This window comes from Roseateles noduli, assembly GCF_050626985.1.
GTDB classification, from domain to species: domain Bacteria; phylum Pseudomonadota; class Gammaproteobacteria; order Burkholderiales; family Burkholderiaceae_C; genus Roseateles; species Roseateles noduli_A.
This window is the reverse complement of record NZ_CP192463.1, coordinates 4,693,122-4,749,284: the sequence shown is the minus strand read 5'-3', so window position 1 is coordinate 4,749,284 and position 56,163 is coordinate 4,693,122. Positions and strand designations below refer to the sequence as shown.

At 67.6% G+C, this 56,163-nt stretch carries 50 protein-coding genes (1 of these 50 cut by a window edge); 36 read left to right on the top strand and 14 right to left on the bottom strand.

Annotation, left to right across the window (positions count from 1 at the left end; genetic code table 11):
• Positions 1-291 precede the first annotated feature (291 nt).
• The 3 genes from ACQ4L4_RS20595 (at position 292) to ACQ4L4_RS20585 (ending at position 4,226) form a co-directional block, all read left to right on the top strand.
• Positions 292-2,553, top strand: coding sequence for a TonB-dependent receptor (locus ACQ4L4_RS20595; RefSeq protein ID WP_431100733.1), 2,262 nt, complete (start codon positions 292-294; stop codon positions 2,551-2,553).
• A 210-nt stretch (positions 2,554-2,763) separates the two neighbouring features.
• Positions 2,764-3,465: an orotate phosphoribosyltransferase gene (pyrE, locus tag ACQ4L4_RS20590; protein ID WP_431100732.1), complete on the top strand. Its 702-nt coding sequence runs from the start codon at positions 2,764-2,766 to the stop codon at positions 3,463-3,465.
• Entirely contained in the window at positions 3,465-4,226 is a 762-nt protein-coding gene (locus tag ACQ4L4_RS20585; protein WP_431100731.1) for a hypothetical protein, read from the top strand. Before pyrE ends, ACQ4L4_RS20585 begins: the two co-directional genes overlap by 1 nt.
• Positions 4,227-4,277: 51 nt before the next feature.
• Here ACQ4L4_RS20585 and gatB read toward each other — a convergent pair whose 3' ends face one another.
• Genes gatB through gatC form a run of 3 tightly spaced genes read right to left on the bottom strand, consistent with a single transcriptional unit; the run spans position 4,278 to position 7,524 of the window.
• On the bottom strand, positions 4,278-5,732 hold the full coding sequence (gatB, locus tag ACQ4L4_RS20580) for an Asp-tRNA(Asn)/Glu-tRNA(Gln) amidotransferase subunit GatB (protein WP_431100730.1): 1,455 nt from the start codon (positions 5,730-5,732) through the stop codon (positions 4,278-4,280).
• A 5-nt stretch (positions 5,733-5,737) separates the two neighbouring features.
• Complete coding sequence (gene gatA / locus ACQ4L4_RS20575) at positions 5,738-7,228, bottom strand: Asp-tRNA(Asn)/Glu-tRNA(Gln) amidotransferase subunit GatA (RefSeq protein ID WP_431100729.1); 1,491 nt, start codon at positions 7,226-7,228, stop codon at positions 5,738-5,740.
• Positions 7,225-7,524 carry an Asp-tRNA(Asn)/Glu-tRNA(Gln) amidotransferase subunit GatC gene (gene gatC / locus ACQ4L4_RS20570; protein ID WP_377159145.1) on the bottom strand — a complete coding sequence of 100 codons (300 nt, stop codon included), beginning with the start codon at positions 7,522-7,524 and terminating at the stop codon, positions 7,225-7,227. Before gatC ends, gatA begins: the two co-directional genes overlap by 4 nt.
• A gap of 308 nt (positions 7,525-7,832) precedes the next feature.
• Here gatC and ACQ4L4_RS20565 point away from each other — a divergent pair, with 308 nt between their 5' ends.
• From ACQ4L4_RS20565 to rodA, 5 genes are read left to right on the top strand one after another with little or no spacing between them, the layout of a single operon-like run.
• Positions 7,833-8,876 carry a rod shape-determining protein gene (locus tag ACQ4L4_RS20565; protein WP_067280645.1) on the top strand — a complete coding sequence of 348 codons (1,044 nt, stop codon included), beginning with the start codon at positions 7,833-7,835 and terminating at the stop codon, positions 8,874-8,876.
• 55 nt (positions 8,877-8,931) lie between these two features.
• Positions 8,932-9,912 carry a rod shape-determining protein MreC gene (mreC, locus tag ACQ4L4_RS20560; RefSeq protein ID WP_431100728.1) on the top strand — a complete coding sequence of 327 codons (981 nt, stop codon included), beginning with the start codon at positions 8,932-8,934 and terminating at the stop codon, positions 9,910-9,912.
• Positions 9,909-10,430: a rod shape-determining protein MreD gene (gene mreD / locus ACQ4L4_RS20555; RefSeq protein ID WP_431100727.1), complete on the top strand. Its 522-nt coding sequence runs from the start codon at positions 9,909-9,911 to the stop codon at positions 10,428-10,430. Before mreC ends, mreD begins: the two co-directional genes overlap by 4 nt.
• A gap of 22 nt (positions 10,431-10,452) precedes the next feature.
• Entirely contained in the window at positions 10,453-12,540 is a 2,088-nt protein-coding gene (mrdA, locus tag ACQ4L4_RS20550; protein ID WP_431100726.1) for a penicillin-binding protein 2, read from the top strand.
• Positions 12,537-13,691, top strand: a complete 1,155-nt coding sequence (rodA, locus tag ACQ4L4_RS20545) for a rod shape-determining protein RodA (protein WP_431100725.1) — start codon at positions 12,537-12,539, stop codon at positions 13,689-13,691. The genes mrdA and rodA overlap by 4 nt, the downstream gene beginning before the upstream one ends.
• Positions 13,692-13,721: 30 nt before the next feature.
• Here rodA and ACQ4L4_RS20540 read toward each other — a convergent pair whose 3' ends face one another.
• Both ACQ4L4_RS20540 and ACQ4L4_RS20535 read right to left on the bottom strand, forming a co-directional pair.
• Entirely contained in the window at positions 13,722-15,227 is a 1,506-nt protein-coding gene (locus tag ACQ4L4_RS20540) for a sensor histidine kinase (protein WP_431100724.1), read from the bottom strand.
• A 71-nt stretch (positions 15,228-15,298) separates the two neighbouring features.
• Positions 15,299-15,970 carry a response regulator gene (locus ACQ4L4_RS20535; RefSeq protein ID WP_091730277.1) on the bottom strand — a complete coding sequence of 224 codons (672 nt, stop codon included), beginning with the start codon at positions 15,968-15,970 and terminating at the stop codon, positions 15,299-15,301.
• A 318-nt stretch (positions 15,971-16,288) separates the two neighbouring features.
• Here ACQ4L4_RS20535 and recA point away from each other — a divergent pair, with 318 nt between their 5' ends.
• From recA to ACQ4L4_RS20475, 12 genes are all read left to right on the top strand, one after another.
• Positions 16,289-17,335: a recombinase RecA gene (gene recA / locus ACQ4L4_RS20530; protein WP_431100723.1), complete on the top strand. Its 1,047-nt coding sequence runs from the start codon at positions 16,289-16,291 to the stop codon at positions 17,333-17,335.
• A 15-nt stretch (positions 17,336-17,350) separates the two neighbouring features.
• Positions 17,351-17,914, top strand: a complete 564-nt coding sequence (locus ACQ4L4_RS20525; RefSeq protein WP_431100722.1) for a regulatory protein RecX — start codon at positions 17,351-17,353, stop codon at positions 17,912-17,914.
• Positions 17,915-18,351: 437 nt separating this feature from the next.
• Complete coding sequence (sucC, locus tag ACQ4L4_RS20520; protein ID WP_431049162.1) at positions 18,352-19,512, top strand: ADP-forming succinate--CoA ligase subunit beta; 1,161 nt, start codon at positions 18,352-18,354, stop codon at positions 19,510-19,512.
• Between the two features lie 27 nt (positions 19,513-19,539).
• Complete coding sequence (sucD, locus tag ACQ4L4_RS20515) at positions 19,540-20,433, top strand: succinate--CoA ligase subunit alpha (RefSeq protein ID WP_297524421.1); 894 nt, start codon at positions 19,540-19,542, stop codon at positions 20,431-20,433.
• 192 nt (positions 20,434-20,625) lie between these two features.
• Positions 20,626-21,357 (top strand): TerC family protein, encoded by a 732-nt coding sequence (locus ACQ4L4_RS20510; RefSeq protein ID WP_431100721.1) that lies wholly within the window; start codon positions 20,626-20,628, stop codon positions 21,355-21,357.
• A gap of 18 nt (positions 21,358-21,375) precedes the next feature.
• Positions 21,376-22,446: a serine/threonine-protein kinase gene (locus tag ACQ4L4_RS20505; protein ID WP_431100720.1), complete on the top strand. Its 1,071-nt coding sequence runs from the start codon at positions 21,376-21,378 to the stop codon at positions 22,444-22,446.
• Positions 22,443-23,237, top strand: a complete 795-nt coding sequence (locus tag ACQ4L4_RS20500) for a Stp1/IreP family PP2C-type Ser/Thr phosphatase (RefSeq protein WP_067280684.1) — start codon at positions 22,443-22,445, stop codon at positions 23,235-23,237. Before ACQ4L4_RS20505 ends, ACQ4L4_RS20500 begins: the two co-directional genes overlap by 4 nt.
• Before the next feature lie 40 nt (positions 23,238-23,277).
• Complete coding sequence (locus ACQ4L4_RS20495) at positions 23,278-23,934, top strand: FHA domain-containing protein (RefSeq protein ID WP_377159155.1); 657 nt, start codon at positions 23,278-23,280, stop codon at positions 23,932-23,934.
• A gap of 240 nt (positions 23,935-24,174) precedes the next feature.
• Entirely contained in the window at positions 24,175-24,957 is a 783-nt protein-coding gene (locus ACQ4L4_RS20490; RefSeq protein WP_431100719.1) for an MBL fold metallo-hydrolase, read from the top strand.
• A 285-nt stretch (positions 24,958-25,242) separates the two neighbouring features.
• Positions 25,243-25,650, top strand: coding sequence for a pilin (locus ACQ4L4_RS20485; RefSeq protein ID WP_431100718.1), 408 nt, complete (start codon positions 25,243-25,245; stop codon positions 25,648-25,650).
• 91 nt (positions 25,651-25,741) lie between these two features.
• Positions 25,742-26,503, top strand: a complete 762-nt coding sequence (gene tfpZ, locus ACQ4L4_RS20480) for a TfpX/TfpZ family type IV pilin accessory protein (RefSeq protein WP_431100717.1) — start codon at positions 25,742-25,744, stop codon at positions 26,501-26,503.
• Between the two features lie 80 nt (positions 26,504-26,583).
• Positions 26,584-28,428 (top strand): Wzy polymerase domain-containing protein, encoded by a 1,845-nt coding sequence (locus tag ACQ4L4_RS20475; protein WP_431100716.1) that lies wholly within the window; start codon positions 26,584-26,586, stop codon positions 28,426-28,428.
• A gap of 19 nt (positions 28,429-28,447) precedes the next feature.
• Here ACQ4L4_RS20475 and moaC read toward each other — a convergent pair whose 3' ends face one another.
• On the bottom strand, positions 28,448-28,930 hold the full coding sequence (gene moaC / locus ACQ4L4_RS20470; protein WP_431100715.1) for a cyclic pyranopterin monophosphate synthase MoaC: 483 nt from the start codon (positions 28,928-28,930) through the stop codon (positions 28,448-28,450).
• Between moaC and ACQ4L4_RS20465 the strand changes: the two genes are divergently transcribed.
• Positions 28,929-30,563, top strand: coding sequence for a M48 family metalloprotease (locus ACQ4L4_RS20465; protein ID WP_431100714.1), 1,635 nt, complete (start codon positions 28,929-28,931; stop codon positions 30,561-30,563). The two genes, moaC and ACQ4L4_RS20465, sit on opposite strands and share 2 nt — an antisense overlap.
• Before the next feature lie 7 nt (positions 30,564-30,570).
• On the opposite strand, the gene ACQ4L4_RS20460 is transcribed toward ACQ4L4_RS20465, so the two are convergent.
• The gene (locus tag ACQ4L4_RS20460) at positions 30,571-30,927 is read right to left on the bottom strand and encodes a phage holin family protein (RefSeq protein WP_377159163.1); all 357 of its coding nucleotides are present in this window, start codon (positions 30,925-30,927) and stop codon (positions 30,571-30,573) included.
• Positions 30,928-31,229: 302 nt separating this feature from the next.
• Here ACQ4L4_RS20460 and ACQ4L4_RS20455 point away from each other — a divergent pair, with 302 nt between their 5' ends.
• The 9 genes from ACQ4L4_RS20455 (at position 31,230) to ACQ4L4_RS20415 (ending at position 41,223) form a co-directional block, all read left to right on the top strand.
• Positions 31,230-32,219 carry a TerC family protein gene (locus ACQ4L4_RS20455; RefSeq protein WP_431100713.1) on the top strand — a complete coding sequence of 330 codons (990 nt, stop codon included), beginning with the start codon at positions 31,230-31,232 and terminating at the stop codon, positions 32,217-32,219.
• A 354-nt stretch (positions 32,220-32,573) separates the two neighbouring features.
• The gene (locus ACQ4L4_RS20450) at positions 32,574-34,958 is read left to right on the top strand and encodes a catecholate siderophore receptor Fiu (protein ID WP_431100712.1); all 2,385 of its coding nucleotides are present in this window, start codon (positions 32,574-32,576) and stop codon (positions 34,956-34,958) included.
• Between the two features lie 102 nt (positions 34,959-35,060).
• Complete coding sequence (locus ACQ4L4_RS20445; protein WP_431100711.1) at positions 35,061-35,741, top strand: Fe2+-dependent dioxygenase; 681 nt, start codon at positions 35,061-35,063, stop codon at positions 35,739-35,741.
• A complete protein-coding gene (locus tag ACQ4L4_RS20440) occupies positions 35,738-36,388 on the top strand; it encodes a PepSY-associated TM helix domain-containing protein (RefSeq protein ID WP_377159167.1) in 651 nt (216 codons plus the stop codon). The genes ACQ4L4_RS20445 and ACQ4L4_RS20440 overlap by 4 nt, the downstream gene beginning before the upstream one ends.
• A 128-nt stretch (positions 36,389-36,516) precedes the next feature.
• Entirely contained in the window at positions 36,517-37,062 is a 546-nt protein-coding gene (locus ACQ4L4_RS20435) for a DUF2271 domain-containing protein (RefSeq protein ID WP_431100710.1), read from the top strand.
• 44 nt (positions 37,063-37,106) lie between these two features.
• A complete protein-coding gene (locus ACQ4L4_RS20430; protein WP_431100709.1) occupies positions 37,107-37,967 on the top strand; it encodes a DUF4198 domain-containing protein in 861 nt (286 codons plus the stop codon).
• Positions 37,964-39,049, top strand: a complete 1,086-nt coding sequence (locus tag ACQ4L4_RS20425; RefSeq protein ID WP_431100708.1) for an FAD:protein FMN transferase — start codon at positions 37,964-37,966, stop codon at positions 39,047-39,049. Before ACQ4L4_RS20430 ends, ACQ4L4_RS20425 begins: the two co-directional genes overlap by 4 nt.
• The gene (locus ACQ4L4_RS20420; RefSeq protein ID WP_431100707.1) at positions 39,049-40,515 is read left to right on the top strand and encodes a sulfite reductase subunit alpha; all 1,467 of its coding nucleotides are present in this window, start codon (positions 39,049-39,051) and stop codon (positions 40,513-40,515) included. The genes ACQ4L4_RS20425 and ACQ4L4_RS20420 overlap by 1 nt, the downstream gene beginning before the upstream one ends.
• 285 nt (positions 40,516-40,800) lie before the next feature.
• A complete protein-coding gene (locus tag ACQ4L4_RS20415) occupies positions 40,801-41,223 on the top strand; it encodes an SWIB/MDM2 domain-containing protein (protein ID WP_377159173.1) in 423 nt (140 codons plus the stop codon).
• Positions 41,224-41,315: 92 nt separating this feature from the next.
• On the opposite strand, the gene ACQ4L4_RS20410 is transcribed toward ACQ4L4_RS20415, so the two are convergent.
• Positions 41,316-41,693 carry a response regulator gene (locus tag ACQ4L4_RS20410; RefSeq protein ID WP_431100706.1) on the bottom strand — a complete coding sequence of 126 codons (378 nt, stop codon included), beginning with the start codon at positions 41,691-41,693 and terminating at the stop codon, positions 41,316-41,318.
• 308 nt (positions 41,694-42,001) lie between these two features.
• Here ACQ4L4_RS20410 and ACQ4L4_RS20405 point away from each other — a divergent pair, with 308 nt between their 5' ends.
• A complete protein-coding gene (locus tag ACQ4L4_RS20405; RefSeq protein ID WP_431100705.1) occupies positions 42,002-42,793 on the top strand; it encodes an MHFG family PEP-CTERM protein in 792 nt (263 codons plus the stop codon).
• A 166-nt stretch (positions 42,794-42,959) separates the two neighbouring features.
• On the opposite strand, the gene uvrA is transcribed toward ACQ4L4_RS20405, so the two are convergent.
• A complete protein-coding gene (gene uvrA / locus ACQ4L4_RS20400; RefSeq protein ID WP_431100704.1) occupies positions 42,960-45,968 on the bottom strand; it encodes an excinuclease ABC subunit UvrA in 3,009 nt (1,002 codons plus the stop codon).
• 192 nt (positions 45,969-46,160) lie between these two features.
• Between uvrA and ACQ4L4_RS20395 the strand changes: the two genes are divergently transcribed.
• From ACQ4L4_RS20395 to ACQ4L4_RS20385, 3 genes are all read left to right on the top strand, one after another.
• Positions 46,161-48,170 (top strand): putative bifunctional diguanylate cyclase/phosphodiesterase, encoded by a 2,010-nt coding sequence (locus tag ACQ4L4_RS20395; RefSeq protein WP_431100703.1) that lies wholly within the window; start codon positions 46,161-46,163, stop codon positions 48,168-48,170.
• A gap of 155 nt (positions 48,171-48,325) precedes the next feature.
• Positions 48,326-48,508, top strand: coding sequence for a hypothetical protein (locus ACQ4L4_RS20390; protein WP_377159177.1), 183 nt, complete (start codon positions 48,326-48,328; stop codon positions 48,506-48,508).
• A 317-nt stretch (positions 48,509-48,825) separates the two neighbouring features.
• Positions 48,826-49,128: a hypothetical protein gene (locus ACQ4L4_RS20385; protein ID WP_431100702.1), complete on the top strand. Its 303-nt coding sequence runs from the start codon at positions 48,826-48,828 to the stop codon at positions 49,126-49,128.
• A 155-nt stretch (positions 49,129-49,283) separates the two neighbouring features.
• Here the strand turns inward: ACQ4L4_RS20385 and recQ are convergent, their stop codons facing one another.
• Positions 49,284-51,152 carry a DNA helicase RecQ gene (gene recQ, locus ACQ4L4_RS20380; RefSeq protein WP_431100701.1) on the bottom strand — a complete coding sequence of 623 codons (1,869 nt, stop codon included), beginning with the start codon at positions 51,150-51,152 and terminating at the stop codon, positions 49,284-49,286.
• A 126-nt stretch (positions 51,153-51,278) separates the two neighbouring features.
• Here recQ and ACQ4L4_RS20375 point away from each other — a divergent pair, with 126 nt between their 5' ends.
• Both ACQ4L4_RS20375 and ACQ4L4_RS20370 read left to right on the top strand, forming a co-directional pair.
• Positions 51,279-52,247 carry a diguanylate cyclase gene (locus tag ACQ4L4_RS20375; protein WP_431100700.1) on the top strand — a complete coding sequence of 323 codons (969 nt, stop codon included), beginning with the start codon at positions 51,279-51,281 and terminating at the stop codon, positions 52,245-52,247.
• A gap of 229 nt (positions 52,248-52,476) precedes the next feature.
• Positions 52,477-53,034 (top strand): single-stranded DNA-binding protein, encoded by a 558-nt coding sequence (locus ACQ4L4_RS20370; protein ID WP_088408626.1) that lies wholly within the window; start codon positions 52,477-52,479, stop codon positions 53,032-53,034.
• A gap of 302 nt (positions 53,035-53,336) precedes the next feature.
• Here the strand turns inward: ACQ4L4_RS20370 and ACQ4L4_RS20365 are convergent, their stop codons facing one another.
• From ACQ4L4_RS20365 to ACQ4L4_RS20350, 4 genes are all read right to left on the bottom strand, one after another.
• Positions 53,337-53,810 carry a RidA family protein gene (locus ACQ4L4_RS20365; RefSeq protein WP_431100699.1) on the bottom strand — a complete coding sequence of 158 codons (474 nt, stop codon included), beginning with the start codon at positions 53,808-53,810 and terminating at the stop codon, positions 53,337-53,339.
• Positions 53,811-53,850: 40 nt separating this feature from the next.
• Positions 53,851-54,537, bottom strand: coding sequence for a YoaK family protein (locus tag ACQ4L4_RS20360; RefSeq protein WP_431100698.1), 687 nt, complete (start codon positions 54,535-54,537; stop codon positions 53,851-53,853).
• Positions 54,534-54,986: a DoxX family protein gene (locus ACQ4L4_RS20355; RefSeq protein WP_431100697.1), complete on the bottom strand. Its 453-nt coding sequence runs from the start codon at positions 54,984-54,986 to the stop codon at positions 54,534-54,536. The genes ACQ4L4_RS20360 and ACQ4L4_RS20355 overlap by 4 nt, the downstream gene beginning before the upstream one ends.
• Before the next feature lie 125 nt (positions 54,987-55,111).
• Positions 55,112-56,163 carry the 3' portion of an amidohydrolase gene (locus ACQ4L4_RS20350; RefSeq protein ID WP_431100695.1) on the bottom strand. The gene runs 886 nt beyond the window's last position, so only the last 1,052 of its 1,938 coding nucleotides appear in the window; its start codon lies off the right edge, out of view — the gene reads right to left on this strand; the stop codon is at positions 55,112-55,114.

Below are 56,163 nucleotides of genomic sequence, written 5' to 3'. Positions count from 1 at the left end.
TTGGCAGCAGCGGGGGGAAGGTGGCCCGCCGTCGAGGGATCGCGGTGCACCACGTAGCGCCCGCCTCCTGCGCCGTCCACGCTCATTCGGGCGACACGCGAGCAGATGCAGTGTTTGGGCAACAGAAAGCGCACCGCTGTGGTGCGGAGGGTGACGCCTTTATGACGAACTTGCTAGATTCGCGTCCACCGCGCCAACCGGCGCCCACATTTTTGCCGTCTGTGAACCCGGTTTACCCGTCGGTGTCCCGGTCGGCCTCCCCGGTTTTCCATCTTCCCCCGGAGTCCATCCATGAATCGATTCGCCACCCAGCGCGCCGCCGTCCCGGCGCTGCGCGAGGCCGCCGCGGCCGTGTCGCTGGCCCTGCTCGCCTGGCCCGCGCTGGCGCAGGACGCCCAGACCGATGCCGCCACCAAGGAGAAGGGTCAGCTCGAGACGGTGACCATCACCGCGGAGCGCCGGGTCGAGAACATCAAGGAAGTGCCGAACGCGGTCACGAAGATCTCCGGCGAGAAGCTGGACGTGCTGAATTCCGCCGGCCAGGACGTGCGCTTCCTGTCGGGCCGCGTGCCCAGCCTGAACATCGAATCGTCGTTCGGCCGCGCCTTCCCGCGCTTCTACATCCGCGGCTACGGCAACACCGACTTCCGCCTGAACGCGTCGCAGCCGGTCTCGCTGGTGTATGACGACGTTGTCCAGGAGAACCCGATCCTGAAGGGCTTCCCGGCCTTCGACCTGGCCGCCGTCGAAGTGGTCGCCGGCCCACAGGGCACGCTCTACGGCCGCAACACGCCGGCCGGCGTGGTGAAGTTCGATTCGGTGAAGCCGTCGCAGCGCCAGGAAGGCTACCTGAACGTCTCCTACGGCACCTACGGCACGATGAACCTGGAAGGCGCCGCCAACGTGCCGCTGACCGGCGACTGGGCCGCCCGCATCTCCGCGCAGATCCAGCATCGTGACGACTGGGTCAAGAACCAGGTGCCCACCGGCAAGACCGGCGAGCTCGAGGGTTACGACGACCGCGCCCTGCGCCTGCAGGCGCTGTACCAGCCGCACAAGGATTTCAGCGCGCTGTTCAACTTCCACGGCCGCGACCTGAAGGGCAGCGCGCGCGTGTTCCGTTCCTCGATCATCAAGACCGGCACCAACGACCTGGTCGACGGCTTCGATCCCGAGAAGGCCTACACCGACGGCGTCAACGAGCAGACCCTGCACGCCACCGGCGGCAGCGCCCGTCTGCGCTGGGGCCTGGGCGCGATCAACCTGTACTCGATCACCGGCTACGAGTCGGTGCGCCCCTTCAGCCGCGGCGACGTGGATGGCGGCTTCGTGTACTTCGGCCCCAAGCCGTACACGCAGGAAGGCCAGGCGACCTTCCCGGCCGAGTCGTCGAGCTCGATGAGCGGCCATCGCCAGATCACGCAGGAATTCCGCGTCGAGTCCGCCGCGGCCGGCCCGCTGCGTTGGCAAGGTGGTCTGTACTTCTTCGACGAGCGCTACACCGCACGCAGCACCGACTACACGACCGCGACCGGCCTGGCCGCCGGTTATGTCGACACGTACCAGAAGAACACCGCGTGGGCGGCCTTCGGCTCGGTGAACTACGCAGTCACGCAGGACTTCCAGCTGCGCGGCGGCCTGCGCTTCACGCACGACAAGAAGGACGTCAAGGTCAGCAGCGACTACACCGACCTGAACACCTCCACCGGCGTCACCGCCAACACCGGCGACTCCAAGTGGAACTGGGACGTGTCGGGCACCTACAAGGTCACGAAGGACACCAACGTGTATGCGCGCGTGGCCACCGGCTTCCGCGCCTCGTCCGTCCAGGGCGCGTCGCGCTTCGCCGGTCAGTCACAGGCGACGCCGGAGAACGTCACCTCCTACGAGGTGGGCGTGAAGTCGGACTTCTGGGATCGTCGCGCGCGCCTGTCGGCCAGCGCCTTCACCTACACCGTGAAGGACCTGCAGCTGACCGCCGTCGGCGGCCAGAACAACGCCAACCGTCTGCTGAACGCCAAGAAGGCTGAAGGCAACGGCGTCGAGCTGAACCTGGAAGTGCTGCCGGTCGATCAGCTGCTGATCACCCTGGGCGGCAGCCTGAACAACACCAAGATCCGCGACAACACGCTGTCGCTGCCGGCTTGCGGCGGCGGTTGCACGATGACGGATCCGCTGGTGGCGGGCTCGACGACCAACTACAGCATCGACGGCAATCCGCTGCCGAACGCGCCGAAGTGGGTCGCCAACCTGACCGCGCGTTACTCGATCCCGACCGCGGCCGGCAACGAGTTCTACATCTACACCGACTGGGCCTACCGCTCGAAGGTCAACTTCTTCCTGTACGAGGCCAAGGAGTTCACCGGCAAGTCGCTGACCGAAGGCGGCCTGCGCGTGGGCTACATCTGGAGCAACGGCAAGTACGAGGTCGCTGGCTTCGTCCGCAACATCACGGACCAGATCCGCGTCACCGGCGCGATCGACTTCAACAACAACACCGGCTTCATCAACGACCCGCGCACCTACGGCGTCCAGTTCAAGGCGATCTTCTGATCGGCTGAACCACACCGCATCGCGCAGCACAGTGGCCCGCGGGCCACCCTGCAAAAAGTGGGCCTGCTTCCGGCGACGGAGCAGGCCTTCTTCTTGCTTGAATTGCTGGATTCAGGCGACATGACGCGCTGCGTCACCCGTGGGGTGGCGAAGACCCTCGCCCTACAATTCCGGCCCAATTTCAATCTCACGTCTCGACGTCCCGCTGCCATGACCACCGCCGCCAATCGCCAGGCCCACAGCCCGGATTCCCAGGACACCCTGGCCCAGGAATTCGTCGCCTTCGCCGTCGACACCGGCGTGCTGCGCTTCGGCGAGTTCAAGACCAAGGCGGGGCGTCTCAGCCCCTACTTCTTCAATGCGGGCCTGTTCGACGACGGCCTCAAGATCGGCCGGCTGGCGCAGTTCTACGCGCAGCGGCTGCTGGCCTCGGGCGTCGAGTTCGACATGATCTTCGGCCCCGCCTACAAGGGCATCACGCTGGCCGCGGCGGTCGCGATCGAACTGGCGCGGCTGGGTCACAACAAGCCCTTCGCCTACAACCGCAAGGAAGCCAAGGACCATGGCGAAGGTGGCACGCTGGTCGGCGCCAAGGTCCAGGGTCGCGTGCTGATCATCGACGACGTCATCTCCGCCGGCACCTCGGTGCGCGAATCGATCGCGATGATCCAGGCCGCCGGCGCCACGCCCTGCGGCGTGGCCATCGCGCTGGATCGCCAGGAGAAGGCCGCCGAGAACGGTCAGGATCTCCCCTGGTCGGCGGTACAGTACGTGCGCGACCAGTTGAAGCTGCCGGTTGTCGCCATTGCGGGGTTGTCGGACCTGCTCCAGTATCTGCAGACCACCAGCAGCACCGCCGTGTCCGCCCATGCGACGGCGGTCCATGCCTACAGAGATCGCTACGGAGTCTGATGCGCGCTTCCCTCTCACGCCGTCTGCTGTCCCGACTGATCATGAGGTCGACGCTGTCCGGTCTGCTGCTGACCGGCGCGCTCGCGGGCGCCGCCTGGGCGCAGACGAAGGCGCCGCCGCCGTCCAACATCTACACGTGCACGACGCCCGATGGGCGCCGGCTGACATCGGATCGCCCGATCCCGGAATGCCAGTCGCGTGAGCAGCGGGTGCTGAACTCCGACGGCTCGGTCCGCAGGATGCAGCCGCCGGCGATGTCGCCCGAGGAGCAGGCGGCCTTCGATCAGCGCAAGCGCATGGAGGAAGTCCAGCGCGCCGCCCAGCAGGATGCGATCCGACGCGACCGCAACCTGTTGCAGCGTTATGCCGATCAGGCCGCGCATCAGCGCGCACGCGAGGCGGCGCTCGACGACATCCGTGAAGCGATGCAGCAGTCCGAGAAACGCCTGCAGGTGCTCGCGGCCGAGCGCAAACCGATGCTCGACGACGCGGAGTTCTACAAGGGCAAGCGGATGCCGATGAAGCTGCAGCACCAGCTCGACATGAACGACGCTTCGGCCGCCGCGCAGCGCGAGTCGATCGACAACCAGAAGGCCGAGATCGTGCGCGTCAACAAGCTCTATGACGATGAGTTGGCGCGCCTGAAGCGGCTGTGGGCCGGCGCGGCGCCGGGCTCGCTGGAGAAGTCCGCGACGACCTCCACGCCGCAGCCCGCGCCGGCGAAGCCGCCGGTGCAGGCCTCCCCGGCCAGCGGGCGCTGACGCGCACCGCAGAGGCCGGTGGGGCGGCCTTCGCCGCCAGCCAGCCGGTCGTCAGGCGCCGAGCTTCTTCTTCAGCAGCTCGTTGACGGTGGCCGGATTGGCCTTGCCCTTGGCCGCCTTCATCGCCTGGCCGACCAGCGCGTTGAACGCCTTCTCCTTGCCGGCGCGGAATTCCTCGACCGACTTGGCGTTGGCGGCGAGCACCTCGTCCAGGATGCGCTCGATCTCGCCGGTGTCGTTGGACTGCTTCAGGTCCTTGGCGTCGATGATCGCGTCGACATCGGCGCCCTCGCCCGTCCACAACGCCTCGAACACCTGCTTGGCGGAGTTGTTGTTGATCGTGCCGTCATGGATGCGCTTGATCAGCGCGCCCAGTTGCGCGGGCGTCACCGGCGCGCTGTCGATGCTGCGTTCCTCGCTGTTGAGCCGGCGCGAGACCTCGCCCATCACCCAGTTCGCGACCAGCTTCGGCGCGCCGCAGAGGTCGCGCGCGGCCTCGTAGAAACGCGCCGTCGCCAGGCTCTGCGTCATCATCGTCGCGTCGTAGGCGGGCAGACCGTCGGCCTCCTGGAAACGCGCGGCCATCACGGTCGGCAGCTCGGGCATCTCGCCGCGCACGCGGTCGACCCACTCGGCCGAGATCATCAGCGGTGGCAGGTCCGGATCGGGGAAGTAGCGGTAGTCGGCCGCGTCTTCCTTGGTGCGCATCGAGCGGGTCTCGCCCGTGTCCGGGTTGTAGAGCACCGTCGCCTGCTGGATCTCCAGGCCGTCCTCGATCTGGTCGATCTGCCAGTTGACCTCGTAGTTCACCGCGTCGACCAGGTAGCGGAAACTGTTGAGGTTCTTGATCTCGCGACGCGTGCCGAAGGGCGCGCCGGGCTTGCGCACCGAGACGTTGACGTCGCAGCGGAACGAGCCCTCCTGCATGTTGCCGTCGCAGATGCCCAGCCACATCACCAGCGCGTGCAGCGTCTTCGCATACTCGACGGCCTCCTGGCCGGAGCGCATCTCGGGCTCCGAGACGATCTCGAGCAGCGGCGTGCCGGCGCGGTTCAGGTCGATGCCCGACTGGCCGTGGTAGTCCTCGTGGAGGCTCTTGCCGGCGTCCTCTTCGAGGTGGGCGCGGGTGAGCTTCACGACCTTCTTCTCGTCGCCGACGAAGAACTCGATGTGGCCGCCCTGCACGACGGGAATCTCGTACTGGCTGATCTGGTAGCCCTTGGGCAGGTCCGGATAGAAGTAGTTCTTGCGCGCGAAGATCGACAGCGGCGCCACCTTGGCGCCGACGGACAGGCCGAAGCGGATGGCGCGCTCGACGGCGCCGCGGTTCAGCACCGGCAGCGTGCCGGGCAAGGCCAGGTCGACGGCGCTGGCCTGCGTGTTGGGGGCCGCGCCGAACGCGGTCGACGAGCCGCTGAAGATCTTCGATTCGGTCGAGAGTTGGACGTGGTTCTCCAGGCCGATGACGACCTCGTAGCCCCGCACCAGTTGACTGTTCTTGCTCATGACGTTCACACCCCCGCCGGATGCTGGCGATGCCAGTCGGTGGCCTGCTGCAGCGCGTGCGCGGCGTGGAGCAGGGTGCCTTCCTTGAAGTAGTTGCCCAGCAGCTGCAGGCCCACGGGCATGCCGCCCTCGCCGCTGCCCACCGGCACGCTCATGCCGGGCAGGCCGGCCAGCGAGCCGGGCAGCGTGAAGATGTCGGCGAGGTAGGCCTTCACCGGATCGTCCGCGCCCTCGCCCTGCTTCCATGCGACCGTCGGCGCCACCGGGCCGGCGATCAGGTCGCAGTGCTGGAAGGCCTGCTGGAAGTCGTCCGCGATCATGCGGCGCAGCTTCTGCGCCTGCAGGTAGTAGGCGTCGTAGTAGCCGTGCGAGAGCACGTAGCTGCCGATCATGATCCGGCGCTTGACCTCGGCGCCGAAGCCTTCGGCGCGGGTCTTCTCGTACATGTCGATCAGGTTGCCGTAGTCCTTGGCGCGGTGCCCGAACTTCACGCCGTCGAAGCGCGACAGGTTCGAGCTCGCCTCGGCCGGGGCGATGATGTAGTAGACCGGGATCGCAAGCTCGGTGCGTGGCAGCGACACGTCCACCAGCGTCGCGCCCAGCTTCTCCAGCTCCGCCAGACCGGCGCGCACGGCGCCGTCCACGTCGGAGGACAGCGCCGCCGGGAAGAACTCCTTGGGCAGGCCGATGCGCAGGCCCTTGAGCGGCTGCGTGGCGGTCGCGCCTTCACGCGGCGTCAGCATCTGCGCGCTGAAGTCCTGCGGCGGCTGCTGGACGCTGGTGGCGTCGCATTCGTCGAAGCCGCTCATCGTCGACAGCAGCAGCGCGCAGTCCTCGGCCGAGCGCGCGAACACGCCGGCCTGGTCCAGGCTGGACGCGAACGCGATCATCCCGTAGCGCGAGCACACGCCGTAGGTCGGCTTGATGCCGGTGATGCCCGAGAAGCTGGCCGGCTGGCGGATCGAGCCGCCGGTGTCGGTGCCGGTCGTCGCCGGAACGAGGCAGGCGGCCACCGCGACGGCCGAGCCGCCCGACGAGCCGCCCGGCACGCGCGTGCGGTCCCAGGGGTTCAGCGCCTTGAAGTAGGCGCTGTTCTCGTTGGCCGAGCCCATCGCGAACTCGTCGCAGTTGAGCTTGCCCAGCGAGACCGTGCCGGCGGCGTTCAGGCGCTCGACGACGGTGGCGTCGAAGGGGCTGAGATAGCCCTCGAGCATCTTCGAGCCTGCCGTGGTCGGCATGTCGCGGGTGACGAAGATGTCCTTGTGCGCGAGCGGCACGCCGATCAGCGCGCCCGCTTCACCGCTGGCCAAGCGCGCGTCAGCGTCCTTGGCCCGGGCGAGCGCGTAGTCCGCGTTCACGTGCAGGAAGGCGCCGAGATCCTTCGCCGCGGCAACACGCGCAAGCAGATGTTGCGTCAGTTCGGTGCTGGAGACCGTCTTGGCGCGCAAGGCGCGGCCGAGCTCGGCCACGCCGAGGTGGTGGAGAGGCGTGGTCATTCGATGACTTTCGGGACCAGGAACAGGCCATCCTCGACGGCGGGGGCGCTGCGTTGGTTGAGTTCGCGCTGGTCGGTTTCGGTGACGCGGTCCTCGCGCAGCCGCAGGGCCACTTCCTGGACCGCCGACAGCGGCGTGTAGAGGGGGTCGACACCGCTGGTGTCGACCGCGCTCATCTGCTCGACGATCGAGAAGAAGCCATTGAGCTGCGGCAGCAGCGCGGCCTGCTCGTCGCCGGAAAGTTCCAGCCGGGCCAGTTTGGCGATCCGGCTGACGTCGTCGTGGGTGAGTGCCATGGGGATTGAAACGCTTACGGATGGCTTGCAGACGGGCCAAACCAGGGGGTGATCAGTTATTATCCCCGCTTATCTCCATGAGCCGAGGCTGCCAGTGCAGCCTCGTTCCTTATGGCAAGGAATCTCGCTCGCGCGGACGCCGCCGGTCCGCGCGGTTACCCGACCCGAACCGCCCCGAATCGCAGCCGCCCGGACATAACGCAGACGAACGCCGCTTGATGCCGTCGAATGCCGCCGATTGCGTGTAGTTCGACGTTGACCAGCGGCTCCAGGTGCCGAAGCGTCTTGTCCAGGTCTTGCCTACACACATGTTCGCCTCCCTGCGCCGCTATTTCTCCACCGACCTCGCCATCGACCTGGGCACCGCCAACACGCTGATCTACGTCCGCGGAAAAGGCGTGGTGCTGGACGAACCGTCCGTCGTCGCCATCCGCCACGAAGGTGGCCCGAACGGCAAGAAGACCATCCAGGCCGTCGGCCACGAAGCCAAGGCCATGCTGGGCAAGGTGCCCGGCAACATCGAGGCGATCCGCCCGATGAAGGACGGCGTGATCGCCGACTTCGTGGTGACGGAGCAGATGATCAAGCAGTTCATCAAGATGGTGCACGACACCAAGCTGCTGCGTCCGTCGCCCCGCATCATCATCTGCGTCCCCTGCGGCTCCACGCAGGTCGAGAAACGCGCGATCCGCGACGCCGCGCTGGGCGCGGGCGCCTCGGAGGTCTACCTGATCGAGGAGCCGATGGCGGCCGCGATCGGCGCGGGCCTGCCGGTGTCCGAAGCGTCGGGCTCGATGGTCATCGACATCGGCGGCGGCACGACCGAGGTCGGCGTGATCTCGCTGGGCGGCATGGTCTACAAGGGCTCGGTCCGTGTCGGCGGCGACAAGTTCGACGAGGCCATCATCAACTACATCCGCCGCAACTACGGCATGTTGATCGGCGAGCCGACCGCGGAGTCCATCAAGAAGAACATCGGCTCGGCCTTCCCCGGCTCCGAGGTCAAGGAGATGGAAGTCAAGGGCCGCAACCTCAGCGAAGGCGTGCCGCGCAGCTTCACCATCTCGTCCAACGAGATCCTGGAAGCGCTGACCGACCCGCTGAACCAGATCGTCTCGGCCGTGAAGAACGCGCTGGAGCAGACCCCGCCGGAGCTGGGCGCCGACATCGCCGAGCGCGGCATGATGCTGACCGGCGGCGGCGCGCTGCTGCGCGACCTGGACCGTCTGCTGGCCGAGGAAACCGGCCTGCCGGTGCTCGTGGCCGAAGACCCGCTGACCTGCGTCGTCCGTGGCTGCGGCATGGCCCTGGAACGCATGGAACGCCTGGGTTCGATCTTCACGAACGAATAAGTGGATGCGGCCTCAGCCGGCCGCTTTGCGTTGAATCTCCTTCGCTGAGATCTTCATGCCTCTCGGCACCCTCGACCGCAATCCACCGCCGCTGTTCCGCGAAGGCCCGTCCGCGTTGACGAAGCTGGCCTTCTGTGCGGCATTGGCGGTCTTCCTGATGGTGGCGGATTCCCGCTTCCAGGTCACGGCGCCCGCCCGCGCGGGCTTGGCGCTCGCGCTGCATCCGCTGCAGCGCGCGCTGCTGGCGCCCGTCGATGCCTGGGAGCAGGCCGGCGACTACGCCCGCGGCATGGAGAAGGCCACGGAGGCCGAGAACCAGGCCCGGCAGCAGCTCGCCTCGCAGGCGGTGATCCTGAGCCGCGCGGCGCAGCTGCAGGCCGAGAACACGCGCCTGCGCGCGCTGCTCGAGCTGCGCGAGGCACTGCCGGTGAAGGGCCTCGCCGCCGAGGTGCTCTACGAGGCGCCGGATCCCTTCTCGCGTCGCATCATCATCGACCGCGGCGGCCATGGCGGCGTGCGGCTCGGCGCGCCGGTGGTCAACGATGCCGGCGTGCTCGGCCAGGTGACGCGGGTCTATCCGCTGTCCGCCGAGGTGACCCTGTTGACCGACCGCGACGCCACCATCCCCGTGCTCAACACGCGTACCCAGCAGCGCGGCGTCGCCTATGGCGGCGAGCGCGGCGTGATGGAGCTGCGCTTCATCGCCGCCAACGCCGACATCAAGCCGGGCGACGCCCTCGCGACGTCGGGCCTGGACGGGCTCTATCCGCCGGGCCTGCCGGTGGCGAAGGTCGCCGAGGTCGAGCGCCGCGGCGACACCAGCTTCGCGCGCGTCGGCCTGGCGCCGATCGCGCAGCCCGACAGTGCGCGCCACGTGCTGGTGCTGGAGCCGCTGGAAGGTCAGGAGTCCGCCCGCACCGAAGCCGCGCAGGAAGCGGCCAGCGCCGCGATTGCCGCCGCCGCCGAAGCCGCCAGCAGACCGGCGCGCGGCCGCGCGGCCTCAGCCGCGTCCGCGCCGAAAGGAGGCACACGATGATCATGCCCCGTGGCGCCAGCCAGCTGCTGCTGCCCGCCAACCCCCTGTTCATCGCGTTCAGCCTCATCGTCGGGCTGCTGATTGACATGGTCCCCGTCGGCCGGCAACCCTGGATGCCGGACGTGCTGGCGCTGGTGCTGGTCTTCTGGAACGTCCATCAGCCGCGCCGCGTCGGCGTGGGTTGGGCCTTCGTCTTCGGCCTGATGATCGACGTCCACCACGGCGCGCTGCTCGGCCAGCATGCGCTGGCCTACAGCCTGCTCGCCTTCGGTGCGGTCGCGCTGCACCGGCGGCTGCTGTGGTTCACGCTGGGCGCGCAGGCACTGCACGTGCTGCCGCTGTTCGTGCTCGCGACAGCGATCGCCGTGATCGTCCGGCTGATCGTCGGCGGCATGTGGCCGGGGTGGAGCATCGTGCTGGCGCCGCTGCTGCAGGCGGCGTTGTGGCCGATCGCCGCGGCGCTGCTGCTCGCGCCACAGCGACGCGCGCCGGATCCCGACGCGCACCGCCCGCTCTGAGCGTGCGGAGATCGGCCTCGCGATGACGGTCATCAAGAACCTCCAGGCGGAGCTGAGCCGCTTCCGGCTGCGGCTGTTCGCCGCGGCCGCGTTCGTGCTGTTCTGCTTCGGCCTGCTCGTCGCGCGGCTCGTCTACCTGCAGATCACGCAGCACGACACGCTGCTCGAGCGCGCCGAGACCAACCGCGTCTCCGTCGTCCCCATCGTGCCCAACCGCGGCCTGATCGTGGACCGCAACGGCGTGGTGCTGGCGAGCAACTATTCGGCCTATACGCTGGAGATCACGCCGTCGAAGGTGCCGGACCTTGAACGCACGATCGACGCGTTGTCCGCCGTCATCGACATCCAGCAGCGCGACCGCCGGCGGTTCAAGCGGCTGATGGATGAGAGCAAGAACTTCGAGTCGCTGCCCATCCGCACCAAGCTGACCGATACCGAGGTCGCCCGCTTTGCCGCGCAGCGCTTCCGCTTCCCCGGGGTGGACATCAAGGCCCGGCTGTTCCGCAGTTACCCGATGGGCGACATCGGCGCGCACATGCTGGGCTACATCGGCCGCATCAACCAGGCCGAGAAGAAGGCGATGGACGACTGGTCCGAAGAGGACGTCGCCAACTACCGCGGCACCGAGTACATCGGCAAGCTCGGGTTGGAGCAGGCCTATGAGCGCGAACTGCACGGCCAGACCGGGTTCGAGGAGATGGAAACCAGCGCGGGCGGCCGCGCGGTGCGCCGCCTGCGCAACCGCCCGCCGACGCCGGGCAACACGCTGCACCTGTCGGTCGACATCAAGCTGCAGGCGCTGGTGGAGCGGCTCTTCGGCGACCGGCGCGGCGCGCTGGTCGCGATGGATCCGCGCAACGGCGAGGTGCTGGCCTTCGTCTCCAAGCCGACCTTCGATCCCAACCTGTTCGTCGACGGCATCGACGCGGACAGCTGGCGCGAGCTCAACGAGGACGTCGACAAGCCGCTGCTGAACCGCGCGTTGCGCGGCACCTACCCGCCGGGCTCGACCTTCAAGCCGTACATGGCGATGGCCGCGCTGAACACCGGCAAGCGCGCCGCCAACGTGGTGATCCAGGACAACCTGAACTACAGCTTCGGCGGCCGGGTGTTCGGCAGCGCGACCGGCGACCGGGCCGGGGCCAAGGACATGCGGTTGGCGATCGTGACCTCGTCGAACGTCTACTTCTATTCGCTGGCCAACGAGATGGGCGTGGACATGATCCACGACCAGCTCGAGCCCTTCGGCTTCGGCCGCAGGACCGAGATCGACCTGCTCGGCGAGGTCACCGGCATCCTGCCCAGCACCGAGTGGAAGCGCCGCGCCTACAAGCGGCCCGAACAGCAGAAGTGGTACGCCGGCGAGACGATCTCGCTGGGCATCGGCCAGGGCTACAACAACTTCACGATGCTGCAGCTGGCGACGGCGATGTCGACGCTGTCCAGCGGCGGCGAGCGTTACCGGCCGCGGCTGGTGCGGGAGATCGAGGACGTCGTCAAGCACGCGCAACGGCGCGTCGCGAGCGATGCGTTGGCGCCGCTGGCGCTGCGCAAGGCGGACGTCGACGTGATTCGCAACGCGATGCACGACGTGACGCTGGAAGGCACGTCGCGCGCGGTGTTCGCGGGCGCGCAGTACCAGAGCGCCGGCAAGACCGGCACGGCGCAGGCGGTGGGCCTGCGTGCCGGCCAGACCTACAGCAGCATCAAGGCGGATGAGCGCAAGCGCGATCACTCCCTGTACATCTCGTTCGCGCCTTACCAGGCGCCGACGATCGCGCTGGCCTTGATCGTCGAGAACGCGGGCTTCGGCTCCGAGTCGGCCGCGCCGATCGCACGCCGCGTGTTCGACTACGTGCTCACCGGGACCTACCCGAGCGAAGAGGACATCGCCAAGGTGCGGGTCGGCCAGGTCGGCGCGCCGATCGGCACGCCGCGCCGCGTCGAGGACATCCCGCTGCCCAACGCCGCGGCCAGCGCGCCGGAGGCGGCGGCCTCGGCGGTCGTCTCGCCCGCCTCTGCCCCTTCGCGTGCCTCCGCGCCTTCGGCGCCGGCCGCGCCAGTCGCGCGGGCCGCCGCGTCGCGTCCCACCCAGGGAGCCTCACGATGAGCGCCGTCTTCAGCAAACCCAGCCTGCTGCAACGGGTGAAGCCGCTGTTCCAGGGTTTCGACATCCCGCTGCTGCTCGCGATGGCCTGGCTCATGGGGCTGGGCCTGATGTGCATGTACTCGGCGGGCTACGACCATGGCACCCGCTTCGTCGATCACGCCCGCAACATGGTGCTGGCCATGGGCGTGCTGTTCGTGACCGCGCAGGTGCCGCCTCAACGGCTGATGCAGCTCGCGCTGCCGCTCTACGCCGTCGGCGTGACCCTGCTGGTGGCGGTGGCGCTGTTCGGCATCACGAAGAAGGGCGCGACCCGCTGGCTGTACGTCGGCACGCAGATCCAGCCGTCCGAACTGCTGAAGATCGCCGTGCCGCTGATGCTGGCCTGGTGGTTCCAGAAGCGCGAAGGCCAGTTGCGGCTGCCCGACTTCGTCGCCGCCTTCATCCTGCTCGCGGTGCCGGTCGGGCTGATCGCGAAGCAGCCGGACCTGGGCACGTCGCTGCTGGTGCTGGGCGCGGGCCTGTACGTGATCTTCTTCGCCGGGCTGTCGTGGAAGCTGATCATCCCGGCCCTGGTGCTGGCCGGCGCGGGCATCACGGCGCTGGTCTACAGCGAGGACCAGATCTGCCAGCCCGACGTGAAATGGGTCGTGCTGAAGGACTACCAGAAGGACCGTGTCTGCACCTTGCTGGACCCGACGAAGGACCCGCTGGGCAAGGGCTTCCACATCATCCAGGGCGAGATCGCGATCGGCTCCGGCGGCGTGACCGGCAAGGGCTTCATGAAGGGCACGCAGACGCACCTGGAGTTCATTCCGGAGCGGACGACCGACTTCATCTTCGCGGCCTACGGCGAGGAGTTCGGACTGATCGGCGCGGCGGGGCTGCTGATCGGCTTCACCGCGCTGATCCTGCGCGGACTGGCGATCGCGCACGAGGCGCCGACCTTGTTCTCAAGACTGCTCGCGGGGGCGATCACGTTGAGCTTCTTCACCTACGTGTTCGTGAACATGGGCATGGTGACCGGCATCCTCCCCGTGGTGGGGGTGCCGCTGCCGTTCATCTCGTATGGGGGGACGGCGATGGTGACGCTGGGCTTGTCGCTCGGGATGCTGATGTCGATCGCCAAGAGCCGGGGCGGAACGCAGCGCTGATCGCGCGTCGGTTCCCCGTGGTGGAAGCGGTCAGGAGCCGGCGTTCTGCAGCGGGTGCGCGGCGAACCGGACCGTGAATCGCGCGCCCGGCCCTGCGCCTTCCGATTCCGCCTGTCGACGTGCCCGCGTGTCATCGACCGCAATCTCCGCTTCATGCTGCTGGACGATCTCGCGCACGATCGCGAGCCCCAGTCCCGAGCCGTCGACGTTGGTGCCCAGCGCCCGGTAGAACGGCTGGAAGATCTGCTCGCGTTCCGACTCGACGATGCCCGGTCCGGAGTCTTCCACCTGCAGCACGCAGACCTGTCCGAACGGGTCCTCGACCACGCGCACCGTGACCGTGCCGTCACTCGGCGTGTAGAGCAGCGCGTTGTCGACGAGGTTGCGGATCAGCTCGCGGATCAGCAGCGGATGCCCGCTGATGCGCAGCCCGGCCTGGCTCGCCTCCGGTCCCTCGTAGCCCAGGTCCAGTCGCTTCTCCATGGCCCGCGGCACGAAGTCGCGCACGGTCTCGATCGCCAGTACGGCGAGGTTCACTTCGCTGCGCCGGGCGGCGTGTTCCTGGTCTTCGGCGCGGGCCATCGCCAGCAGCTGGTTGACCATGTGCGCCGCGCGCTGGCTCGACACCGCGATCTGCTTCAGCGATCGGCGCAGCTCCGCGGGTGAGCTGCGTCCCTCGTCGATCTCGCGCTGCGCCAGCTCGGCCTGCGTGCGCAGCCCCGCGAGCGGCGTCTTCAGCTGATGCGCGGCGTCGGCCAGGAAATGCTTCTGCGACCGGATCGACTGGTCGAGCCGCTCCAGCAGATCGTTGATCGCCTGCACCAGCGGCGCGACTTCGTCGGGGATGCGCTGTTCGTCGATGGGGCTCAGGTCCGAGCTGTCGCGGGAGCGGATGCGCCGCTGCAGGTCGTTCAGCGGCGCGATCCCGCGCGCCAGTGCCAGCCACACCAGCAGCACCGCCAGCGGCAGGATCACGAACTGCGGCAGGATGACGCCCTTGATGATCTCGTTGGTCAGCCGCGAGCGCTTGCCCAGCGTCTCCGCGACCTGCACCAGCATCATCCGGTCGCTGCCCGCCATCCCCTCAGGCACCACCCACAGGTAGGACACGCGCACCGCCTCGTTGTTGATCTCGTCGAACCGGCGATTCACCTCCCAGGGAACGATCGGCGGCTCGACCTCGGGCACCGGCAGCAGCGCATCGCCGCTCAGCAGTTCGCCGCGCAGGCCCAGCACCTGGTAGTAGACGGTGTCGGATTCGTCCGCGCGCAGCAGGGCGGCGGCCTCGGGCGCGAGCGCGTAGCGCGACCGGCCACGCCGCGCCGCCGCATCGCCGGGCCCCGGCTCGGTCACGACCTGCAGGCCGAGCGTGCGCGCCATCTCGTCGAGCTCACGGTCATAGGGCTTGTTGGCGATGCCCTGGGCCACCAGCCAGGTCAGTGCGACGCTGATCGGCCAGATGACCAGCAGCGGCGCGAGCATCCAGTCGAGGATCTCGCCGAACAGCGAGCGATGGCCGGAGGCGTCAGTCGCCATGACGCGCACCGTGGGTCAGGCGTCCGCGCGGAGCTGTCCCGCGCCTCGTGCGGCCGGACCCACGCGGCCGCTCAGCCGGGAATCTTCTCAAGGCAGTAGCCCAGTCCGCGCACCGTCGCGATGCGGATCGGGCCCTGCTCGATCTTCTTGCGCAAGCGATGGATGTAGACCTCGATCGCGTTGTTGCTGACCTCTTCGCCCCATTCGCACAGGCGCTCGACCAACTGGTCCTTGCTGACGAGACGGCCGGCGCGCTGCAGCAGCACCTCCAGCAGCGACAGCTCGCGCGCCGAGAGTTCCACCATCTGGTCGTTGATGTAGGCGACGCGTCCCGTCGCGTCGAAGGTCAGCGGACCGTGGCGGATCACGCTCGAAGCGGTGCCCAGGCCGCGGCGCGTCAGTGCGCGCACGCGGGCCTCGAGCTCCTGCAGCGAGAACGGTTTGGCCATGTAGTCATCGGCGCCAAGGTCCAGGCCCTTGACGCGTTCCTCGATGCTGTCGGCCGCGGTCAGGATCAGCACCGGCACGGAAGATCCTCGTGCGCGCAGCCGTCTCAGCACCTCCAGGCCGTGCAGCTTGGGCAGGCCCAGATCGAGGATCAGGAGGTCGAATTCATGCGAGGCCAGCGCCGCATCGGCCTCGCTGCCGCTGCCGACCTGATCGACGGCGCAGCCCGAGGCCCGCAACGAGCGCAACAGGCCGTCGGCCAAGACCTGGTCGTCTTCGGCGATCAAGATGCGCATGTGTCGTCCCCTCTGGTTATGGAGACATTCTAGGGAGCGGCCCGCTGGTGTTCCCTAGGCGTTTCCGAGGCGTCCGCTCGGCATTCGTCGGGCGTGTCCGACTCACGCCGACGGCAGCGCGGCGTGGGGTGACTCCTACCGAAGGCGGAAAAAGGTGGGAACTGCGACGGCTGGCTCATCCAGTGAGCCAGCCGGTGCCTAAGATGACTGCATCGACCCGTCACCGGCACCGCAAAGCGCGTCCGGCCGCTTCGACAAAGTACTGTACAGATATACAGATTGCGCCATAATCCGCCGCAGCCAACAGGAGAAGATTGCATGGACGCCCCCGTGAAGAACGCCAACACCGAAAAAGCCAAGGCCCTGCAGGCCGCCCTCGCCCAGATCGAAAAGCAGTTCGGCAAGGGCTCCATCATGCGGCTGGCCGAAGGCGAGAAGATCGAGGACATCCAGGTCGTCTCCACCGGCTCCCTGGGTCTGGACATCGCGCTGGGCGTCGGCGGTCTGCCGCGCGGCCGCGTGGTCGAGATCTACGGTCCTGAATCCTCGGGCAAGACCACGCTGACGCTGCAGGTCATCGCCCAGATGCAGAAGCTGGACGGCGTGTGCGCCTTCATCGACGCCGAGCACGCGCTGGACGTCCAGTACGCGCAGAAGCTGGGCGTCAACCTGCAGGAACTGCTGATCAGCCAGCCCGACACCGGCGAACAGGCCCTGGAGATCGTGGATTCGCTGGTGCGCTCGGGGTCGGTCGACCTGATCGTCATCGACTCGGTCGCCGCGCTGACGCCGAAGGCGGAACTCGAAGGCGAGATGGGCGACTCGCTGCCCGGCCTGCAGGCCCGACTGATGAGCCAGGCGCTGCGCAAGCTGACCGCCACCATCAAGAAGACCAACTGCACCGTCGTCTTCATCAACCAGATCCGGATGAAGATCGGTGTGATGTTCGGCAGCCCGGAAACGACCACCGGCGGCAACGCGCTGAAGTTCTACGCTTCGGTGCGCCTGGACATCCGCCGCATCGGCTCGATCAAGAAGGGCGAGGAAGTCATCGGTTCCGAGACCAAGGTCAAGGTCGTCAAGAACAAGGTGGCACCGCCGTTCAAGACGGCGGAGTTCGACATCCTCTACGGCGAAGGCATCAGCCGCGAGGGCGAGATCATCGACATGGGCGTGGCCGCGAAGATCGTCGAGAAGGCCGGCTCCTGGTACGCCTACAGCGGCGAGAAGATCGGACAGGGCAAAGACAACGCGCGCGAGTTCCTGCGCGAGAACGCGGACCTGGCAGTCGAGATCGAGAACAAGATCCGCGAATCCCTGGGCATCCCCCTATTGGGCGCAACGCCCGGCGGCGACGCCGAGTAAACGCGGGGCTTTCGCATGACCCCGCCCGACGGTCGGCGGGGCCGAGCCTCGCAGCCGCTGTCGTTGAAGGCTCGCGCGATTGCGTTGCTCGCGCAGCGCGAGCACAGCGCGATGGAGCTGCGACGCAAGCTGCTGCGCATCGCGCGTGACCGGCAAGCCGAAGCCGGGGAGGCTTCGGAATCGAGAGGCGATGAATTCGCGGATGAAGCCGGATCGAAGGACCTGGACGACGAAGTCGACGCGGTACTCGATTGGCTCAAGGCCAACGCATATCTCGACGAGTCGCGGTTTGTCGAATCCCGCATCCACGTGCGCTCTCAGCGCTTCGGACAGCGGCGTATCGAGCAAGAGCTCGCCCAGCATGGGCTCGTGTTGGACGCGGAACAGCGCTCGACGTTGGCGGCCGGCGAGTTGGATCGTGCTTGCGAATTGCTCAGGCGCAAGTTCGGTGATGGCCCGGCCGTCGATGCAGCGGCGCTAGCCAAACGCCTGCGTTTCCTCATCGGACGGGGATTCGGTTCGGATCTGGCGCGCCGAGCGGTCCGACGCGTCGCCGAGGGCAGCGATGCCGATGCGTGAGCGCGCGTCGAGCTGACCGCCTGTCGTGCCGCCTGAATGAGCGACAGGGGCTGAAACTCCCCGAAACTTCGTGCGTCATGAGCACCTTGCGGCGCCCTGACAAGCCCACGCCAGTGCGCGTCTCAACCGCGCCAAGGGCTTGATGCAACGCAGCATGCTACATTTTCGGCTTCGCAAAACAGCCCGCCGGCGTTCGTCCGCGGGCGTGTTTTCGCGTGTTTGCATCGGTTTTATGTCTTCCTCCGCCTCCCCCGAGCGCCATCCGCCGCATCATCGTCGCTCCGTCGACGTGCGGTCCTATGGTCGCGACGACGGGTTCCTTGTCGCGGAGACCCGGTTGAATCCGGCGTTGCAAACCTCCTCTCCACGCCGGCACCGCGGAGCGCCCGCGGCACTGGCAGCCTCTTCCTGATTCATCCATCAAGCGAGACCTCCCTATGAAGATTCACGAGTACCAGGGCAAGGAAATCCTGCGCCAGTTCGGCGTGCCGGTGCCGCGCGGCATTCCCGCGTTCACGGTGCAAGAGGCGGTCGAAGCCGCGCAGAAGCTGGGCGGCCCGGTCTGGGTGGTCAAGGCGCAGATCCACGCCGGCGGTCGCGGCAAGGGCGGCGGCGTCAAGCTGGGCAAGAGCCTGGACGACGTGAAGGCGCTCTCCGAGCAGATCCTGGGCATGCAGCTGGTCACGCACCAGACCGGCCCGGTCGGCCAGAAGGTCCGCCGCCTGTACATCGAAGAAGGCGCGGACATCAAGAACGAGCTGTACATCTCGCTGGTGACCGACCGCGGCACGCAGAAGGTGGCCTTCATCGCGTCGAGCGAAGGCGGCATGGACATCGAGGAAGTCGCGCACTCGACTCCCGAGAAAATCATCACCGAGTACATCGATCCGCTGACCGGCATCACGACCGAGCAATCGAAGAAGATCGCCGCGGCCATCGGCCTGAGCGGCGCTTCGGTGGATCAGGCTGTCGACCTGTTCGCGAAGCTGTACAAGTGCTACATGGACACGGATGCGTCGCTGGTTGAAATCAACCCGCTGAACTGCGATTCGAAGGGCAACCTGATCGCGCTGGACGCGAAGTTCAACTTCGACGCCAACGCTCTGTTCCGTCACCCGGAAATCGTCGCCTACCGCGACCTGGACGAAGAAGACGCGGCTGAAATCGAAGCGTCGAAGTTCGACCTGGCCTACATCTCGCTGGACGGCAACATCGGCTGCCTGGTGAACGGCGCCGGTCTGGCCATGGCCACGATGGACACCATCAAGCTGTTCGGCGGCGAGCCGGCCAACTTCCTGGACGTCGGCGGCGGCGCCACGGCCGAGAAGGTCACCGAAGCCTTCAAGATCATGCTGAAGAACCCCGAGGTGAAGGGCATCCTCGTGAACATCTTCGGCGGCATCATGAAGTGCGACACCATCGCCGAAGGCGTGATCACGGCCTGCAAGGCCGTCAACCTGAACGTCCCGCTGGTCGTCCGCATGAAGGGCACCAACGAGGAGCTGGGCAAGAAGATGCTGGCCGAGTCCGGCCTGCCCATCATCGCCGCCGACACCATGGCCGAAGCCGCGACCAAGATCGTCGCCGCCGTCAAGTAAGCCGAAGACCCAGCCAAGGAATACGACATGAGCATCTACATCAACAAGGACACCAAGGTCATCACCCAGGGCATCACGGGCAAGACCGGTCAGTTCCACACCCTGGGCTGCCAAGCCTACGCCAACGGCAAGAACGCGTTCGTCGCGGGCGTGAACCCGAAGAAGGCGGGCGAGAAGTTCTCGGACATCCCCATCTACGGCACCGTGAAGGAAGCCGCCGCCCAGACCGGCGCCACCGTGTCGGTGATCTATGTGCCGCCGGCCGGCGCCGCCGCCGCGATCTGGGAAGCCGTCGAGGCCGACCTGGATCTGGCGATCTGCATCACGGAAGGGATCCCCGTCCGTGACATGCTGGAAGTGCGCAACAAGATGAAGGCCAAGGAACTGGCTGGCGGCAAGAAGACGCTGCTGCTGGGCCCGAACTGCCCTGGCCTGATCACGCCCGACGAGATCAAGATCGGCATCATGCCCGGTCACATCCATCGCAAGGGTCGCATCGGCGTGGTCTCGCGCTCGGGCACGCTGACCTATGAAGCGGTGGCGCAACTGACCGAAATCGGCCTGGGCCAGTCCTCGGCAGTCGGTATCGGTGGCGATCCGATCAACGGTCTGAAGCACATCGACGTGATGCAGGCCTTCAACGACGATCCGGACACCGACGCCGTCATCATGATCGGCGAGATCGGTGGCCCGGACGAGGCGGAAGCCGCCCGTTGGTGCAAGGCCAACATGAAGAAGCCGGTGGTCGGCTTCATCGCGGGTGTGACCGCGCCTCCCGGAAAGCGCATGGGCCACGCTGGCGCGCTGATCTCCGGCGGTGCCGACACGGCCGATGCCAAGCTCGCCATCATGGAAGAGTGCGGCTTCACCGTGACGCGCAACCCGTCGGAAATGGGCAAGCTGCTGAAAGGCCTGCTGTAAGTAGCAGGAAAAACCTGATGCCAGGAGCTGTTGCTGCGTAATTTCACGCACTGCGGTTCCTGGGGGCGGGCGCGGACAATCCAGCCGTACCCCCCAAACGAATGAAGGGGCCCATGGGGCCCCTTCATTCGTTTGCCCTCCAACGCTTTAGACTGGGCTCTCGTTGTGCGAGGCCCGGCGCGGGTTCCCTACATGGACATGCTCACCAGCCCCGAGTTCTGGCTCGCCGTCGGCCAGATCATCCTGATCGACATCCTGCTGGGTGGCGACAACGCCGTCGTCATCGCGCTTGCCTGCCGCAAGCTGCCACCGAATCTGCGCACCAAGGGCATCCTTTGGGGCACCGCGGGTGCCATCGTGCTGCGCGTTGTACTGATCTTCTTCGCGCTGACCTTGCTCAAGCTCCCGTTCCTCAAGCTGGTCGGCGGCGTGTTGCTGCTCTGGATCGGCATCAAGCTCCTGATCCCGGAAGGCGAGGACGACCACTCGAAGATGGAAGCGAGCGACAAGCTCTGGGGCGCGGTGAAGACCGTCATCATCGCGGACTTCGTGATGAGCCTGGACAACGTCATCGCGATCGCCGGAGCCGCAGAGGGCGCGGGCAGTCAACACCAGATGCCGCTGGTGATCTTCGGCCTGTTGGTGTCGATCCCCATCATCGTCTGGGGTAGCCAGCTGGTGATCAAGCTGATGGACAAGTTCCCGATCGTGATCACGCTGGGCGCGATGCTGCTCGGGTGGATTGCCGGCACGATGGTGGTGACCGATCCGGCGCTCAATGCCTGGGTGCCGATGCAAGCGGGCAGCAAGCCCGGTACGACGGAAGTGCTGCCGCAGGTGTATTACGCCCTGGGTGTCGGCGGCGCGTTGTTCGTGCTGCTCGTCGGCAAGCTGCTGGCCGCGCGCCGGCCGGCGCAAGCCTGACGAGAGGCCTGTCATGTCATGAGCGCCTCCGGCTTCCTGAAGAGACTTCTGGGCCGAGGCGCATCTGACGATGGGGGCCTGGGTGTGTCCGACACCTTGCCGACGACGCAGCCGATGCCGCGATCGGCGGGTGTGGCGCTGGACGACTACGACATCGGCGAGGAAGTCGGCCGGGGTGCGATGGCCGTCGTTCATCGGGCTGTCGACCGCCGTAGCGGCCGGACCGTCGCCATCAAGCGCCTGGCGCTGCAACGCGAGTTCGCGGCGGAGGACCTGATCGACGTCCGCGATCGCTTCATGCGTGAAGCGAGCGCGGCTCGGCATCTGGATCATCCCGACATCCTGCGCGTGCTTGACGCCGGCGAATGCGCTGGCGAGACCTGGATTGCGATGGAATACGTCGTGGGGCAGGATCTCAGCCACCACACGCGGCCCGGCCAGCTGCTGCCCTTGCGCGAGGTGCTTCTGCTCGCCGCGCGCCTGGCGCGGGCGCTCCAGTACGCCCATGGTCACGGGGTCGTACACCGCGATATCAAGCCCGCCAACGTCATGCTGGAACGGCAATCCGGCAGCGTGAAGATCATGGACTTCGGCATCGCTCGTGTCGCCGATGGCAGTCGGACGCGGACGGGATTGGTCCTGGGTACGCCGTCCTACATGTCGCCGGAACAACTGGCCGGCCTGCAGGTGGATGGTCGCAGCGACCTTTACTCGTTGGGCGCGATGCTGTTCCAGCTGTTGACCGGCCACCTTCCGCATCAGACGGAGTCGATGGCGACGCTGATGCACCAGATCATGAATCAGCCGGCGGCGGATGTCCGTCGTCTTCGAGCTGAGCTGCCCGAGTCGCTGGCCATGGTCGTGGCGCTGGCGCTGGAAAAGCGTCCCGAATTGCGCTACCAGCGCGGCGACACACTGGCCCAGGATCTGGAGGCGGTGCTGGCTCAGATTCCAGTGGAACTGGCCAATAGCACGGGTGCCACACCCCCCCCACCGGCGGGACAGGCATTCGAGCAAACTTTGCGGCTACAGTCCCAGGGCGCAGTGCACAATCCCCTTCCCCCAGCCGATCCCGCCAGCAAGACATGACCCTGGAGTTCTTCAGCGCCACCGATACCGGTCGTGTGCGCGACAACAATGAAGACTCGGTCGCCCTGGAACCGGGCGTCGGGCTCGCGGTGCTTGCCGACGGTATGGGGGGATATAACGCGGGGGAGGTCGCCAGCCAGATGCTGACGACGTTCATCAAATCGGAGCTGGGTCGATGGCTCGCCGAGGCTGGCCAGCATGCGACAGACATCGATGTGCGACGGGCGATGGACATTTGCGTGGACAACGCCAACCGCGCGATCTTCAACGCCGCCAACACCAATCCGCGCTATGCGGGGATGGGGACGACGCTGGTGCTGGCGGTCTTCCGGGAACAGAGCCTGTTGCTCGGGCACGTGGGCGATTCGCGGGCCTATCGCTATCGGGAAGGCCAACTTGTCCAGCTGACGCGTGACCATTCGTTGCTGCAGGAACAGATCGATGCAGGTCTACTGACGCCAGAGGAAGCCGTCTTCAGCAGCAACAAGAATCTGGTCACGCGAGCCGTTGGCGTCGAGGATACGGTGATGCTGGAGGTGCATCAGCATGAGCTGCTGCCCGGCGACCAGATCCTGCTGTGCAGCGATGGTCTCTCCGACATGGTCGATGACGCCAGCGTGGCACAGGTGCTGCAAAGCCACAACGATCTGCCCGAAGCAGCGCAGGCGCTGGTGGACACGGCCAATGACCTGGGCGGCAAGGATAATATTGCGATCGTTCTGGTTCGCGCGGAAAGTCGCACCAAGCCATGGGCGTGGTGGCCATTCAGTCGCAACAATGGGCGCCGTTGAGGCGGCCCTCTACAAATAAAGACAGGACTCGAGGTCAAGCATGGGCAAGCTGGTGGTGTCGCTCGACGGCGTGGTGATCAAGGAAGTGCAGATCACCAAGGACAAGACCACGCTCGGCCGGCGGCCGTACAACGACATCGTCATCGACAACCTAGCGGTCAGCGGCGAACACGCCGTGCTGCAGATGGTCGGGGCGGATGTCTTCATCGAGGACTTGAACTCGACGAACGGCACGTACATCAACGGCAAGGCGATCAAGAAGCAATTGCTGTCGCACAGCGACGTGATTGAGGTCGGCAAGTACAAGATCAAGTTCCTGCTCGAGGACAACGGCGACTACGAGAAGACGATGATCCTGCGGCCTGGCACGGCGCCTAGCAGCGGTTTCGGTTTGCCCTCCTCGTTCGGTGGCCTGGGCCCGGCGCCGGTGTCGACCGCGCCAGCGGCGATCAAAGTGCTGAACGGTCCCGCGGCGGGCCGCGAGGTGTCCCTCACCAAGGTCGTGACGACGGTAGGCAAGCCGGGCGTGCAGGTGGCGTCGATCACCAAGAGACCGAGCGGCTATGTGTTCGCGCACGTCGAGGGAGGCGCCCGACCGGTGGTGAATGGTGCGCCCTTGACGGCTGAGTCGGTCCCCCTGAAGAACGGTGATGTGATCGAACTGGCTGGTACGCAGATGCAGTTCGTCCAGGCCTGATCGATGCTGCTCGGTACGAAGGGGCCCTTGAGGCCCCTTTTTGTTGCTTGCTCGCGAAGCAATACACGTGGTTTCGGCGCACCATCCTGTATCGAAATGATTCGCTGCTGTCCGGCGATCACCTACGCGCGTGCAGGTTTTCACGGCATGGTGGCGGGTTCGCGTAAGCGACGGCAATAAACCTTCGAATCGAGGATTCGGCGCTTAGCGCCGCACGAGGGTGCCTCTACAGTCTTCCGCATGAAGATTCGCGTGCTTGGTTGCGCTGGCGCCCTGGCGGCCGGCTACAGGACCACTTCCTTTCTGCTCGACGACGATGTGCTCATCGACGCCGGCAGCGGCGTGGCTGAGCTCACCGTGGACGCGATGGCCAAGGTGGATCACATCCTGGTGACGCATTCGCATCTCGATCATGTTTTGGCGATCGGCTTGCTAGCCGATACGGTCCAGCGCCGACGCGCGCAAGCTGGTCGTCCCCCGGTCAAGGTACACGCGCTGCCCGAGACTCTGCAGGCACTGCGCGCACATGTCTTCAACGGCGTGATCTGGCCCGACTTCACGCGCCTCCCGTCACTGGAACGGCCGGCTCTGACCTTCCATGAGTTTGCGGTGGGTGACCATCTCGATCTAGGCGGTGGCCGTCGAATCGAGGTCATCAGCGCCGCGCATACCGTGCCGGCCGTGGGATTCGCAGTCGATGGCGGCGCCTCGGGTCACTGGGTCTTCACCGGCGACACCGGCCCGAACCCGGCGCTCTGGCAGCGACTCTCTGAAATCAAAGTGGCGCATCTGATCATCGAGTGCGCCTTCGGCGACGACGAGTGCGGTCTGGCCGGCATCAGCAAGCACCTGTGCCCGACGACGCTTCGCGACGAACTCGCAAAACTCGGCGGTGCAATCGACGTGCACATCACCCACATCAAGCCAGGTGAACGCGCGGCGGTGATGGACGCGGTCATGGGCCTGCGTACGACGCACAGGATTTCGGCGTTGGAGAACTTCCAGGAGTTCACGCTGGCTTGACGTCTTCCTGGTGGACTCCTTTCCACCCGCAGCCCGCGCCGGAAGCCCGTCGCGGGCTGCGTCGCTTCTGCGTCTTCACATCTCGCATCAGCGTGATCTGACAAACCTTGTCTGGAACGGGCGAGGTGACAAATCTGGGCGGGCTGCATGACAAAAAACGTCACTTGAAGCCATGCCTGACTCCGCCAGGCCGTGATGTCATGCACAAATCAAGGACGGAAAGAGCTGGCACGAGCCCTGCGTACATACCGCTTGTCTCTACCCCACTTCCTCTCTGGAGTTTTTATGAAGCGCGTTCAACAAGGTTTCACCCTGATCGAACTGATGATCGTCGTGGCGATCATCGGTATTCTGGCTGCCGTGGCTCTGCCGGCCTACCGTGACTACATCACCAAGACCAAGGTCTCCGAAGTGATGTCCGCTGCCACCCAGCCGAAGGCTGCCGTTCAAGAGTTCTACACGGTCAAGGGCTCGATCCCGGCTGCGCAGACGGACATCCCGACCGAGAACATCAAGAGCACGTACGTTAGTGGCGTGACCTATGCCGCCGGTGTCATCACCGCTACGTCGACCGTCCCGGACGCCACGGGCAACATCGTCCTGACCGCTTCGGTGGAAGGCACGAACGAGAGCCTGAAGTGGGTTTGCACGACCACCATCGACAAGAAGTACGTGGCTGCCAGCTGCAAGTAATCGATCCTTCCAAGGATGAACAACGGGGCTTCGGCCCCGTTTGTCATTTCTGACGCGCCACAATCGGGGCCTCTCCGATTCCGTTCCGCCCATGACGCCCACCCTGCGCGGACGCCTCAAGGCGTCGTTGCTCCATTTCACGTTCACGCTGATCGTGGCCGCCTCCGTGGCGGCCGCCGTGTTCCTGCTCTGGTACCCGTGGCCGTACAGCGAGGTCTCCGGCGGCGGTGCCCTGTTCCTGCTGATCGTCGGCGTCGACGTCGTGCTGGGCCCGCTGATCACCCTGGTTGTGTTCGACATCGCCAAGCCCAGATCGGAGCTCTGGCGGGACATGGCCGTCGTCGTCGTGCTGCAGCTGGCCGGGCTGGCGTATGGCGCGCACACGATGTTCGTTGCGCGACCGGTGGTGCTGGCGCTCGAGCAGGACCGCTTCCGCGCCGTCATCGCCGCCAGCGTGGTCGAGTCCGAATTGTCGAAGGCGCCGGAGCCGCTGCGCGCGCTGTCGATCTCGGGGCCTTTGCTGGTCAACACCCGCGAGGCGACCGGCGAGGAGCGCGCCGATGCCGTGCTCCTGGCGATGTCGGGCGCGGACCTCGGCATGCGCCCAAGCTTCTGGCAGGAGTGGGATGAACGCGCCCGCGCCCAGGTTCAGAAGGTCGGCAAGCCGGTATCCGAACTGCTGGCTCGACATCCCGCGCAGGCGGCGGAACTCCGCGCCGCCGTCGCCAAGACCAGCAGGCCCATCGAGCAATTGATCTACATCCCGATGCTGGCGCGTCGCACGGACTGGTCGGTGCTGCTGGACAAGTCGACCGGCGACCCCGTCGGCTTCGCGCCGGTCGACGGCTTCTGAACCTGTCGTTGCATCGCGGCCCGGGCGTACGGGTTGCCCGGCGTTAGAGTGCGGCCCTGTCCTCACGACCCGGACCGTTCATGACGCTCGCCGCGACAGCGCCCGCCGCCGATTTTCCCGATTCGTCCCTTGCGCCGCACCGCCAGGGGCTCACGCTGCTGGGCCTGCTACTCGGCGTGACGATCGCGCCTCTGATCGCCTTCAACCAGACGCCGTCGGCCACGCTCTACAACCAGCTGGCGGCGTTCGCCGGCCTGGGCATCCTCGTGGCCGGCCTGGCCTGGGGCCGCACGCTGATCGATGTCCGTTGGACCGAGCGCCTGGACGGCGTGTCGCTGGCCCTCCTCCTGATGACCGGGGTCGCGCTGTCCGCGCCGTCCCTCAACGGCCTGCCGTGGTCCATGGCGCTGACCAGCGCGGCGATGTTGCTCGGCGCGCTGCTCGCGGTGCAGACCGGCCGCGCCGTAACCCCCGCTCAACGGGACGAGGTGATCACGATCTTCTGCGTGGCGCTGGCCGGCGCCGGCGTGCTGAGCGTGATCGTCTGCTTCGTGCAGATGTTCTTCCCGTGGCTGGCCGACGGCACCTTCATCGCCCGATCGGGGGTGGTGGGCAGCGCGGTCGGCAACATGCGCCAGCCGAATCACCTGGCCAGCCTGCTCATGTGGGCTTGCGTCGCCACGGTGTGGCTGGCTCAGGGCGGATGGCTCGCGCGGCGCCTGGGCGGCGAGCCACGCGGCACCGTCGCGTTGTATGTCCTGCTCTTCCTGTTCGTCTTCTGCGTGCTGCTCAGCGGCTCACGTACCGGCTGGATCGGGGTCGCGCTGCTGGTGCTGTGGGGCCTCGTCGACCGGCGACTGGCGCCGCGCGTGCGCATCGCGCTGGGGGCAACGGCGGTGATGTTCGCCATCGGCTGGGGGCTGCTCGACCTGTACGCGGCCATGGGACAGCACGCGTTCCGCGCGCAGTCGCGCATCTCGGACGAGGGTGCAGGCTCGCCATCGCGTTGGGCGATCCTGAGGAATGCCGAGGCGCTCCTCCTGCAGTACCCGCTGATGGGGTCGGGGTGGGGGGACTTCAACCTCGCCTGGACGCTGACGCCGTTCCCGGATCGCCCCGTCGCCTTCTTCGATCACACCCACAACATGGTGATGCAACTGCTCGTCGAGATGGGCCTGCCGCTGGGCTTGCTGACCGTCGGCCTGCTGGCGTGGGGTTTGGTCGTCGGCCTGGACCGGGCGATCCGGGGTGGCCCGGCGGCCCATTGCGTCGCCATGCTGGTCGTGATGATCGGCCTGCACAGTCAGCTCGAGTACCCACTTTGGTATGCCTACTTCCTTCTGCCCGCGTCGCTGGCCTTTGGGCTGTGCCTGGTGAGATCGGCACCGGTCACGACCGGCACCGGTCCGGCCACGGCAATGGCAACGGCAACGGCAACGGCAACGGCAGGCGGCACCGGCCAGCGCCGCCCGCTGCTGGCGGCGTTCGGTCTCGCGGTGGCCGCGGCGGTGCCGCTGGTGATCGTCGACTACCTGCGCATCGTGCACATCTACGCGCCGCCGCCGGGGGCCGCGTCGCTGGACGACCGTATCGCCGCGGGTCAGCGCTCGCCGCTGTTCGCACTGCAGGCCGATTACGCCGAGGCGACGGTGCAGCCACCCGGCGCCGTGGCGCTCGAGGCGGCGCGCCGCACCGGCCATCACCTGATCGATACCCGGCTGCTGATGTCCTGGGCGAAGTCGCTCAACGCGGTCGGCGAGACCGACAAGGCCCGATACCTGGTGCAGCGTCTGCGCGAGTTCCGCAATGCGGCCAGCGAGGAATGGCTGGAGGAATGCGACGAGGTGGCCTCGCTCGGCGCCGCGGCGAAGCCGTTCCAATGCGAGCCGCCGCAGCGCGAATACAGCTTCCGCGAGTTGCGTTGATCCCGCGAAGCGCGGCCCCTCACACCTCGGCGTGCCAGTCTCCCGACTTCCCGCCGTGTTTTTCCAGCACCCGGATCTGCTCCATCACCATGCCGCGATCCGCAGCCTTGCACATGTCGTAGACGGTGAGCAGGCCCACCTGCACCGCGGTGAGCGCCTCCATCTCGACGCCGGTGCGCCCGTGCGTCTCCACCTGCGCCGTGCACACGACGGCAGTCGCCGCCTCGTCGATCTGGAACTCGATCGCCACGCGCGTGATCGGCAGCGGATGACAGAGCGGAATCAGATCCGATGTTCGCTTCGCGGCCTGGATCGCGGCGATGCGAGCGACACCGATCACATCGCCCTTCTTGGCATTTCCATCGCGGATCAGCGCCAGTGTTTCGGCCTTCATCCGGATGCGGCCCGCAGCCCTTGCCACACGGTGCGTGACATCCTTGCCGGAGACGTCCACCATGTGGGCTTGTCCGTTGGCGTCAAAATGGGTCAGAGGCGAGCTCATGAGCGCGGCAACAATCGCGAAACCGAAGAGGCGTCATCATAGTTCCCGCCCTGGAGATCCCTTGAAGCGAACGAACCCCATTCCCTTCACCCGGCGCTGCCTGGCGGCGCTGCTCAGCGCGTCGCTGCTCGGCCAGGGCGCCATCGCGCAGGTGAACCTGCCGGCCTTGGGCGACTCGGTGTCGGCCGACGTCAGCATCAGCGCAGAGAAGAAGCTCGGCGATCAGGTCATGCGGCAGATCCGTCCGGACCCGGACTACCTCGACGATCCGCTTCTGCTCGAGTACGCGCAGAACACCTGGCAACCGCTGGTGGATGCCGCGCGTCGACTCGGCAACATCAGCGACGACACCAGCGATCGCTTCGCCTGGGAGCTCTTCCTGGTCCGCGACCGTTCGGTGAACGCGTTCGCGCTGCCGGGCGGCTACGTGGGGATCCACCTGGGCCTGATCGCGATGACCGGCGCGCGCGACGAGATGGCGTCGGTGATGGGCCATGAGTTGTCGCACGTCACTCAGCGCCACATCGCGCGCAGCATCGTCGGAGACTCCCGCACCAGCGCGCTCGCCACGGTGGGTCTGCTTCTCGGCATCCTGGCCGCGGCGAAGGCTCGCAGCATGGACGGCGCTCAGGCGGTGATCGTCGGCAGCCAGGCGGCCGCTGCACAGGCGCAATTGAACTTCTCGCGCGACATGGAGCGCGAGGCTGACCGCGTCGGCTTCCAGGTCATGACGCAGGCCGGCTACCAGCCGGCCGGCATGGCGAGCATGTTCGAGCGCATGGAGCAGGCTTATCACCTGATGGATTCGGGGCAGTACCCCTACCTGCGCAGCCACCCGTTGACCAGCGAACGCATTGGCGAAGCGAAGGCCCGACTGGGCACTAGCACTCAAGTCAAGCTGGTCGGAACTCCGGAGCACGCCTTGATGGCCGCACGTGCGAAGGTGTTGATGGATCAGCGGACCGATCCTTGGCGTGTGCTGCAGGGCCTGGACGCCGGATCCAGGGCCGGAGAGAAGAACATCGACCAGTTGGCCGCCCGTTACACGAGCGCGCTCGCGTCGATCAAGCTGCGCGACTTCTCTCGCGCCGAAGCCACCCTGAAGACCGCCGATGCATTGGCTGGTCTCCTTGGCGCCGATCCTGGCGCCAAGCGCCTGCTGGTCTACGCGCATGCCGAACTGGAAGTTGCCCGTGGGAAGCCTGAAGCCGGCTTCGCAGCGCTGGAGCCGCTGAAGAACGAACGTTCCCGCCCGATGCTGATGATCCGCGCCGACCTGGCGCAGGCGGATCCGCGGCCGGAGGTGAAGCGCGAAGCTGCCGAGGCGTTGCAGACGCACTTGGCGCTGCATGGGCAGGACGCTCTGGCCTGGCAGGAAAGCGGGACCTTGTGGCAGCAACTCGGCCAGCCGCTGCGCTCGCTGCGGGCGCAGGGGGAGACGCGGGCGGCGCTCGGGGACATCACTGGCGCGATCGACCGCCTCGCCTCTGCGGAACGGCAGGGTCGGGCGAGATCGGCCGACCAGTTCGAAGCCTCGGTGATCGACTCGCGCCTGCGGGACCTGCGCTACGAACGTCGCCAGATGCTCATGGAGATGTATCCGCGCGGCGTTCCGCCAGGCGCTGAGCCCTGATCGAGCGTTACTCGCTGTCCGGGAACAGGCGTTCGATCAGCACGTCGATGGCCATTCCGCACAGCGAGTAGATCAGCGAGCCGATCAAGGCCGCGCCGAACCCTGCGACGGTGAAGCCGTCCAGCACGCTGGCCGTCGCCCAGAACAGCAGCGCGTTGATGACGAAGAGGAACAGTCCCAGCGTCAGCAGCGTGACGGGGAGCGTGAGCAGCACCAGCACCGGCCGCAGGACGGTGTTGAACAGCCCCAGCACGAAGGCCGCGATCAGCGCGGTGACGAAGCCCTTCACCTGGACGCCAGGATAAAGGTGCGCCACCAGCAGCAGTGCGGCGGCCAGCAGCAACCAGCGGGTCAGCGTTTTCATGTGCTCAGCATACCGGTATCGATCATCAGGAAAATACGAAGTTGAAGTTTTATAAGTGAAGGATAATCCGAACCTTCCGAAGGGGGAGTAGCCGCGCGGCGCAGGCCGCGGCAGACGCCCGTCAAGACGTTGCCGTGAAGGCAGCCGGGCCCTGCACCTGATGCCGGACTCGAGAGGTCGTCAGACCCCGAGCCGCATCAGCCTTGCAAGACCCTTCGGCCTCAGCGTGCCACCCTGGCGGCACGTTGTCGTTGAAACCGGGACGGCGCTTGTCCGCCGTCCGCTTCTTGCAAGGAGCTCTCATGAGCACGATCGTCCCCATGTGGTTGTGGGTGGTATTCGTCGGCATCGTCGTGGTGTCCCTGATCCTGGACTTCGTCGTCCTGCGCAAGCAGGGCGCGCACGACGTGGGCGTCAAGGAGGCGATCAACTGGTCGCTGGTGTGGGTGGCGCTGAGCGTCGCCTTCATGGGCCTGCTCTGGTGGGCCGTACGCGACGGCACCGGCAGCACGGAACTCGCCAACACGAAGGCGCTGGAGTTCATCACCGGCTACCTCATCGAGAAGTCGCTGGCGGTCGACAACATCTTTGTCTTCCTGATGATCTTCACCTACTTCTCGGTGCCCTCGGCCTACCAGAAGCGGGTGCTCATGATGGGCATCATCGGCGCCATCGTGCTGCGCACGGTGATGATCCTGGTGGGCGGCTGGCTGATCGCGCAGTTCCACTGGATCCTCTACCTCTTCGGCGCCTTCCTGCTGATCACCGGCATCAAGATGTGGTGGGCGGCCGGCCAGGAGCCCGACCTCGAGGACAACCCCGCGCTGAAGCTGCTGCGCCGCGTGCTGCCGGTCAGCAAGAACTTCGACGGCGAACGCTTCTTCACGCTGGAGAACGGCAAGCGCATCGCCACGCCGATGATGCTGGTGATCGCGCTCGTGGGCATGACCGACGTGATCTTCGCGGTGGACTCGATCCCGGCGATCTTCGCGATCACCAACGACCCGTTCATCGTGCTGAGCTCCAACATCTTCGCGATCCTGGGCCTGCGCGCGATGTACTTCCTGCTGGCGGCGATGGCGTCCAAGTTCCACCTGCTCAGCTACGGCCTGGCGGTGGTGCTGGTGTTCATCGGCGCGAAGATGATGCTGATCGACGTGATCAAGATCCCCGTGCTGCTGTCGCTGGGCGTGGTGGTGGCGATCCTGGCCATCACCATGGTCTGGAGCCTGCGCACCGCGCCCAAGCTGCCAGTACGCCATTCGGACGAGCCTCAGAAGGCGGCCGACTGACGCCGGGCTGACCGGATCCGGCTGAATGCCGGGTCCGGCGTTCATCGCCCCTTGAAACCCGCGCGACGCGCCAGCGTCCCGCGGGTTTTTGCTTTACAGAACAGAAACATGGGCGTCGCGCGTTCGCCACGCGGAAAGACCGCGGAACAGCAATTCTTTGACATAGTCAAATGAGAATGCTTAGCATTTGCGGCTTTTGAGCCCAGCCGGTCTCAATCACTCGCCACCGCCAGCCAGACGCGATCAGGGAGGAGGCCCGCCACCGTGCGCCGTGAAGCGCCGGGACGATGCCGCCAGCACGCGCAGCCAGCCGAGCCGATTCCTACAAGAACTTTTCCCTCGGAGCTCGATTCCATGTCCCGCTACATCAAGAGCCGCAAGCATGCGGTGGCCCCGCTGGCCGCGCTGGCAGCCTCCCTGACCCTCCCGCTGGCCCAAGCTGCTGACAGCCCGGCTCCTGCCGACGCCTCGACCGCCTCCGCCGCTGCCGCGCCCTACCTGCCGCAGGTGAAGGTCGATGGCACCGCGCAGTCCGACTACAAGGCCGACAAGAGCGCATCCTCGAAGCTGACCCAGCCGCTGCTGGAAACGCCCAAGACGATCTCGGTGATCAAGAAGGAAGTGCTGCGCGAACAAGGCGCCGTCTCCCTGATCGAGGCCCTGCAGAACACCCCGGGCATCACGATGCAGCTGGGTGAGAACGGCAACACCTCCGCCGGCGATACCTTCCAGATGCGCGGCTTCTCGGCCAGCACCTCGACCTTCGTCGACGGCATCCGCGACCTCGGCGCGGTCACGCGCGACGTGTTCAACATCGAGCAGATCGAAGTCGTCAAGGGCCCATCGGGCGCCGACACGGGCCGCGGTGCTTCCGCCGGCTACATCAACCTGATCAGCAAGCTGCCGCAGATCGAGAACTCGATCGACGGCGTGATCACGGTCGGCGACGCGAGCCGCAAGCGGGCCTCGATCGACGTCAACCAGAAGGTGATGGACAACACCGCCGTGCGCCTGAATGCCGTGTGGCAGGACAACGGCGTGCCGGGCCGCGACACCGTGGAGCGCAAGACGCACGCGATCGCGCCGGGGATCGCCTTCGGCCTGAACACGCCGACGCGCTTCTTCCTGTACTCGCAGCACGTGCGCCAGAACAACGTGCCGGATGGCGGCATCCCGGCGATAGGCTGGGAAGGCTTCACCGTCGCGAACCCCGCGGCCGGTGCGACGCCCGCCGCCATCGCCGGCTTGAACGCGCTGAAGACTGCGCCAAAGGTGGACACGGACAACTACTACGGCAGCCGCAACGATCGCGAGAAGGTCAAGGCCGACATGGTCACGGCCAAGCTGGAGATGGACATCGGCAACGGCCTGACCGTGCGCAACACCTCGCGCTACGGTCGTACGCACATGGACCGCGTGATCACCGGCATCATCGGCATCACGAACGTGCCCGGCACTGGCCAAGCCGCGTCGGTGGTGACCGCGGATCCGTCCACGTGGCAGATCGCCCGCTCGCGCCAGCGCGTGGACCAGACCAACGAGATCCTGGCCAACCAGACCAGCATCAACGCCGCGTTCAACACCGGCAGCGTCAAGCATGACCTGGCCACGGGCGTCGAGCTGATGTACGAAAGCCAGGACAGCCTGGGCTTCGGCACTACGACCCAGAGCATCAACGGCGTCGGCTACACCGCGATCGCCAATCCTGCCGCCAACCTGTACAACCCCAACGCGAACGACGTGCTCGGCATGCCCTACCGCACGGGCGCGGACAGCGAAGGCAGCACCATCACGCAAGCGATCTACGCACTGGACACGCTGAGCGTGACAGACGCGCTCAAGCTCACGCTGGGCGTGCGCACCGAGCACTACAAGATCAAGACCACCACCGGCTCGGTGGTCCTGGCCCCGGGCGCGGCGACCGGTTCCAACATCAACACGATCAGCACCACGCGCCTCAACGCCGGCAAGTGGATCACCAGCTGGAACCTCGGCGCCGTCTACAAGCTGGCCGACAACGGCACGGTCTACGCCGCCGCCGCCAACTCGCTGACGCCTCCGGGCAGCGCCAACTTCACGCTGAGCAGCTCCGGCCAGGCGGGCACCGCCGCCGACGCGCAAGAGACGACGAACTACGAGCTGGGCACCAAGTGGGACCTGCTCAACAAGCGCCTGAACCTGACCGCCGCGCTGTATCGCAGCGAGAACGATGGCCAGGTGAGCGTGGACGCGCTGACCAACGTCGCCACGCAAGGCGGCAAGACCCGCGTGCAGGGGATCGAGCTGGCCGCCGTCGGCCAGCTCTCCAACTTCTGGCAGGTGACAGCCGGCGTCCAGACCATGGACACGAAGCAGATCAACCAGCGTGCCGCTTCCACCGCCACCAACCCGAACCAGACGGTGACGGACGGCGTGCGTTGGACGCCGAAGTGGTCGGCCACGCTGTGGACCTCGTACCAGTGGAACGACTGGACGGGCGCTGTCGGCGCACGCCACGTCTCGGAGCAGAAGCGCGTGATCACCGTTGCCGCGGCCCCGTCGACCGGTCTGCCGGCACTGCCGGCCTACACCGTGATGGACGTGATGGGCGCGTACCGCGTCAACAAGAACGTCTCGCTGCAGCTGAACGTGACCAACGTGCTGGACAAGAAGTACATGAGCTCGTTGAACAACGGTGGCGGTCGTCTGGTGCTGGGCGCTCCGCGCGCGGCGACGCTCTCGGCCAACATCGGCTTCTGATCACGGCCTGACCGTTTGAGGTAGCGTACGACCGGCCCGTCCCTGTCCTGGCAGGGGCGGGCCGCCGTCCGTCCCGGCCTCCTGAATTGATTCGATCCGGACATGCTTCTTCACATCCCCGAAGTGCTCAGCAAGCAGGACGTGCGCGAGATGCGCAAGCTCCTGGACGCCGCGGACTGGACCGACGGCCGCGCCACGGTCGGCGAGCAGGGCGCGAAGGTCAAGCAGAACCGGCAGCTGCCGGTCGAGCATCCGGCCGCGCGCGAGATCGGCGCGCACATCCGGGAGGTGCTGGCGCGGCATCCGCTGTTCATCTCGGCGGCGCTGCCGCTGCGCACGCTGTCGCCGCTCTTCAACCGCTACGAGGGCGGCGAGCACTACGGCTTCCACGTCGACGGCGCAATCATGCGCCAGCAGGGCACCGACCAGCCGCTGCGCAGCGACGTGTCCTCGACCCTCTTCCTGAGCGAGCCCGACGAGTACGACGGCGGCGAGCTCGAAGTCGTCGACACCTACGGCACGCACGAGGTGAAGCTGCCCGCGGGCGACCTCATCGTCTACGCGAGCACCAGCCTGCATCGCGTGACGCCGGTGACGCGCGGCGCGCGCATCTGCTCGTTCTTCTGGACGCAGAGCCTGATCCGCCAGGACTGGCAGCGGGCGATGCTGTTCGAACTCGACCAGACCATCCAGAAGCTGCGCGGCCGACTCGGCGACGACGCCGAGACCACCGCGCTCACCGGCCACTATCACAACCTGCTGCGCCTCTGGGCCGAGACATGAACGGACCCAAGAGTGCGAATCCCGGCAGCCCCGCGAAGCGGTCCGGCTGGCTGAAGCAGCTGCACCAGTGGCACTGGATCAGCTCCGCGATCTGCCTGATCGGCATGATCCTGTTCGCCGTCACCGGCATCACGCTGAACCACGCCGCCGACATCGAGTCCAAGCCGGCCATCGTCAGCAAGACCGCGCAATTGCCGGTCGAGCTGGCCGCGCCACTGAAACCGAAGTCCGCCGACGAGGCCGACAGCAAGGCGCCGGTGCCCGCTTCGGTGCGCACGTGGCTGGCCAAGGAACTGGGCCGCGCGATCGACGGCCGCGAGGCCGAGTGGAACCGCGATGAGATCTACCTCGCGATGCCGCGCCCCGGCGGCGATGCCTGGGTCCGCATCGCGCGCGACAGCGGCGAGGTCGAGTTCGAGGACACCGACCGCGGCTGGATCTCCTACCTCAACGACCTCCACAAGGGCCGCCACACCGGCGTGGCCTGGAGCTGGTTCATCGACATCTTTGCCGTCGCCTGCCTGCTGTTCTCGATCACCGGGCTGCTGATCCTCAAGTTCCACGCGGTCAGCCGACCCAGCACCTGGCCGCTCGTGGGCCTGGGCCTCGTGATTCCCGCGCTGCTGGCGCTGCTGCTGATCCATTGACCGTCCGACGACCGACACGCGCCGGTCCGACGGCGCGGCGGCCGTCTCCCAGTTTTCTCGCCGCTTCCTCTTCTTCTCCGCTCCGAGCCGCCGCCAGGATCCTCCCCACCTTCAACCGAGACTCGACCATGAATCGCTCCGCAAGTCGTACCCTCCTCCAGATCGGTGCCCTCGGCACGCTGGGCACCCTGGCCGTCGGCTCGTCCGCCTGGGCCGCCACCGTCCAGCTCAAGCTGGAAGTGCCGCGCCTGAACGTCGCCGAATACCACCGCCCCTACATCGCCGTGTGGGTCGAGAAAGCCGGCGAATCCGGCCCGGCCGTCGCGCAGCTGGCGGTCTGGTACGACACCAAGAAGCAGAACAACGCCGGCACCAAGTGGCTCAAGGACATGCGCCAGTGGTGGCGCCAGGGCGGCCGCAATCTCACGGTGCCTGCCGACGGCGTCACCGCCGCCACGCGCGCGCCGGGCGAGCACGCGATCTCGCTGGACACGAGTGCCGCGCTCGCCGCGCTGCCTCCGGGCAAGTACGAAGTCGTCGTCGAATCGAGCCGCGAAGCCGGTGGCCGTGAAGTGCAGCGCCTGCCGCTGACCTGGCCGGTCAAGGCCGCCGCGACGGCCAAGGCGCAGGGCGAGCACGAGCTCGGCGCGCTGGAACTGACGGTCAAGCCTTGATCGCGCAGCGACAGGCTCCACGACAAGACACGAAGGAACTCACCATGATGAAGACTTCGATCGCTTCGCTGATCGGTACCCGCATGGCGACACGCGTCGCTCCCGTCGCGCTGGCCATCGCCGCGCTGCTCCCGCTGACCGCGCATGCGCACATGACCTGGCTGCTGCCCAACAAGGCGGCCTTCGACGGCAAGGAGCCGGTGGCATCGTTCGACGCGGCCGTCTCGGAAGACCTCTTCAACTTCGAGCGCGCGCTCAAGCTGGAGACCGTGCGCGTCACCGCGCCCGACGGCAAGACCGTCGAGGCCGAGAACCGCAGCGCCGCCCGCCATCGCGAGAGCTTCGACGTGAAGCTGACGCAGGACGGCACCTGGCGCATCAGCAACGTCAGCCAGTCGCTGATGGGCGCGTACAAGCAGGGCGGCGAGACCAAGCGCTTCCGCGGCACCCGGGAGAGCTTCGCCAAGGACGTGCCGGCCGATGCCGAAGTCACCGCGCTCACGGTGATGAGCAATCGCCAGCAGACCTTCGTCAGCAAGGAAGAGGCCGGCAAGGTCGACTTCAAGCCCGAGGGCGACGGCCTGGAGCTGCTGCCGCTGGGCCCGGTCACCGACCTGAGCCACGGCGACAAGACGAAGTTCCGTCTGGTGCTGGACGGCAAGCCGGCCGCCGACGTGCAGCTCAAGCTGATCCGCGAAGGCAACCGCTATCGCTACAAGTTCGGCGAGGTCGAACTCAAGTCCGACGCGAAGGGCGAGTTCACCGTCGAATGGACGGAGCCGGGCCGCTACTTCATCGGCGCGAGCACCGGTCCCGCGCGCGGCCCGAACGCGCCGACCGGCACGCGCGAAGCGCCGGTGCAGCGCGCCAGCGTGAGCGCCACCTTCGAGGTGTTGCCGAAGTGAGCGTGACCAGCGGGACGATGGCGACGCGCGGCGCGGGCATCGCGACCGAGCCGCGCGTTCTCGTCCCGCTGCGCATCGACGGCGAGCCGCCGGCGCTCGGCCAGGCCGTGCATGTGCTCGCCGGCGAGACGATGGGGACGACCTGGTCCGTGCGATTCATCGGTCCGTCCGGCCTTCGCCTCGCCGCGATCGAGTCGGCGGTCGTCCACGCCTGCGACGATGTCATCGCGCAGATGAGCAGTTGGGACGCGAGCTCGGACCTCTGCCGTTTCAATGGCGCCGCGGCGGGCACGGCGTTCCCCTTGCCCGACGGTTTCGCCACCGTCGTCGACGCGGCGCTGCGCATCGCGGCCGAGAGCGACGGCGCCTATGACCCGACCGCCGGCGCGCTCGTCGCGCTGTGGGGCTTCGGTCCCGCGGGCGAGACCGCGCGCGCGCCGCGCCACGATGCGCCCGACTTCCGCGCGCCGACGCCCGAGGCCTGCGAACGCGTCCATTGCGGCTGGCAATCGCTGCCCTGGGATGGCGCGCGGCGCGTGCTCATCCAACCGGGCGAGGCGACGCTGGACCTGTCGGCGATCGCCAAGGGCTTCGCGGTCGACCGCGTGTCCTCGGTCCTGAAGGCACTCGACCTGCCGGACCACCTCGTCGAGATCGGCGGTGAACTCCGCGGAGCCGGGCTCAAGCCCGAGGGCCAGCCCTGGTGGGTCGACCTCGAGCCGCCGTCCGCCGATTGCGGCCTGGCACCGGTGCGCATCGCGCTGCACGGACTGTCGGTCGCGACGTCCGGCGACTACCGGAAATTCTTCGAGGAGGTCGGCGGACCGCGGCGTTCCCACACCATCGATCCGCGCACCCGCCGGCCGATCGAGCACGGCCTGGCATCGGTCACGGTCCTGCACGACAGCGCGATGTGGGCCGACGGCTGGTCGACGGCGCTGATGGTGCTCGGGCCGGATGAAGGCCTCGCCTTGGCGGAGCGACTCGGGCTGGCCGCGCTGCTGGTGCGGCGTCGCGCATCGGCCGAAGGCGGCGGCTTCGAGGAGCGTTTCTCCACCGCGATGCGCGCGCTGATGCTCTGATGGCTCCGATCCTGTCCCGACCCGCGGTGGCGCTGCTGCTGATCGCGCTCTATCTGCTGATGTGCGCCGCGGTCTGGTGGCGTCATCGCCGCCGGCTGCGCCAGGCCGCCGACGCCGCCGCCGCGCTGCTGCCCGCCGCCGACGCGGGACCGCCGGTGCTGGTGCTGCATGCGAGCCAGACCGGTCAGGCCGAGGAGATCGCCTGGCAGACCGCCAAGGCGCTGCACCTGGCTGGCATGCCGGTGCGCGTGGCCGCGCTCGGCGAGATCGATCAGGAGGCCTTGCGCGGCGCGCGGCATGCGCTGTTCATCGCCAGCACCTACGGCGAAGGCGACGCGCCGGACAGCGCGGCGCCATTCGCGCGCGACCTGATGGCGGCGGAGGGGAGCGGCCTGGATCTGTCCTCACTGGAAGTCGGCGTGCTGGCATTGGGCGACTCGACCTACACGCACTTCTGCGGCTTCGGCCGCGCGCTCGATGCCTGGTTGCACGAGCGCGGCGCGCGTCCGATGTTCGATCGCATCGAGGCCGATCGTGCCGACGAGCACGCGCTCGCCTCATGGCGCCAACGGCTCAGTCACTTCGCCGGCACCGCCGATCTCGCCGAATGGGAGATGCCGGTCTTCACGCCGTGGCGTCTGCGCGCGCGGCGACATCTGAATCCCGGCAGCCAGGGCGGCCAGGTGTTCCATCTGGCACTGACGCCGGCGGATGGTTCACCGCTGCCGAGCTGGGAGGCGGGCGATCTCGTGCAGGTGAGCGTCGCGGCCGATGGCGCCGACGGCGCCGATCACGACGCCGACCACGACGCGCAGCGGCCGCGCGAGTACACGATCTCCTCGCTGCCCTCGGACGGGTGCGTCGAGCTGATGGTCCGCCGCACCGCGCGCGAGGACGGCACGCCGGGACTCGCGTCGGGGTGGCTGACCGGCGGGCTGCCGCTCGAGGGCACCGTGGCGATGCGCCTGCGCTCGCACGCGAGCTTCCGCATCGGTGCGAACGCCGATCGCAAGTTGATCCTCGTCGGCAACGGCACCGGACTGGCGGGACTGCGCGCGCACCTGAAGGCCCGGGCGGTGACCCGCATGGACACGACGAACGTCGCCCGCCGCCCCGTCGATCACGACAAGGCGCACGCACCGGTCTGGCTGCTCTTCGGTGAACGCCAGTCGGCGCACGACGCGCACTACCGCGATGAGATCGAGGCCTGGCAGCGCGACGGCCTGATCGCGCAGGCGGACTGGGCCTTCTCGCGCGACCAGGCCGAGCGCGTGCATGTGCAGCATCTGCTTGCGCGGCATGCGCAGCAGCTGCGCGAATGGGTCGCGGACGGCGCGGCCCTCTACGTCTGCGGCAGCCTGCAAGGCATGGCCGGCGCGGTCGACGCGGTGTTGCGCGAGACGCTCGGCGAGGCCGATGTCGACGCCCTCATCCGCGATGGCCGCTACCGTCGCGACGTCTACTGAGCGCGCCGACCTTGATGCGGACGACGATGCGCGCGCGGCGCGATGACCACGGGGAACCCCGTAGGTGAAGACGTGCGGCGCGCGTAGGACACGCGGAGATTGATGCGCGGCTGCGACAAACACGGGCCACGACGTTGACTTCGAGGCCGTTTCCCCCCCGGTAAAGCCTTCTCAATGACAGAGGTGCGCAGTACCATTGCCCGCGCAGGGTGCCATCGAGTACCGAAGGCGTCAGACCTTCACCAGGGCCCGGCACATCAACAACCCTTGATGGAGAGAATCGAAATGGCAACTGCGAAGAAGGCTGCGCCCGCCAAGAAGGCGGCACCGGCCAAGAAGGCGGCTCCGGCGAAGAAGGCCGCCGCTCCCGCGAAGAAGGCGGCTCCGGCGAAGAAGGCCGCGCCCGCGACGAAGGCGGCAGCCCCTGCGAAGAAGGCTGCTGCTCCCGCGAAGAAGCGCACCCCCAACGCCGCCTTCATGAAGGCCCTGACCCCCAGCCCCGCGCTGGCCGCGATCGTCGGCGACAAGCCGCTGCCGCGAACCGACGTGGTGAAGAAGGTCTGGGAATACATCAAGAAGCACAACCTGCAGGACGCTGCGCAGAAGCGCGTCATCAACGCCGATGCCAAGCTGAAGGAAATCTTCGGCAAGGCCAAGGCCGACATGTTCGAGATGACCCGACTGATCAACAGCCACCTGAAGGATTGAGCGGAGGGGTCGAGAGACCCCGCCGCATTCCGGACAAGGCCCGCCTCGCGCGGGCTTTTTTACGTCCGCCGGCCGGCCACGCTCAACGCGGCTCAGAGCCGTTCAAGGGCCGCGCGCAACTGGCGCACGTCGATCGGCTTGAGCCAGTAGTCCTGGAAGCCCGCGGCACGCGCGCGCTGGCGTTGGTCGTCCATCACGTCGGCGGAGAGCGCGATGCAGCGCAGCTGAGCGAGTTGCGGTTGGGCCCGGACCAGGGCCATCAACTCCAGGCCGTTCATGTCGGGCAGGTTCATGTCCATCAGCACCAGCGAGGGCGTGATGCGCGACAGCGCGTCCATCGCCTGCGCGCCGGTCTCGGCGATGTCCAGGGTCCAGCCGGGCATCAGACGGAACACCTCTTCCATCAGCACGATGTTGATGCGGTCGTCCTCGACGTAGAGGACGTGACGGGCGGCGGTGGGGGACGACATGGCGGTGGCTGGCAGGGGACACGGCACGATAACAGCGAATCTCCGCGACGGCAGCGTTGTCCATGCAGCCGGTGCTTTTACCCAGGGTGTGCGAACTGCGGGACCGGTGTGACAAAAACCACGCGCGACCACACCCCCGGCTGAGGGGGACGGCCCGTGACGACCGGGTTTCGCTCCCTACACTCCCGACCAATTCCTGTCACATCCCGTGATTCAAGCGCACGGATGGATACAGGAAAGACTGCCGGCAAGGCCTGACCCCGACGAGGTGTTCTCACGGAGGCGGCCGCCGAATAAAGAGATCAGTCATGTCGTTGGTGGCCGCATTCGCGTTGGCCGCGTCCACGGTGACGCTGCCGAACTGTTCCTGGGATCGACCCGGCGTGAACCCGTTCATGGGGGATCTCGTCGCGGCCGTGGACCGGTACAAGGACATCCCGGCGGCCACGCGCGCCAAGCTGAAGAGCCGCATGGCGGCGCGTCAGTACGACGAGATCGTCGACATCCATCGCGACAGCATCGTCGGCCGCTACGACTACGGCGCCGAGATCCGCGACATGCACTTCGGCGCCGGATCGGTCTGCAAGACCGTCACGCGCGGCAAGTGGACCGAGCAGACGCTGGAACGCGGCCTCGTGTATTGCGAGGACGGGCAGTGCATCCTCGTGCCGACGGTCTGCCGCAATGTGAGCCGCATCTCGCGCGGCAAGCTCAAGCCCGCCGCGGGCGGCGCGCAGACGGCGAAGAACGAGGAAGATCCGCTCATGTTCGAACCGCCGGCGGCCGGTGCCGCCGAAGGCGCGGGCGATCCGGGCAGCTTCTCGCGGACGGCAGCGCTGCCGCCGACGGCGACGTCCGATACCAGCCTGCTCGCACCCACCACGCCCGGCAGCAGCAGCGGTGGACTGAGCGGCGGCGCAGCGCCCCCTGCGGGTGGCAGCCCCGGCATCATCACGCTGCCGCAGATCCCGCAGAACAGCGGTGGCAACGGCGGCACGCTGCCGGTGGTGCCCGGTGTGCCGGAGCCGCAGACGTGGCTGCTCTTCGCGTTGGGATTGGGTGCGTTGGCGTTCGCGGTGAGGCGCAAGACGGTTGCTTGACTGCACCCGTTGGCGCGCGATCAAGCCGACCTCAGCCCCTTTTCTCCATCTCCCTCCTTCACTTGCCTACCGGCAAGTGAATTCCCTCCTTAAGTTCCGAAAAGGGGCTGAGGTCGTCTCGATCCGAACGATCGAGTGGGGCGAGGAGCGAGGTGCGGAGGGTTGATCAGCCGCGGGCGAGGAGTGGCTTCAGATAACGACCCGTGTGGCTGGCCTCGCAGGCAGCAACGTCCTCGGGCGTTCCTGCGACGAGCAGGCGGCCGCCGCCCGATCCTCCTTCGGGACCCATGTCGATCAGCCAGTCGGCCGTCTTGATGACGTCGAGGTTGTGCTCAATGATCACGATGGTGTTGCCCGCGTCGCGCAGTTGGTGCACGACCTTCAGCAGCAACGCGATGTCCGCGAAGTGCAGGCCGGTCGTCGGCTCGTCCAGGATGTAGAGCGTGCGGCCGGTGTCGCGCTTGGACAGCTCCAGCGCCAGCTTGACCCGCTGCGCCTCGCCACCCGACAGCGTCGTCGCACTCTGCCCCAGCTTCACGTAACCCAGACCGACATCCATCAGCGTCTGCAGCTTGCGCGCCAGCGTCGGCACCGCGCTGAAGAAGGGCAGCGCGTCCTCCACCGTCAGGCCCAGCACCTCGGAGATGTTCCGGCCCTTGTAGAGGACCTCCAGCGTCTCGCGGTTGTAGCGCTTGCCGAAGCAGGTGTCGCACGGGACGTAGACGTCAGGCAGGAAGTGCATCTCCACCTTCAACACGCCGTCGCCCTGGCAGGCCTCGCAGCGGCCGCCGGCCACGTTGAAGCTGAAGCGGCCCGCGCCGTAGCCGCGCTCGCGCGCGGTGGGCATCTCGGCGAACAGCTCGCGGATCGGCGTGAAGAGGCCGGTGTAGGTCGCCGGGTTCGAACGCGGCGTGCGGCCGATCGGCGACTGGTCGACGTTGATGACCTTGTCGAAGGCGTCCATGCCCTCGATCTCGTCGTGCTCGGCCGGCTCGGCGTGGCTCTGGTAGAGCTTGCGCGAGACCGCCGCGTACAGCGTGTCGTTGACCAGCGTGCTCTTGCCCGAACCGGACACCCCCGTCACGCAGGTCAGCAGCCCGACCGGGAACTCCGCGGTCACGCCCTTGAGGTTGTTGCCGCGCGCGTTGACGATCTTCAGCGTGCGCGGGTCGGGGCTGTCCGCCAGCGCGTGGCGCTTCTTCGGGACCTCGATGCGGTCGAGACCGCTCAGGTAGCGACCCGTGGAGGACTCGTGATTCGCCGCCACTTCCTCGGGCGTGCCCTGCGCCATGATCCGGCCGCCGTGGACGCCCGCGCCCGGGCCGAGGTCCAGCACATGGTCCGCCGCGCGGATCGCATCCTCGTCGTGCTCGACGACGAGCACCGAGTTGCCCAGGTCGCGCAGCCGCCGCAGCGTGGCGATCAGGCGGTCGTTGTCGCGCTGATGCAGGCCGATGCTGGGCTCGTCCAGCACGTACATCACGCCCGTCAGGCCCGAGCCGATCTGCGACGCGAGCCGGATCCGCTGCGCCTCGCCGCCCGACAGCGTGTCGGCGCTGCGGTCCAGGCTCAGGTAGTTGAGGCCGACGTCGTTGAGGAAGTGCAGCCGCGACGCGATCTCGCGGATCACCTTGTCGGCGATCTCGGCCTTGGCGCCCTTGAGCTTCAGCCCCTCGAAGTAATGCAGCGCCTCGCGCAGCGTCGCGTGCTCGACCTCGTAGATCGGCTTGCCGCGTTCGCCCTCGGCGGCTTCGGCCGGTTGCAGCAGCACGTTGCGGGCTTCGCGGCGCAGCCGCGAGCCGTCGCACTGCGGGCAGGGCTTGGCGCTCTGGTAGCGCGCGAGCTCCTCGCGCACCGCGGCCGAGTCGGTCTCGCGATAACGCCGCGTGAGGTTGGGCAGGATGCCTTCGAATGGGTGGGCGCGCTTGACGCTGCGCTTTTTCCCGTTCGCGCCCTCGGCCTCGTAGGTGAAGCTGATCTCGTCCTCGCCGGAACCCTGCAGCAAGACCTGGCGCGCCTGCTCGGGCAGCTCCTCGAAAGGCAGTTCGATGTCGAAGCCGTAGTGCTTGGCGACCGTCTCCAGCATCGAGAAGGTGTAGGCGTTGCGCCGGTCCCAGCCCTTCACCGCGCCGCTGGCCAGGCTCAGGGTGGGGAAGGCGACGACGCGCTCCGGATCGAAGACGGTGACCTGGCCGAGGCCCTCGCAGGACGGGCAGGCGCCCACCGGGGAGTTGAACGAGAACAGCCGCGGCTCGAGTTCCGGCAGCGAGTAGCTGCAGATCGGGCACGCGAACTTGCTGGAATAGATCGCCTCCGTGCCGCTGTCCATGTTCAGCACCAGCGCGCGGCCGTCGGCCAGGCGGAGCGCGGCCTCGAAGCTCTCGGCCAGGCGCTGGCGCAGCGTGTCGGCGCTGTCGTGACGCAGCTTGATGCGGTCGACGACGACGTCGATGTCGTGCTTCTCGGCCTTCTTCAGCGCGGGCAGCTCGGTCACTTCGACGGTCTGGCCGTCGACGCGGAAGCGGACGTAGCCCTGCGCCTGCAGGTCCTGGAACAGCTCGACGAATTCGCCCTTGCGATCGCGCACGACGGGCGCCAGCACCATCAGGCGCGACTCGTCCGGCATCGCCAGCACCGCGTCGACCATCTGGCCGACGCTCGACGCCTCCAGCGGCAGGTGATGGTCGGGGCAGAACGGCGTGCCGGCGCGCGCATAGAGCAGGCGCAGGTAGTCGTGGATCTCGGTGACCGTGCCCACGGTCGAGCGCGGGTTGTGGCTGGTGGCCTTCTGCTCGATCGAGATGGCCGGCGACAGGCCCTCGATGACGTCGACATCGGGCTTGTCCATCAGCTGCAGGAACTGCCGCGCGTAGGCCGACAGGCTCTCGACGTAGCGGCGCTGCCCCTCGGCGTACAGCGTGTCGAAGGCCAGCGAGGACTTGCCCGAGCCGGACAGGCCGGTGATGACGACCAGCTGGTTGCGCGGCAGGTCGACGTCGATGTTCTTGAGGTTGTGGGTGCGGGCGCCCCGGACGCGGATCATCGGCGTCTCGCCGACCGGTCGCAGCGCCTGTCCCAGGTATCGGCCGGCGCCCGACTGCAGCTCTGCGCCCGCCTTCGGCTCGGCGCTCGGCTCGGACGGGGCGGGGACGGCGGGCGGGACTTTCGTGGACATGGGGGGCCGGGACACAGCTGGAGTCGAACTCGCCATGATAGGGCCAGGGCTGGTTCCACGCCGGTCCCTGCTGACACCGGGTGGCAGCGGGAGGAATGCCCAAATCCTTCCCGACGACCCCGTCTTTGCGGGGGGCCTCCCACATTTCGGACGTGCAGAATCAGCCATCCCCTCCTGCCCCACCCATCCTTGATGAAGCTCAAAGCGCCGTCGCTGTCGCTGCGCAGTGTGATCCTGCTTGCGGTGGTGATCGGAATCGCCGTGCCGGCGCTGGCGCTGGTGGCCTTCAGCGATGCCTTCATCCGGCGCAGCCTGGAGCCGGTGCTGGAAGGCCAGCGCGCGGCCGTGCTGACGCTCGCCGCGAACGGCCTGGCCGAGCCGCTGTGGACGGTGGACAGCCCGGCGGTGCAGCGGGCGCTGGATCAGCTGCTGTCGGACGTGAACGTCTGCGCGGTCGAGCTCAGCGAGGAACGCGCCGACACCCGCGAGGTCGTCCGCACCAAGTGCAGCCCCGGCTGGCCGACGGTCACGCTGGCCGCGACCATCCAGCGCGACGCGCAGGTGCTGGGCAGCCTGCGGGTGCAGTTCGACGACGCCGCGCAGGAGCGCATGCTGGAAGAGGGCCGTCAGCAGACGGCGCTGATCGTCGCGTTCCAGGTGGCGGCGGGTGTCGTCATCGTGCTGCTGGTCTTCTATCTGCGTCTGGTGCGGCCGATCGACCGCCTGAAGCAGCTGGCCAGCGCGATCGCCGAACGCCAGCCGGTGCCGCGCCTGCGCTGGAACCGCAAGGACGAGCTGGGCCAGCTGGGCGTCCATCTGGACCAGATGGGCCAGCAGATCGCCGGCCTGCTGGCGGACATGGAAAGCAAGAACGCGCAGCTGCATCACCTGGCGATGTACGACCACCTGACCGGACTGCCCAACCGGACGCTGTTCCGCGAGGTGTTCCTGCACGAGGCCGCCGTGGCGCGCCGCGAGCAGACGCATCTGGCGCTGCTGTTCGTCGACCTGGACCGCTTCAAGGCGATCAACGATTCGCTCGGCCACGCGGCCGGCGATCGCATGCTGCTGCAGGCCAGCGAGCGCCTGCGCCAGGCGGTGCGGGAGTCGGACCTGGCCTGCCGCGTCAGCGGCGACGAGTTCCTGCTGCTGATGCGCGATTCGAGCGAGCATGTCGGGCACGCGGCGCAGCGGCTGATCGAGGCGCTGAACGCGCCGCTGCAGCTCGAAGGCGGCGTGGCGAGCGTGTCGGCGAGCATCGGCATCGCGCTGTTCCCGCGCGACGGCGAGGACTTCGACACGCTGGTCCGGCACGCCGACCTGGCGATGTACCGCGCCAAGCAGATGGGCCGCTCGCGCTACAGCTTCTTCCAGCAGGACATGGACGCGGCGGCGGTGGAGCGGATGGAACTCGAGCGCGAGCTGAAGCTGGCGCTCGAACGCGACGAGCTGCTGCTCCATTACCAGGCCGTCGTGGACGCCCGCACCGGCGAGTGGTCGGGGCTGGAGGCGCTGATGCGCTGGCAGCATCCGCAGCGGGGTCTGGTCATGCCGGGCCAGTTCATCGAGCTGGCGGAAGAGACGGGACAGATCCTCGCGCTCGGCTGGAGCACGATCGAGCAGGCCTGCGCCCAGCTGGCGCGCTGGAAGACGGCGGGGCGGCACCCGGGGCCGATCTCGATCAACCTGTCGGCCCTGCAGTTCCGGGAACCCCGGCTGGCCGAGCGCATCGCCGAGTCGATGCGCCGCCACGCCGTTGCTCCCGGCGAGCTGGCGATCGAGCTGACCGAGAGCTCGCTGCTGACCGACACCGACACCGTCCTGCAGACGCTGGCGCGCCTGTCGGAACTGGGCCTGAGCCTGTCGGTGGACGATTTCGGGACGGGGTATTCCTCCCTCGCCTATCTGAAGCTGCTGCGCCCGGCGCGCCTGAAGATCGACCGCGCCTTCGTCCGCGACCTGCCCAACAGCGCCGACGACCGGGCGCTGGTCCGCGCCATGATGGGCATGGCCGAGGCGCTCAGCATCGACGTCGTCGCCGAGGGCGTCGAAACCGAGGCGCAGCGCGACGCGCTGCTGGCGCTCGGCTGCTGGCAGCAGCAGGGCTATCTCTACTGCCGGCCGCAGCCCGCCGTGGCGCTGGCGGACCGGCTGGCCGCCTGGCCGCCCCAGGCTGGGGCATCGCTCGCCGAGAGCGTCTGAGACCACCCCCCTAACTTCCGTTCAGCCGGCTGGCCGGCATTTCGGCGCGCGATTGCGGCAATTCGTCGCGTCCGGATGGCCTTGTCATGGACGGCGGCGCACAGTCCAACCTCGTTGAACCTTCCAGGACAGGAAAGACACCGCAGGGGACCACCATGAACGACGCCGCAAAGACCTTCCTCACCGCCCTGGCCGCCGTGGCCAGTGCCGCCGTCATCGCCTTGTGGCTGGCGGACACGAACGAGGCCGCGCGTCCGTCCAACACCCTGCCCCTGCACTGGGCCGAGCAGACCATGCCGGGACCTCAGGCCGATGAGGCCAGCAAGCCGCGCGGATGACCGTGCTGCCTGCGCTCCGATAGACGCCACGCTTCCCCCCGGCATTTCGAAGCCCGCCTGACCAGCGGGCTTCTTTTTTTCGCCCGCTCCGGGTGTCCGCAGTGTCCGATGTGTCCGCGGACACAGGAAGCCAGATCGCTCAGAACACCGATGGAATGGGCGATCCCGGCGATCGGGGATTTCCATTTATCCATTCGTCGCGATTCCGCGCAGTTCACTCCACCGCCGCGCGCATTCGTCGCTTGTGGCTCGCGAAGCAGGGTCGCAATGACGACACTGACTTCACTGACACACGCAACCCCCTCAAGGAGATCGACATGAGCACCATCACTTTCAAGACACGTTCCACCCGCAGCCCGCGCATCGGCATGACCGGCGCCGCGAGCTTCAAGGCCTTCGCCTTCGGCATCGGCGCCACGCTGGCGATCGCATTCAGCCTGCTCCACGTGCAGGAACAGCGCGAGCAACGCGCCGCCGTCATCACGCTGGATCCGGTGGTCATCACCGCCAAGCGCACGCAGCTGCCCACGGTCTACATCACCGGCCGCCGCGACACGTCGGCCGACGGCCGGCAACTGGCTTCGGCCGCGCAGGTCGGTTGCACCACCCAGCTCTGCTGAGCTCCCGCGGTTGCGCTGTCAGAGCGGCGACCGCGGCAGACCCGCTGTAGCGCTCGCCAACGAAAACGCCCGGCATCGCCGGGCGTTTTCCTTTTCATCATGACGACCGCAAGACGATCGCATGACGCGGTGACGGGCTCGACGGGGCCTGGGGGTCAGTCCTCGCTCAGCACGCGCAGCAGCGCGTCGCCGTAGGCCTCGAGCTTCTTCGCGCCGATGCCGCTGATGCCGGACATCTCGTCGAGGGACTTCGGCTGCGCGCGCGCGAGTTCCGCCAGCGTGACGTTCTGGAAGATCACGTAGGCCGGCAACCCGTGTTCGCGCGCCACCTCGGCGCGCCAGGCCTTGAGCGCGTCGAAGCGCACCTGCGCCGCCGCGTCCAGATCGGCCTCCGCTTCCGAGCGCCGGGCCGACGACGCGCCCGTGCGGCTGGACTTGCTCCGCTTGGTCGGCGTGGCGGGCTGACGCAGCAGCATCCGCACTTCGCCGCGCAGCACGGCCTTGGCCTCGCCGCCGAGGGAGAGCGTGTTGTATTCGCCCTCCGTCACCGCGTAGCCCAGCGCGATCAGCTGGCGGATCACCGCGCGCCACTGCTGCTCGCTGAGCGACGAGCCGACGCTCCAGGTGCTCAGTTCGTGGTGCCGGTACTGCTTGACCTTGTCGGTCTCCTTGCCGCGCAGCACGTCGATCAGGTGGCCGGAGCCGAAGCTGAATCCCGTCACCTGATGGAACCGGTAGATGCACGACAGCGCCATCCGCGCCGCCTCGGTCGCATCCCAGGTCGCGGGCGGGTTCAGGCAGTTGTCGCAGTTGCCGCAGGGCTGGCTGTCTTCGCCGAAGTAGGCCAGCAGCCGCACGCGCCGGCAGTCGATGGCCTCGGCCAGCGCGAGCAGCGCGTCGAGCTTGCCGCGCTGCACCTGCTTGAATTCGTCGCTGGACGGGCTTTCGTCGATCATGCGCCGCTGCTGGACGACGTCCGCAAGCCCATAGGCCATCCACGCCTCGGCCGGCGCGCCGTCGCGACCGGCGCGGCCGGTCTCCTGGTAGTAGCCCTCGATGTTCTTGGGCAGGTCCAGGTGGGCGACGAAGCGCACGTCGGGCTTGTCGATGCCCATGCCGAAGGCGATGGTCGCGACCATCACGATGCCGTCCTCGCGCAGGAAGCGGTCCTGGTGGCGCTTGCGCTGGTCCTGCTCCATGCCCGCGTGGTACGGCAGCGCGTTGATGCCCTTGGACCGCAGCCAGTCGGCGGTCTCGTCGACCTTCTTGCGGCTCTGGCAGTAGACGACGCCGGCCGCGTCCTCGTGCTCGTCCTGGATGAAGCGCAGCAGCTGTTCGCGCGGGCTGTCCTTCTCGACGATCAGGTAGCGGATGTTGGGCCGGTCGAAGGACGCGACGAAGACCCGCGCCTCTTCGAGCTGCAGCCGCTCGATGATGTCGGCGCGGGTGATGTCGTCGGCGGTGGCCGTCAGCGCGATGCGCGGGATGTCGGGGAAGCGCTCGTGCAGCAGGCTCAGCGACAGGTATTCACTGCGGAAGTCGTGGCCCCACTGGCTGACGCAATGCGCCTCGTCGATCGCGAACAGGCTGAGCAGGCCGCGCTCGTACAGCGACTGCATCTGCGCGATGAAGCGCGGCGTGTTGACGCGTTCCGGCGCGGCGTACAGCAGCGTGATGCGGCCGGCGAGCATCTCGCGCTCGATGCGCTGCGTTTCCTCGGACGTCTGCGTGGAGTTGAGGAACGCGGCTTCGACGCCGGCCTCCTCGAGGGCGCCGACCTGGTCGTGCATCAGGGCGATCAGCGGACTGACGACCACGGTGACGCCATGGCCGGCGCGCTGGCGCGCGATTGCGGGGATCTGGTAGCAGAGCGACTTGCCGCCGCCGGTGGGCATGAGGACCAGCGCGTCGCCGCCGGCGGTCACGTGATCGACGATCGAGGCCTGCTGGCCGCGAAAGGCGCTGTAACCGAACACCTCTTGCAGGATGTCGAGCGGGACGGGATGATGGCTGGACGAACTCATGGAGCTCTCGATTGTCCCGCACATCGACGGGTCCGCCGTTGACCCGGTCCCGATCGGGCCGGGATCCGGGCCCCAGTCGGCGCAGAGCGGCATCGAACCTCCACAGCACAGGCAGACACGTCGACCATGCTCGCTGCGCCGTTGCCCGATGACGAGAACGCCCGCCTGTCCACGCTGCGCGTGCTGCAGGTGCTGGACACGGATCCCGAGGAACGCTTCGACCGCCTGACGCGGATGGCCAGACGGCTGTTCCAGGTGCCGATCGCGCTGGTCAGCCTGATCGACGCGGACCGGCAATGGTTCAAGTCCGCACAGGGCCTGGACGTGCGCGAGACACCGCGCGACCTCAGCTTCTGCGGCCACGCCATCCTGTCGGACGACATCCTGCTGATCCCCGACGCGCATGCGGATCCCCGCTTCGCCGACAACCCGCTGGTGACCGGCCCGCCGCACATCCGCTTCTACGCGGGCTGCCCGGTGCGTGCGCCGAGCGGTCACCGGCTCGGCACGCTGTGCCTGATCGACCGCGTGCCGCGCGGCTTCGACGCGGACGACCAGGCGACGCTGCGCGATCTGGCCTTCATGGTCGAACAGCAGTTCGCGGCGATGTACATGGCGATGGTCGACGAACTCACGGGTCTCGCGAACCGGCGGGGCTTCGAATCGCAGGCGGGCCACGTGCTGGCGCTCTGCCGACGCCAGCAGTGGCCGGCGACGATGCTGTACTTCGATCTGGATCACTTCAAGCACGTCAACGATCGATACGGCCACGCGGAGGGCGACTGGGCGCTCAAGTCCTTCGCGGACATCCTGCGCTTCTGCCTGCGGGCGTCGGACGTGGTGGCCCGCACCGGCGGGGACGAGTTCGTGGCGCTGCTCAGCGGCACGGCCACCGAGCAGATGGCCCCGGCGCTCGAGCGGGTGCGGACGCAGGTCGGCGCGCTCAACCTGCGCGCGCAGCGGGGCTACGAGCTGGCCTTCAGCGTGGGTGACGCGGCGATGTCCGCGGAGCAGCCACTGGCCCTCGACGAACTGATGCAGCAGGCGGACGCGGCGATGTACGCGCACAAGCAGTCGAGGCGGCGGCTGGGCTGAGCTGCGAGCTCCTGATCCAGGTCAGCCACCGACTTGGAGTCGGCATCAGATCGGCGTTTTCGAGCAATCGCCCCCGGATGGAGCGGGCGGCATAATCCCCTCCCTGCGCCGCGATTCCCGCAAGCCGAATCCGGTCCAGACAAGGCCGAGAGGGCCCGTTCCGGGCGATTGGCGGCGCGAATTCCCTTTTTCCGAACACCCCAACGACACGCAAGCGAAGGCAACCACTATGGCCTCGGTCAACAAAGTCATCATCCTCGGCAACCTGGGCCGTGATCCCGAACTGCGCTACACGCCGAGCGGCAGCGCGGTGTGCAACGTGAGCATCGCGACGACGCGCAACTGGAAGAGCCGCGAAGGCGGCGAGCGCCAGGAAGAGACCGAATGGCACCGTGTGGTGTTCTACGACCGCCTGGCCGAGATCGCCGGCGAGTACCTGAAGAAGGGCCGCCCGGTCTACGTCGAAGGCCGCCTGAAGACCCGCAAGTGGCAGGACAAGGAAGGCAAGGACAACTACACCACCGAGATCATTGCCGAGCAGATGCAGCTGCTGGGCGGCCGCGATGGCGGCGATGAGATGGGCGGTGGCGGTGGTGGCGGCTACAGCCGCGAGCAACGCGGCGGCGGTCAAGGCGGAGGCCAGGGCGGCGGCGGCAGCGGTCGCGACAGCGGCGACTTCGACGCGCCGCGCGCACCGGCGCCTCGCGCCGCAGCCCCCCGCGCCCCGGCCCCCGCGCCGAAGGCCGCGACCGGCTTCGACGACATGGATGACGATATTCCGTTCTGATCCACTGGTGGACATGCGCCAATGAGAAGGCCCGCAGGAAGCGATTCCTGCGGGCCTTCTTGCTTCGCCTCGTGATGCGCTGGAACTCGGCTTGCTCCACCGCTACTGACCGTCCCGTCAATGCCTCCTGCCCGTCGCCAACGAAGATGACGGATGTCAGGTCGTCGAGGCGGCTGTAACGGGCGTGCACTTTCCATCCGTTCGTGCACGGGACAAACCTACGTCGGCGCGGCGTCTCCCGCAAATGCCGATCAGCAACGCGACGATGCGACGGGTGGGGGGCGCCCGTCGTCCGCCGCCTGTCAGGGCTGGACGGCGACCGTCAGATCCAGCTCCACGCTCGCATTCTTCGGCAGCGCGTAGACACCGACCGACGTCCGCGCATGCGTGCCCGCCGGGCCGAGGATCTGCACCAGCAGCTCCGACGCGGCGTCGGCCACTTCGCTGAGCTGGGTGAAGTGCTCGGCGCCCTGCGTGAACACGTTGAGGCGCAGGATCTGTTTCACCGCATCGAGCGAGCCGAGCGAGCGCTGCAGCAGCACCAGCGCGCGCATCGTGCAAATCTTCGCGGCGAGTTGCGCGCGGGCCAGGTCCACTTCGGCGCCGACGCGGCCGGTGACCACGACGGTGTCCTTCACGCGCGGCACCTGGCCGCTCACGTAGACGACATTGCCGTCGCGGATCAGCGGCTGGTAGTTGCCGCCGGCCTTGATCTCGCCGTCGAAGTCATAGCCCAGTTGCTGGGCGGCCTGGGCAAGGGCCTGGTCTCTGCTCATGGTGTTCTCGTCGAAAGGGAGTTGACCCATTCTGACGCGATCACCCCTTGTGATCCGTCCTCACATCCATCACGACCAGGCCGACGAGCATCACCAGCGGTAATAGCAGGGACCAGAACTTCCATCCCGCATACGCGAACGCTCCGGACAGCGCGCCGACCGCGAACGCCAGCACCGGCCAGATGAACCGCTTCAACCGGTCCCGCACCTCCGGGCCGGCCGCGCCGCGCAGCAGGTCGACGCTGTCGATCACCACCTGCGTGACGTTGCCGGTCATCACCGTCGTCGGCGTCAGCGCCGGCCACGCCAGCCGTCCCGCCGCGTTCTGCACGCCCATCGCGGCCGTCATGAACAGCCCCGTCGCCATCGCCCACGGCGCATCCGGCGCGAGCACCGCGCCCGCCGGCACGCTGCAGACCAGCGCCACCAGCAGCAGCACCGTCTGCATCACCAGCAGCGGCCGGCTCGCCACCGTCTTCGTCCGCTCGCAGCGCAGCGCCACCAGGCGCGCAAGCGCCACCGCCGCGATGAAGGTCGGGAATACCAGCAGCTTCAGCAGCACGCTGTTGGCGCTCGCGCGGCTCAGCTCCGCGCCGATCAGCACGAAGTTGCCCGTCACGTGCGCCGTGAACAGGCCGAACAACGCCACGAAGCCCACCGTGTCCACGTACCCGCCGATGAAGCCCAGCGCGAGGCTCGCCAGCAGCAGCTTCTTCGCGCCGGTCATGCCGCCTCCTTGCGCTCGAGCACGGCGATCCTCGCCGCCATCGCCAGCGCGCAGATCAGGCCGAGGTGCTCGAAGAACGCGTTCTTCGCCATGAATCGCGCCTGACCGCTCAGGTCCCAGAAGTTGTTGGCGACGAGCATCGCCACCAGCGTCAACACGCCCAGCGCGCCGGCCGCCAGCCACACCTGGCGGTTGACGATCAGCAGGACCGCGCCGACCAGCTCCACCGCGATCGCCAGCACCGCCCACAGCGCCGCCGGCTGCAGGCCGAAGTGCGCCTGCTCCGCGACCGCGCCGGGGAAGTCCATCGCCTTGTCGATCCCGCCGATGAGGTAGGCCGAGGCCAACCCCACCCGAAGCAGGAGCCCCAAGGTGGGCAATTGCAGGATGCTCTCCACCCACCGCGGCGCGGCGGGGGACAAGGTCTTCAAGGTTCGTAACTCACTCATCACACTGCTCTCATCACGCGTCGCCCATCACACAGCGCCGATCACACAGCGCCCATCACACAGCGCTCATTGCTTGGCGCCCATTGCTCGGCGCTCCTCACACGTTGCGCCGGATGCGTCGCTCTTCACACGGCCCAGCAGGCGCAGCCCAGCGCGCCCCAGAAGCCGCGCAGATCCGACGCCGGAATTTCCGACGCCCACGCGTTCGCGTGCGCATGCCCGTGGACACCGCACGCGGTGTCGCAGCAGGCGACGCGCTGCATGGCCGCCTGCAGCGGCTTGCCCTCACTGCCGTGGGCGCCCCACGCGCCATAGCCGCCGAAGCGCCGCACCGGCGACCAGTCCGGCATCGCCGGCGGCGGCGCCGACTCGTCGAGGTCGGCGAACTCGCCCGCGCCCCACACGACCTTGCCGCCGACCATCGTCAGCAGCGCGCTCGTGTCCGCGATGTCCGATTCCGGGCAGCCGAAGAAGTCGCGGTCCGGCACGACCAGGTCGGCGAGCTGGCCCGCCGCGATCTGACCCTTGTTGCCCTGCTCGTTCGAGAACCAGGTGACGTTCTCCGTCCACATGCGCAGCGCCGCCTCGCGGTCCAGGCAGTTGCGCTGCGGCGTGATCTGCAGCCCGCCGACGGTGCGTCCCGTCACCATCCACGACAGCGACACCCACGGGTTGTACGAGGCCACCCGCGTCGCGTCCGTCCCCGCCGAGACCTTCATGCCCCGGCGCAGCATCTCGGCCACCGGCGGCGTCGCCTCGGCGGCGCGCGCGCCGTAGCGCTCGACGAAGTACTCGCCCTGGTAGGCCATGCGATGCTGCACCGCGACGCCGCCGCCCATCGCGGCGATCCGGTCCATCGAGCGCGTCGAGATCGTCTCCGCATGGTCGAAGAACCAGTTCAGCCCGTTGATCGGCGTGTCGCGATGGACCTTCTCGAAGACATCGAGCGCGCGCGAGATCGTCTCGTCGTAGGTCGCATGCATGCGCCACGGCCAGCGGTTCTGGACCAGGATGCGCACCACCTCCTCGAGCTCGCCTTCCATCTGGTCGGGCATGTCCGGCCGCGGCTGGCGGAAGTCCTCGAAGTCGGCGGCGGAGAACACCAGCATCTCGCCCGCGCCGTTGTGGCGGAAGTAGTCGTCCCCCTGCTTGTAGGTGACCGACTGCGCCCAATGGA

Excerpts from the sequence above, each read along its gene's own strand:
- ACQ4L4_RS20595 (WP_431100733.1), top strand. The coding sequence starts at position 292 with ATGAATCGATTCGCCACCCAGCGCGCCGCCGTCCCGGCGCTGCGCGAG.
- pyrE (WP_431100732.1), top strand. The coding sequence starts at position 2,764 with ATGACCACCGCCGCCAATCGCCAGGCCCACAGCCCGGATTCCCAGGAC.
- ACQ4L4_RS20585 (WP_431100731.1), top strand. The coding sequence starts at position 3,465 with ATGCGCGCTTCCCTCTCACGCCGTCTGCTGTCCCGACTGATCATGAGG.
- gatB (WP_431100730.1), bottom strand. The coding sequence starts at position 5,732 with ATGAGCAAGAACAGTCAACTGGTGCGGGGCTACGAGGTCGTCATCGGC.
- gatA (WP_431100729.1), bottom strand. The coding sequence starts at position 7,228 with ATGACCACGCCTCTCCACCACCTCGGCGTGGCCGAGCTCGGCCGCGCC.
- gatC (WP_377159145.1), bottom strand. The coding sequence starts at position 7,524 with ATGGCACTCACCCACGACGACGTCAGCCGGATCGCCAAACTGGCCCGG.
- ACQ4L4_RS20565 (WP_067280645.1), top strand. The coding sequence starts at position 7,833 with ATGTTCGCCTCCCTGCGCCGCTATTTCTCCACCGACCTCGCCATCGAC.
- mreC (WP_431100728.1), top strand. The coding sequence starts at position 8,932 with ATGCCTCTCGGCACCCTCGACCGCAATCCACCGCCGCTGTTCCGCGAA.
- mreD (WP_431100727.1), top strand. The coding sequence starts at position 9,909 with ATGATCATGCCCCGTGGCGCCAGCCAGCTGCTGCTGCCCGCCAACCCC.
- mrdA (WP_431100726.1), top strand. The coding sequence starts at position 10,453 with ATGACGGTCATCAAGAACCTCCAGGCGGAGCTGAGCCGCTTCCGGCTG.
- rodA (WP_431100725.1), top strand. The coding sequence starts at position 12,537 with ATGAGCGCCGTCTTCAGCAAACCCAGCCTGCTGCAACGGGTGAAGCCG.
- ACQ4L4_RS20540 (WP_431100724.1), bottom strand. The coding sequence starts at position 15,227 with ATGGCGACTGACGCCTCCGGCCATCGCTCGCTGTTCGGCGAGATCCTC.
- ACQ4L4_RS20535 (WP_091730277.1), bottom strand. The coding sequence starts at position 15,970 with ATGCGCATCTTGATCGCCGAAGACGACCAGGTCTTGGCCGACGGCCTG.
- recA (WP_431100723.1), top strand. The coding sequence starts at position 16,289 with ATGGACGCCCCCGTGAAGAACGCCAACACCGAAAAAGCCAAGGCCCTG.
- ACQ4L4_RS20525 (WP_431100722.1), top strand. The coding sequence starts at position 17,351 with ATGACCCCGCCCGACGGTCGGCGGGGCCGAGCCTCGCAGCCGCTGTCG.
- sucC (WP_431049162.1), top strand. The coding sequence starts at position 18,352 with ATGAAGATTCACGAGTACCAGGGCAAGGAAATCCTGCGCCAGTTCGGC.
- sucD (WP_297524421.1), top strand. The coding sequence starts at position 19,540 with ATGAGCATCTACATCAACAAGGACACCAAGGTCATCACCCAGGGCATC.
- ACQ4L4_RS20510 (WP_431100721.1), top strand. The coding sequence starts at position 20,626 with ATGGACATGCTCACCAGCCCCGAGTTCTGGCTCGCCGTCGGCCAGATC.
- ACQ4L4_RS20505 (WP_431100720.1), top strand. The coding sequence starts at position 21,376 with ATGAGCGCCTCCGGCTTCCTGAAGAGACTTCTGGGCCGAGGCGCATCT.
- ACQ4L4_RS20500 (WP_067280684.1), top strand. The coding sequence starts at position 22,443 with ATGACCCTGGAGTTCTTCAGCGCCACCGATACCGGTCGTGTGCGCGAC.
- ACQ4L4_RS20495 (WP_377159155.1), top strand. The coding sequence starts at position 23,278 with ATGGGCAAGCTGGTGGTGTCGCTCGACGGCGTGGTGATCAAGGAAGTG.
- ACQ4L4_RS20490 (WP_431100719.1), top strand. The coding sequence starts at position 24,175 with ATGAAGATTCGCGTGCTTGGTTGCGCTGGCGCCCTGGCGGCCGGCTAC.
- ACQ4L4_RS20485 (WP_431100718.1), top strand. The coding sequence starts at position 25,243 with ATGAAGCGCGTTCAACAAGGTTTCACCCTGATCGAACTGATGATCGTC.
- tfpZ (WP_431100717.1), top strand. The coding sequence starts at position 25,742 with ATGACGCCCACCCTGCGCGGACGCCTCAAGGCGTCGTTGCTCCATTTC.
- ACQ4L4_RS20475 (WP_431100716.1), top strand. The coding sequence starts at position 26,584 with ATGACGCTCGCCGCGACAGCGCCCGCCGCCGATTTTCCCGATTCGTCC.
- ACQ4L4_RS20465 (WP_431100714.1), top strand. The coding sequence starts at position 28,929 with ATGAGCGCGGCAACAATCGCGAAACCGAAGAGGCGTCATCATAGTTCC.
- moaC (WP_431100715.1), bottom strand. The coding sequence starts at position 28,930 with ATGAGCTCGCCTCTGACCCATTTTGACGCCAACGGACAAGCCCACATG.
- ACQ4L4_RS20460 (WP_377159163.1), bottom strand. The coding sequence starts at position 30,927 with ATGAAAACGCTGACCCGCTGGTTGCTGCTGGCCGCCGCACTGCTGCTG.
- ACQ4L4_RS20455 (WP_431100713.1), top strand. The coding sequence starts at position 31,230 with ATGAGCACGATCGTCCCCATGTGGTTGTGGGTGGTATTCGTCGGCATC.
- ACQ4L4_RS20450 (WP_431100712.1), top strand. The coding sequence starts at position 32,574 with ATGTCCCGCTACATCAAGAGCCGCAAGCATGCGGTGGCCCCGCTGGCC.
- ACQ4L4_RS20445 (WP_431100711.1), top strand. The coding sequence starts at position 35,061 with ATGCTTCTTCACATCCCCGAAGTGCTCAGCAAGCAGGACGTGCGCGAG.
- ACQ4L4_RS20440 (WP_377159167.1), top strand. The coding sequence starts at position 35,738 with ATGAACGGACCCAAGAGTGCGAATCCCGGCAGCCCCGCGAAGCGGTCC.
- ACQ4L4_RS20435 (WP_431100710.1), top strand. The coding sequence starts at position 36,517 with ATGAATCGCTCCGCAAGTCGTACCCTCCTCCAGATCGGTGCCCTCGGC.
- ACQ4L4_RS20430 (WP_431100709.1), top strand. The coding sequence starts at position 37,107 with ATGATGAAGACTTCGATCGCTTCGCTGATCGGTACCCGCATGGCGACA.
- ACQ4L4_RS20420 (WP_431100707.1), top strand. The coding sequence starts at position 39,049 with ATGGCTCCGATCCTGTCCCGACCCGCGGTGGCGCTGCTGCTGATCGCG.
- ACQ4L4_RS20415 (WP_377159173.1), top strand. The coding sequence starts at position 40,801 with ATGGCAACTGCGAAGAAGGCTGCGCCCGCCAAGAAGGCGGCACCGGCC.
- ACQ4L4_RS20410 (WP_431100706.1), bottom strand. The coding sequence starts at position 41,693 with ATGTCGTCCCCCACCGCCGCCCGTCACGTCCTCTACGTCGAGGACGAC.
- ACQ4L4_RS20405 (WP_431100705.1), top strand. The coding sequence starts at position 42,002 with ATGTCGTTGGTGGCCGCATTCGCGTTGGCCGCGTCCACGGTGACGCTG.
- uvrA (WP_431100704.1), bottom strand. The coding sequence starts at position 45,968 with ATGTCCACGAAAGTCCCGCCCGCCGTCCCCGCCCCGTCCGAGCCGAGC.
- ACQ4L4_RS20395 (WP_431100703.1), top strand. The coding sequence starts at position 46,161 with ATGAAGCTCAAAGCGCCGTCGCTGTCGCTGCGCAGTGTGATCCTGCTT.
- ACQ4L4_RS20390 (WP_377159177.1), top strand. The coding sequence starts at position 48,326 with ATGAACGACGCCGCAAAGACCTTCCTCACCGCCCTGGCCGCCGTGGCC.
- ACQ4L4_RS20385 (WP_431100702.1), top strand. The coding sequence starts at position 48,826 with ATGAGCACCATCACTTTCAAGACACGTTCCACCCGCAGCCCGCGCATC.
- recQ (WP_431100701.1), bottom strand. The coding sequence starts at position 51,152 with ATGAGTTCGTCCAGCCATCATCCCGTCCCGCTCGACATCCTGCAAGAG.
- ACQ4L4_RS20375 (WP_431100700.1), top strand. The coding sequence starts at position 51,279 with ATGCTCGCTGCGCCGTTGCCCGATGACGAGAACGCCCGCCTGTCCACG.
- ACQ4L4_RS20370 (WP_088408626.1), top strand. The coding sequence starts at position 52,477 with ATGGCCTCGGTCAACAAAGTCATCATCCTCGGCAACCTGGGCCGTGAT.
- ACQ4L4_RS20365 (WP_431100699.1), bottom strand. The coding sequence starts at position 53,810 with ATGAGCAGAGACCAGGCCCTTGCCCAGGCCGCCCAGCAACTGGGCTAT.
- ACQ4L4_RS20360 (WP_431100698.1), bottom strand. The coding sequence starts at position 54,537 with ATGACCGGCGCGAAGAAGCTGCTGCTGGCGAGCCTCGCGCTGGGCTTC.
- ACQ4L4_RS20355 (WP_431100697.1), bottom strand. The coding sequence starts at position 54,986 with ATGAGTGAGTTACGAACCTTGAAGACCTTGTCCCCCGCCGCGCCGCGG.